This window comes from Sulfitobacter sp. CW3 (genome assembly GCF_019392245.1).
In the GTDB taxonomy this organism is placed as follows: Bacteria; Pseudomonadota; Alphaproteobacteria; order Rhodobacterales; family Rhodobacteraceae; genus Sulfitobacter.
Genome location: NZ_JAHXRL010000003.1, coordinates 558,645 through 613,888 on the forward strand (window position 1 = coordinate 558,645; position 55,244 = coordinate 613,888).

General features: G+C 58.3%; 55 protein-coding genes, 2 tRNA genes and 1 other RNA gene (2 of these 58 cut by a window edge). 35 read left to right on the forward strand and 23 right to left on the reverse strand.

Annotation, left to right across the window (positions count from 1 at the left end; all coding sequences use genetic code 11):
• From KZZ06_RS09680 to KZZ06_RS09735, 12 genes are all read left to right on the forward strand, one after another.
• Positions 1-101: the 3' end of a sarcosine oxidase subunit beta family protein gene (locus KZZ06_RS09680; protein ID WP_219579821.1), read on the forward strand. It extends 1,153 nt beyond the left edge of the window; only the last 101 of its 1,254 coding nucleotides appear in the window; its start codon lies beyond the left edge, outside the window; the stop codon is at positions 99-101.
• A gap of 78 nt (positions 102-179) precedes the next feature.
• Positions 180-452: a sarcosine oxidase subunit delta gene (locus KZZ06_RS09685; RefSeq protein WP_219579822.1), complete on the forward strand. Its 273-nt coding sequence runs from the start codon at positions 180-182 to the stop codon at positions 450-452.
• Positions 449-3,382 carry a sarcosine oxidase subunit alpha family protein gene (locus tag KZZ06_RS09690; protein WP_219579823.1) on the forward strand — a complete coding sequence of 978 codons (2,934 nt, stop codon included), beginning with the start codon at positions 449-451 and terminating at the stop codon, positions 3,380-3,382. Before KZZ06_RS09685 ends, KZZ06_RS09690 begins: the two co-directional genes overlap by 4 nt.
• Positions 3,375-3,920, forward strand: coding sequence for a sarcosine oxidase subunit gamma (locus KZZ06_RS09695; RefSeq protein ID WP_219579824.1), 546 nt, complete (start codon positions 3,375-3,377; stop codon positions 3,918-3,920). The genes KZZ06_RS09690 and KZZ06_RS09695 overlap by 8 nt, the downstream gene beginning before the upstream one ends.
• A 39-nt stretch (positions 3,921-3,959) precedes the next feature.
• On the forward strand, positions 3,960-4,268 hold the full coding sequence (locus KZZ06_RS09700; protein WP_219579825.1) for a hypothetical protein: 309 nt from the start codon (positions 3,960-3,962) through the stop codon (positions 4,266-4,268).
• Between the two features lie 146 nt (positions 4,269-4,414).
• Entirely contained in the window at positions 4,415-6,388 is a 1,974-nt protein-coding gene (gene dnaG / locus KZZ06_RS09705; RefSeq protein WP_219579826.1) for a DNA primase, read from the forward strand.
• A gap of 136 nt (positions 6,389-6,524) precedes the next feature.
• The gene (gene rpoD, locus KZZ06_RS09710; RefSeq protein ID WP_219579827.1) at positions 6,525-8,510 is read left to right on the forward strand and encodes an RNA polymerase sigma factor RpoD; all 1,986 of its coding nucleotides are present in this window, start codon (positions 6,525-6,527) and stop codon (positions 8,508-8,510) included.
• A 219-nt stretch (positions 8,511-8,729) separates the two neighbouring features.
• Entirely contained in the window at positions 8,730-10,451 is a 1,722-nt protein-coding gene (locus tag KZZ06_RS09715; RefSeq protein ID WP_219579828.1) for an amidohydrolase, read from the forward strand.
• A gap of 101 nt (positions 10,452-10,552) precedes the next feature.
• Entirely contained in the window at positions 10,553-10,969 is a 417-nt protein-coding gene (locus KZZ06_RS09720) for a VOC family protein (RefSeq protein WP_219579829.1), read from the forward strand.
• A gap of 469 nt (positions 10,970-11,438) precedes the next feature.
• Positions 11,439-11,849 carry a hypothetical protein gene (locus KZZ06_RS09725; RefSeq protein ID WP_219579830.1) on the forward strand — a complete coding sequence of 137 codons (411 nt, stop codon included), beginning with the start codon at positions 11,439-11,441 and terminating at the stop codon, positions 11,847-11,849.
• Between the two features lie 15 nt (positions 11,850-11,864).
• On the forward strand, positions 11,865-12,263 hold the full coding sequence (locus KZZ06_RS09730; RefSeq protein ID WP_219579831.1) for a hypothetical protein: 399 nt from the start codon (positions 11,865-11,867) through the stop codon (positions 12,261-12,263).
• Positions 12,264-12,305: 42 nt separating this feature from the next.
• Positions 12,306-12,722, forward strand: coding sequence for a secondary thiamine-phosphate synthase enzyme YjbQ (locus KZZ06_RS09735; RefSeq protein WP_219579832.1), 417 nt, complete (start codon positions 12,306-12,308; stop codon positions 12,720-12,722).
• An 8-nt stretch (positions 12,723-12,730) separates the two neighbouring features.
• Here KZZ06_RS09735 and KZZ06_RS09740 read toward each other — a convergent pair whose 3' ends face one another.
• Positions 12,731-13,402, reverse strand: a complete 672-nt coding sequence (locus KZZ06_RS09740) for an SDR family oxidoreductase (protein ID WP_219579833.1) — start codon at positions 13,400-13,402, stop codon at positions 12,731-12,733.
• Between the two features lie 194 nt (positions 13,403-13,596).
• On the opposite strand from KZZ06_RS09740, the gene nrdR reads away from it, so the two are divergent.
• Both nrdR and ribD read left to right on the forward strand, forming a co-directional pair.
• Positions 13,597-14,064 carry a transcriptional regulator NrdR gene (gene nrdR, locus KZZ06_RS09745; protein ID WP_008225048.1) on the forward strand — a complete coding sequence of 156 codons (468 nt, stop codon included), beginning with the start codon at positions 13,597-13,599 and terminating at the stop codon, positions 14,062-14,064.
• 2 nt (positions 14,065-14,066) lie between these two features.
• Positions 14,067-15,158, forward strand: coding sequence for a bifunctional diaminohydroxyphosphoribosylaminopyrimidine deaminase/5-amino-6-(5-phosphoribosylamino)uracil reductase RibD (gene ribD, locus KZZ06_RS09750; protein ID WP_308340011.1), 1,092 nt, complete (start codon positions 14,067-14,069; stop codon positions 15,156-15,158).
• A 91-nt stretch (positions 15,159-15,249) separates the two neighbouring features.
• On the opposite strand, the gene KZZ06_RS09755 is transcribed toward ribD, so the two are convergent.
• From KZZ06_RS09755 to KZZ06_RS09765, 3 genes are all read right to left on the reverse strand, one after another.
• The gene (locus KZZ06_RS09755) at positions 15,250-17,286 is read right to left on the reverse strand and encodes a capsular polysaccharide biosynthesis protein (protein WP_219579834.1); all 2,037 of its coding nucleotides are present in this window, start codon (positions 17,284-17,286) and stop codon (positions 15,250-15,252) included.
• A gap of 8 nt (positions 17,287-17,294) precedes the next feature.
• Positions 17,295-18,431: a polysaccharide biosynthesis/export family protein gene (locus tag KZZ06_RS09760; RefSeq protein ID WP_219579835.1), complete on the reverse strand. Its 1,137-nt coding sequence runs from the start codon at positions 18,429-18,431 to the stop codon at positions 17,295-17,297.
• A 116-nt stretch (positions 18,432-18,547) separates the two neighbouring features.
• The gene (locus KZZ06_RS09765) at positions 18,548-19,840 is read right to left on the reverse strand and encodes a capsule biosynthesis protein (RefSeq protein WP_219579836.1); all 1,293 of its coding nucleotides are present in this window, start codon (positions 19,838-19,840) and stop codon (positions 18,548-18,550) included.
• Positions 19,841-19,971: 131 nt separating this feature from the next.
• On the opposite strand from KZZ06_RS09765, the gene KZZ06_RS09770 reads away from it, so the two are divergent.
• The 5 genes from KZZ06_RS09770 to nusB all read left to right on the forward strand — a co-directional run bounded on the left by KZZ06_RS09770 (position 19,972) and on the right by nusB (position 23,425).
• Positions 19,972-20,559 carry a riboflavin synthase gene (locus tag KZZ06_RS09770; protein ID WP_219579837.1) on the forward strand — a complete coding sequence of 196 codons (588 nt, stop codon included), beginning with the start codon at positions 19,972-19,974 and terminating at the stop codon, positions 20,557-20,559.
• Complete coding sequence (locus KZZ06_RS09775; protein ID WP_219579838.1) at positions 20,556-21,131, forward strand: hypothetical protein; 576 nt, start codon at positions 20,556-20,558, stop codon at positions 21,129-21,131. The genes KZZ06_RS09770 and KZZ06_RS09775 overlap by 4 nt, the downstream gene beginning before the upstream one ends.
• Positions 21,132-21,270: 139 nt before the next feature.
• A complete protein-coding gene (gene ribB, locus KZZ06_RS09780) occupies positions 21,271-22,395 on the forward strand; it encodes a 3,4-dihydroxy-2-butanone-4-phosphate synthase (protein WP_219579839.1) in 1,125 nt (374 codons plus the stop codon).
• A 5-nt stretch (positions 22,396-22,400) separates the two neighbouring features.
• Entirely contained in the window at positions 22,401-22,949 is a 549-nt protein-coding gene (locus KZZ06_RS09785) for a 6,7-dimethyl-8-ribityllumazine synthase (RefSeq protein ID WP_219579840.1), read from the forward strand.
• On the forward strand, positions 22,946-23,425 hold the full coding sequence (nusB, locus tag KZZ06_RS09790; RefSeq protein ID WP_219579841.1) for a transcription antitermination factor NusB: 480 nt from the start codon (positions 22,946-22,948) through the stop codon (positions 23,423-23,425). The genes KZZ06_RS09785 and nusB overlap by 4 nt, the downstream gene beginning before the upstream one ends.
• A 53-nt stretch (positions 23,426-23,478) precedes the next feature.
• Here the strand turns inward: nusB and ssrS are convergent.
• The 3 genes from ssrS to KZZ06_RS09805 form a co-directional block, all read right to left on the reverse strand.
• Positions 23,479-23,632, reverse strand: a non-coding RNA gene (gene ssrS, locus KZZ06_RS09795) — 6S RNA.
• A 47-nt stretch (positions 23,633-23,679) separates the two neighbouring features.
• Positions 23,680-24,447, reverse strand: coding sequence for a hypothetical protein (locus tag KZZ06_RS09800; protein WP_219579842.1), 768 nt, complete (start codon positions 24,445-24,447; stop codon positions 23,680-23,682).
• On the reverse strand, positions 24,444-25,736 hold the full coding sequence (locus KZZ06_RS09805) for a hypothetical protein (protein ID WP_219579843.1): 1,293 nt from the start codon (positions 25,734-25,736) through the stop codon (positions 24,444-24,446). The genes KZZ06_RS09800 and KZZ06_RS09805 overlap by 4 nt, the downstream gene beginning before the upstream one ends.
• 107 nt (positions 25,737-25,843) lie before the next feature.
• Here KZZ06_RS09805 and KZZ06_RS09810 point away from each other — a divergent pair, with 107 nt between their 5' ends.
• A complete protein-coding gene (locus KZZ06_RS09810) occupies positions 25,844-26,302 on the forward strand; it encodes an MmcB family DNA repair protein (RefSeq protein ID WP_219579844.1) in 459 nt (152 codons plus the stop codon).
• Between the two features lie 87 nt (positions 26,303-26,389).
• On the opposite strand, the gene KZZ06_RS09815 is transcribed toward KZZ06_RS09810, so the two are convergent.
• Positions 26,390-26,590 carry a DUF6324 family protein gene (locus tag KZZ06_RS09815; RefSeq protein WP_093915779.1) on the reverse strand — a complete coding sequence of 67 codons (201 nt, stop codon included), beginning with the start codon at positions 26,588-26,590 and terminating at the stop codon, positions 26,390-26,392.
• Positions 26,591-26,737: 147 nt separating this feature from the next.
• Here KZZ06_RS09815 and KZZ06_RS09820 point away from each other — a divergent pair.
• A tRNA-His gene (locus KZZ06_RS09820) sits at positions 26,738-26,814 on the forward strand.
• A 44-nt stretch (positions 26,815-26,858) separates the two neighbouring features.
• Here the strand turns inward: KZZ06_RS09820 and KZZ06_RS09825 are convergent.
• Positions 26,859-27,143 carry a DUF6476 family protein gene (locus KZZ06_RS09825; protein ID WP_219579845.1) on the reverse strand — a complete coding sequence of 95 codons (285 nt, stop codon included), beginning with the start codon at positions 27,141-27,143 and terminating at the stop codon, positions 26,859-26,861.
• Between KZZ06_RS09825 and KZZ06_RS09830 the strand changes: the two genes are divergently transcribed.
• From KZZ06_RS09830 to KZZ06_RS09845, 4 genes are all read left to right on the forward strand, one after another.
• Positions 27,142-28,176, forward strand: coding sequence for an RluA family pseudouridine synthase (locus KZZ06_RS09830; protein WP_219579846.1), 1,035 nt, complete (start codon positions 27,142-27,144; stop codon positions 28,174-28,176). The two genes, KZZ06_RS09825 and KZZ06_RS09830, sit on opposite strands and share 2 nt — an antisense overlap.
• Before the next feature lie 185 nt (positions 28,177-28,361).
• Entirely contained in the window at positions 28,362-29,258 is an 897-nt protein-coding gene (rpoH, locus tag KZZ06_RS09835) for an RNA polymerase sigma factor RpoH (RefSeq protein WP_219579847.1), read from the forward strand.
• Between the two features lie 120 nt (positions 29,259-29,378).
• On the forward strand, positions 29,379-30,341 hold the full coding sequence (locus tag KZZ06_RS09840; protein ID WP_219579848.1) for a Gfo/Idh/MocA family protein: 963 nt from the start codon (positions 29,379-29,381) through the stop codon (positions 30,339-30,341).
• A gap of 28 nt (positions 30,342-30,369) precedes the next feature.
• The gene (locus tag KZZ06_RS09845) at positions 30,370-30,639 is read left to right on the forward strand and encodes a DksA/TraR family C4-type zinc finger protein (RefSeq protein WP_219579849.1); all 270 of its coding nucleotides are present in this window, start codon (positions 30,370-30,372) and stop codon (positions 30,637-30,639) included.
• Positions 30,640-30,740: 101 nt separating this feature from the next.
• On the opposite strand, the gene KZZ06_RS09850 is transcribed toward KZZ06_RS09845, so the two are convergent.
• The 5 genes from KZZ06_RS09850 to KZZ06_RS09870 form a co-directional block, all read right to left on the reverse strand.
• Positions 30,741-32,561 (reverse strand): M3 family oligoendopeptidase, encoded by a 1,821-nt coding sequence (locus KZZ06_RS09850; RefSeq protein WP_219579917.1) that lies wholly within the window; start codon positions 32,559-32,561, stop codon positions 30,741-30,743.
• A gap of 72 nt (positions 32,562-32,633) precedes the next feature.
• A complete protein-coding gene (locus tag KZZ06_RS09855; RefSeq protein ID WP_219579850.1) occupies positions 32,634-34,232 on the reverse strand; it encodes an ATP-dependent DNA ligase in 1,599 nt (532 codons plus the stop codon).
• Positions 34,229-35,242 carry a ligase-associated DNA damage response exonuclease gene (locus tag KZZ06_RS09860; protein ID WP_219579851.1) on the reverse strand — a complete coding sequence of 338 codons (1,014 nt, stop codon included), beginning with the start codon at positions 35,240-35,242 and terminating at the stop codon, positions 34,229-34,231. The genes KZZ06_RS09855 and KZZ06_RS09860 overlap by 4 nt, the downstream gene beginning before the upstream one ends.
• Positions 35,243-35,364: 122 nt before the next feature.
• Positions 35,365-36,312 carry an alpha/beta fold hydrolase gene (locus tag KZZ06_RS09865; protein WP_219579852.1) on the reverse strand — a complete coding sequence of 316 codons (948 nt, stop codon included), beginning with the start codon at positions 36,310-36,312 and terminating at the stop codon, positions 35,365-35,367.
• Positions 36,312-36,602 (reverse strand): SCP2 sterol-binding domain-containing protein, encoded by a 291-nt coding sequence (locus KZZ06_RS09870; RefSeq protein ID WP_219579853.1) that lies wholly within the window; start codon positions 36,600-36,602, stop codon positions 36,312-36,314. The genes KZZ06_RS09865 and KZZ06_RS09870 overlap by 1 nt, the downstream gene beginning before the upstream one ends.
• A 74-nt stretch (positions 36,603-36,676) precedes the next feature.
• On the opposite strand from KZZ06_RS09870, the gene KZZ06_RS09875 reads away from it, so the two are divergent.
• From KZZ06_RS09875 to KZZ06_RS09895, 5 genes are all read left to right on the forward strand, one after another.
• Positions 36,677-37,243, forward strand: coding sequence for a tetratricopeptide repeat protein (locus KZZ06_RS09875; RefSeq protein ID WP_219579854.1), 567 nt, complete (start codon positions 36,677-36,679; stop codon positions 37,241-37,243).
• A gap of 18 nt (positions 37,244-37,261) precedes the next feature.
• Positions 37,262-40,189 carry a helicase-related protein gene (locus tag KZZ06_RS09880; protein ID WP_219579855.1) on the forward strand — a complete coding sequence of 976 codons (2,928 nt, stop codon included), beginning with the start codon at positions 37,262-37,264 and terminating at the stop codon, positions 40,187-40,189.
• Positions 40,190-40,576 (forward strand): RNA-binding S4 domain-containing protein, encoded by a 387-nt coding sequence (locus KZZ06_RS09885; protein ID WP_219579856.1) that lies wholly within the window; start codon positions 40,190-40,192, stop codon positions 40,574-40,576.
• Positions 40,577-40,627: 51 nt separating this feature from the next.
• A complete protein-coding gene (fdxA, locus tag KZZ06_RS09890; RefSeq protein WP_219579857.1) occupies positions 40,628-40,966 on the forward strand; it encodes a ferredoxin FdxA in 339 nt (112 codons plus the stop codon).
• 304 nt (positions 40,967-41,270) lie between these two features.
• Entirely contained in the window at positions 41,271-41,786 is a 516-nt protein-coding gene (locus KZZ06_RS09895) for a CarD family transcriptional regulator (protein WP_176249559.1), read from the forward strand.
• 67 nt (positions 41,787-41,853) lie between these two features.
• Here KZZ06_RS09895 and KZZ06_RS09900 read toward each other — a convergent pair whose 3' ends face one another.
• Entirely contained in the window at positions 41,854-43,782 is a 1,929-nt protein-coding gene (locus KZZ06_RS09900) for a cation:proton antiporter (protein ID WP_219579858.1), read from the reverse strand.
• 45 nt (positions 43,783-43,827) lie between these two features.
• The gene (locus KZZ06_RS09905) at positions 43,828-44,286 is read right to left on the reverse strand and encodes an Lrp/AsnC family transcriptional regulator (protein WP_219579859.1); all 459 of its coding nucleotides are present in this window, start codon (positions 44,284-44,286) and stop codon (positions 43,828-43,830) included.
• Positions 44,287-44,422: 136 nt separating this feature from the next.
• Between KZZ06_RS09905 and hppD the strand changes: the two genes are divergently transcribed.
• Positions 44,423-45,517: a 4-hydroxyphenylpyruvate dioxygenase gene (gene hppD, locus KZZ06_RS09910; RefSeq protein ID WP_219579860.1), complete on the forward strand. Its 1,095-nt coding sequence runs from the start codon at positions 44,423-44,425 to the stop codon at positions 45,515-45,517.
• A gap of 113 nt (positions 45,518-45,630) precedes the next feature.
• On the opposite strand, the gene KZZ06_RS09915 is transcribed toward hppD, so the two are convergent.
• Complete coding sequence (locus KZZ06_RS09915; protein ID WP_219579861.1) at positions 45,631-48,153, reverse strand: hypothetical protein; 2,523 nt, start codon at positions 48,151-48,153, stop codon at positions 45,631-45,633.
• A gap of 198 nt (positions 48,154-48,351) precedes the next feature.
• Here KZZ06_RS09915 and KZZ06_RS09920 point away from each other — a divergent pair, with 198 nt between their 5' ends.
• On the forward strand, positions 48,352-49,047 hold the full coding sequence (locus tag KZZ06_RS09920; RefSeq protein WP_257884274.1) for an SIMPL domain-containing protein: 696 nt from the start codon (positions 48,352-48,354) through the stop codon (positions 49,045-49,047).
• Positions 49,048-49,131: 84 nt separating this feature from the next.
• Here the strand turns inward: KZZ06_RS09920 and KZZ06_RS09925 are convergent, their stop codons facing one another.
• The 3 genes from KZZ06_RS09925 to KZZ06_RS09935 all read right to left on the reverse strand — a co-directional run bounded on the left by KZZ06_RS09925 (position 49,132) and on the right by KZZ06_RS09935 (position 51,789).
• On the reverse strand, positions 49,132-50,424 hold the full coding sequence (locus KZZ06_RS09925; RefSeq protein WP_219579862.1) for an O-acetylhomoserine aminocarboxypropyltransferase/cysteine synthase family protein: 1,293 nt from the start codon (positions 50,422-50,424) through the stop codon (positions 49,132-49,134).
• 146 nt (positions 50,425-50,570) lie between these two features.
• A complete protein-coding gene (locus KZZ06_RS09930; protein WP_219579863.1) occupies positions 50,571-51,575 on the reverse strand; it encodes a hypothetical protein in 1,005 nt (334 codons plus the stop codon).
• 130 nt (positions 51,576-51,705) lie between these two features.
• A tRNA-Tyr gene (locus tag KZZ06_RS09935) sits at positions 51,706-51,789 on the reverse strand.
• Between the two features lie 127 nt (positions 51,790-51,916).
• Here KZZ06_RS09935 and rlmB point away from each other — a divergent pair.
• The 3 genes from rlmB (at position 51,917) to KZZ06_RS09950 (ending at position 53,719) form a co-directional block, all read left to right on the forward strand.
• A complete protein-coding gene (rlmB, locus tag KZZ06_RS09940; RefSeq protein ID WP_219579864.1) occupies positions 51,917-52,693 on the forward strand; it encodes a 23S rRNA (guanosine(2251)-2'-O)-methyltransferase RlmB in 777 nt (258 codons plus the stop codon).
• Between the two features lie 26 nt (positions 52,694-52,719).
• The gene (locus tag KZZ06_RS09945) at positions 52,720-53,028 is read left to right on the forward strand and encodes a hypothetical protein (protein ID WP_219579865.1); all 309 of its coding nucleotides are present in this window, start codon (positions 52,720-52,722) and stop codon (positions 53,026-53,028) included.
• 223 nt (positions 53,029-53,251) lie between these two features.
• Positions 53,252-53,719: a CoA-binding protein gene (locus KZZ06_RS09950; RefSeq protein ID WP_219579866.1), complete on the forward strand. Its 468-nt coding sequence runs from the start codon at positions 53,252-53,254 to the stop codon at positions 53,717-53,719.
• Between the two features lie 111 nt (positions 53,720-53,830).
• On the opposite strand, the gene KZZ06_RS09955 is transcribed toward KZZ06_RS09950, so the two are convergent.
• The 3 genes from KZZ06_RS09955 to hisA all read right to left on the reverse strand — a co-directional run.
• Positions 53,831-54,136 (reverse strand): phosphoribosyl-ATP diphosphatase, encoded by a 306-nt coding sequence (locus KZZ06_RS09955; RefSeq protein ID WP_219579867.1) that lies wholly within the window; start codon positions 54,134-54,136, stop codon positions 53,831-53,833.
• Positions 54,133-54,894: an imidazole glycerol phosphate synthase subunit HisF gene (gene hisF, locus KZZ06_RS09960; protein WP_219579868.1), complete on the reverse strand. Its 762-nt coding sequence runs from the start codon at positions 54,892-54,894 to the stop codon at positions 54,133-54,135. Before hisF ends, KZZ06_RS09955 begins: the two co-directional genes overlap by 4 nt.
• A gap of 93 nt (positions 54,895-54,987) precedes the next feature.
• Positions 54,988-55,244 carry the 3' portion of a 1-(5-phosphoribosyl)-5-[(5-phosphoribosylamino)methylideneamino]imidazole-4-carboxamide isomerase gene (hisA, locus tag KZZ06_RS09965; RefSeq protein WP_219579869.1) on the reverse strand. Its footprint extends 460 nt past the window's final position, so only the last 257 of its 717 coding nucleotides appear in the window; the start codon falls outside the window, past its right edge; it ends in the stop codon at positions 54,988-54,990.

The following is a 55,244-nucleotide window of genomic DNA, read 5'->3' on the forward strand; positions in this document are numbered from 1 at the left end:
ATCACCATGCGCCAGCGGCGAAGTTCCGGTTGGACCGGTTCCGTACCGGCGTCGGCTTGATGGATGAAGAGGGCACCGGTTCTCAGCATAACCTTCATTGATGGCGCTTTGGGGATGGGGTTGGATTTGAGTATTTTTAAAAGGGTGAAGGGGCAGATGCCCGTTCAGAGAGGTTTGGCATGAGACTGGACTGTCCGATTTGTGGGAGCCGCGACCGGCGCGAGTTTTACTATCAGGGTGATGCCGTGATGCTGGCGCGCCCTGCGGTGGACGCGGGGGCGGATGCTTGGGATCGCTATTTGCATTTGCGCGATAATCCGGCAGGCCAGACGCGCGATTTGTGGCACCACGAGGCGGGCTGTGGTGCGTGGTTGGTGGTGACGCGCGATACGGTGACCCATGCGGTGTCGGCGGTTGAGCTGGCGTCGGACGTGAAGGGGGCCATGGCATGAGGATCAAGGGCAAGGGTCTGATTGATCGGTCCGACACGGTCACGTTCAGTTTCGACGGACGCAGCTATGACGGGTTCGCTGGGGACACTGTTGCCTCGGCTTTGTTGGCGAATGACGTGACGTTGATGGGGCGGTCGTTCAAGTATCACCGTCCGCGCGGGGTTTTGACCGCCGGTAGCGAAGAGCCGAATGCGCTGGTCACGGTGGGGAATGGTGCGGCGACTGATCCGAATGTGCGTGCCACCATGCAGGAGGTGTTTGACGGATTGCAGGTGCGGAGCCAGAATGCCTGGCCGTCGCTGGATTTCGATGTGATGGCGGTGAACAATCTGGTCTCGCCGTTTTTGGGGGCCGGGTTTTATTACAAGACCTTCATGTGGCCGCGCAAATTCTGGGAACGTGTCTATGAGCCGGTGATCCGGCGGGCGGCTGGTTTGGGCGGGTTGAGCGGGGCACATAACCCCGACAGTTACGAACGGGCCTTTGCGTTTTGTGATGTCTTGGTGATTGGCGCTGGGCCTGCGGGTCTGATGGCGGCTTTGACGGCTGCACGCGGTGGCGCGGATGTTATTCTAGCCGATGAGGACGCGTTGATGGGCGGGCGGCTGAATGCCGAAACCTATCAGATTGAAGGCAAGCCGGGGCATGTCTGGGCGGCCGAGGCTGTGGCCGAGTTGGCGGGGATGGATAACGTTCGGCTGATGTCGCGCACAACGGTGACTGGGGCCTATGATCAGGGCACGTTCGGCGCGTTGGAGCAGGTTGGTCACCATCACGGTCGCCGCGGCGAGGGAGCACCGCTTGAGTGTTTCTGGCGGATTGTGGCCAAGCATAGCATCTTGACCGCTGGCGCGTTGGAGCGGCCCATTGCGTTTCAGAACAACGACCGGCCCGGGATTATGACGGCGGGGGCGGTGCGGGCCTATCTGAACCGTTGGGGGGTAAGCCCCGGCAAGGCGCTCACGATCTTTGGCAATAATGACGATGCGCACCGCACCGCGCGTGATCTGGCGGATGCGGGTGTGCGGATTGCTGCGGTGATCGACAGCCGGACCGACGTGGATATTAAGGGCGATTTCCCCGTCTATCGCGGCGCGCAGGTGTTCAACACCGCTGGCGGCAAGGAGCTGGAGAGCATTTCTATCCGCACCATCAGCGGCGTCGAAAAAATCCAGACCGATTGTCTGGCCATGTCAGGCGGCTGGAACCCGACGGTGCACCTGACCTGTCATATGAACGGGCGGCCCACATGGCGGCCTGACATTCAGGCGTTTGTGCCCACCGAAGCGGCCATTCCCGGCATGGTCGCTGCGGGGGCGTGTAACGGCACGTTTTCGACCCATGGCTGTTTGGCCGAGGGCGCGCAGGTTGCGGGCAATGTTCTGGAGATGCTTGGCAAGACAGTGCCCGATGTGGCGCTGCCGCAGGCCGAGGATGCGCCCTACCGGATGGCACCGCTTTGGGCTGTTGCAGGCAAGGGGCGTGCCTGGCTGGATTTCCAGAACGACGTGAGCGTGAAGGACGTCAAACAGGCTGCGGTCGAGAACTTTCGGTCGGTCGAGCATATGAAACGCTATACCACACAAGGGATGGCGACGGATCAGGGCAAGAACTCGAACGTTGGGGCCTTGGCGGTTTTGGCCGATGCCACTGGGCGCGGCATTCCCGAGACCGGGACGACGACATTCCGGCCACCCTATTCACCGGTAAGCATCGCGGCGATGGGCGCGGGGGCGCAGGGCGCGGGCTTTGCGCCGCAGCGGTTTACCACATCGCACAGCGCTAGCGTTGAGGCGGGCGCGCCGATGATCGAGGCGGGGCTGTGGTACCGCCCCAGCTATTTCCCGAAGGCAGGGGAAAAGACGTGGCGGCAGTCATGTGACCGCGAAGTGGGCTATGTCCGCAATGCAGTCGGGGTCTGCGATGTGTCGACGCTGGGCAAGATCGACATTCAGGGGCCAGATGCCGCGGCCTTGCTGGATTTCGTTTACACCAACATGTTTTCGACGCTGAAGGTCGGGCGCGTGCGCTATGGGCTGATGCTGCGCGAAGATGGGACCGTGATGGATGACGGCACCTGCGCACGGCTGGGGGACCAGCATTTCGTGATGACTACCACCACAGCGGCGGCGGGTGCGGTGATGAAGCATCTTGAGTTTGTGGCACAGTGTTTGCACCCCGAATGGCGGGTTGCGATGACATCGGTGACCGAGCAATGGGCGCAGTTTGCCGTGGCCGGGCCAAAGTCGCGCGAGCTGTTGAACGGGGTGCTGGACGCGCCGATCGACAATGACAGCTGGCCGTTCATGGCCTGCGGCGACACGTCGGTTCTGGGCGTCAAAGGGCGGCTGTTCCGGATATCGTTCTCGGGCGAGCATGCTTACGAGATCGCGGTGCCTGCACGCTATGGCGAGAGCCTGTTTCGCGAGCTGGTTGCCCGTGCCCAAGGGTTGGGCGGCGGGGCTTACGGGATGGAGGCGCTGAATGTGCTGCGCATCGAAAAAGGGTTCATCACCCATTCCGAAATACACGGGCGTACGACGGCTTTTGATGTGGGGATGGCAGGCATGATCTCGGCCAAGAAGGATTGCATCGGCAAGGTGATGGCCGGGCGGCCCGGCTTGGTTGCGGCGGATCGCGAACGCTTGGTCGGGATGAAACCCGTAGGTGCGGTAAAGCTGCTGAGTGCGGGCGCACACATCTTTGAGAAAGACGCCGAAGTGGTGCGGGAGACTGATCAGGGGTATGTTACCTCGGTCTGTTTTTCCCCCGAGGTTGGTACCTATATCGGGCTGGGGTTCGTGAAAAACGGGCCAGAGCGTTACGGCGAGGTGATGCGCGTGGTCGATCATCTGCGCGATTTGGAGGTCGAGGTGGAAATCTGCCCGCCTGTATTCTTTGACCCAGAGGGAGGCCGTGCCCGTGGCTGAATTGAAAGCAAGAACAGCCTGTGAGGATGCGTTGCCGTGTGAGATTGGGGCGACGCAGCTGGTGGAGCTTGATTTGGGGCCGATAACATCGGTTATGGTGTGGGGATCAGAGCAGGACGTATCAGCTGCGATGAAGACCGCACATGGGGTATCGTTTCCCAAGCCCAACCGCAGCAATGGCACGGATGCAACCCGCTGTGTCTGGTTCGGGCGCAATCAGGCGGTGTTGATTGGGGTTGCACCGGATGCCAGCCTTGGCGAGCACGCTGCGGTGGTTGATCAAAGCGATGCGTGGAGTGCCGTGTCGCTCAGCGGGGGCACCGCCGAGGATGCTCTGGCGCGGTTGGTGCCCGTGGACCTGCGCCGCGCGCAGTTCAAGCGGGGGCATACGGTGCGGACGCAGGTCGGGCATATGATGACCTCTGTCACGCGCACAGGGCCGGACAGTTTTATGATCCTTGTTTTCCGGTCGATGGCGGTTACCTTGATCCACGAGCTGAAACAGGCGATGCAGTCTGTTGCTGCGCGCCGCGCATAAGGCGTTCGCCGCAGCGGTAGAAAGACTTGGAGACGTAGAATGAAGATTGTTACAGCCGCGGTTGTCGCGGGGCTTTTGGCCAGTGGTGCCCCGGTTTTGGCACAGACGGCAAAAGAAACCGACTGCGCCTATCAGGCCGATGTCGTCGATGCTGTGCGTCAAGCGCGGCTGGCGCGGGTCAATGAACGCAAGGTGGCAGCGCATGTTAAGGCAGCCGCGCATAGCTGGCCCGAGAAGTATATGGCAATCGTGCCGTTGGTGACCCCGTGGGTTTACGAGATGAAAATGCGCGATGTGAAAGCCAGTGATCTGGGCGCTGCCTGGAAAGAAATGTGTTTGGGCCAATAGGGTCTGATACCTTGGCTTAGGTTCCGAGGGGGCCAGCCCCCATCGCCCTGAGGGGCGATCCCCCCGGAGTTTATTTAGCAAAATGAAGCAGCGGTTTCGCGCATAGGGTTCTGGACTCTGTGCCTGCGCGGCCAATATATAGTGTTATGAGCCTGCCCCCTGGATTTTTAGATGAATTGCGAAGCCGTTCCAGCCTGTCTCAGGTGGTGGGGCGCAAAGTCATGTGGGATGCGCGCAAGTCCAATCAGGGCAAGGGCGATATGTGGGCCCCGTGCCCGTTCCATCAGGAAAAATCGGCCAGTTTTCATGTCGATGACCGCAAGGGATTTTATTATTGCTTTGGCTGCCATGCCAAGGGCGATGCGATTTCCTTTGTCCGCGAGACTGAGAATGTAAGCTTTATGGAGGCGGTCGAGATTTTGGCACGTGAGGCCGGGATGCCGGTGCCAAAGCAGGACCCGCGCGCGCAGGAGAAATCCGATAAGCGCACGCAATTAGCCGAAGTGATGGAGCAGGCGGTTCAGTTTTTCCGGTTGCAGTTGCAGACCGGTGCTGCCGGTGCGGCGCGGGATTATCTGGCACGGCGCGGATTATCTGCACAGGCGCTGGAACGCTGGGAGATCGGCTTTGCCGCGGATCAGTGGCAGGGGTTGTGGGATCATCTGAAGGCCAAAGGCGTCGAGGATGAGCTGATCTTTGGCGCGGGTTTGGCCAAGCCATCGACCAAAGGCGGGCGGCCCTATGATACGTTTCGCGGGCGGATTATCTATCCGATCCGCGATGCACGGGGGCGGGCGATTGCCTTTGGCGGGCGGGCGATGGACCCTAATGACAACGCCAAATATCTGAATTCGCCCGAGACAGAGTTATTCGACAAGGGCCGCAGCCTGTACAACGTGAAAGAGGCGCGTACGGCGGCGGGGCAGGGGCAACCGTTGTTGGTGGCCGAAGGCTATATGGACGTGATCGCGCTGGTCGAGGCCGGGTTTGGTGCAGCCGTTGCCCCGCTTGGTACTGCGATCACCGAAAGCCAGTTGCAGATGCTGTGGCGGATTTCGCCCGAACCGATCATCACGATGGACGGGGATACCGCCGGTCAGCGGGCGGCCTTGCGTTTGATTGATCTGGCGCTGCCGCTGCTGGAGGCAGGGCAAAGTTTGCGTTTCGCAATGATGCCCGAGGGGCAAGACCCCGATGACCTGCTGCGTGCACATGGTGCGCCAGCCCTGCAAAGGCTGCTGGATGGGGCGATGCCCATGGTGCGGCTGTTGTGGCAGCGCGAGACAGAAGGAAGGGTTTTCGACAGCCCAGAACGCAAGGCTGCGTTGGACAAGGCGCTGCGCGAGAAGATCATGCTGATCAAGGACCCGTCGATCCGCAGCCACTATGGTCAGGAAATCAAAGACCTGCGTTATCAGCTGTTCCGGCCGCAACAGGCGAAAAAGACGTTCACGCCCGGCGCGCGCAGGGAAGGGCAGGGGCGTTGGAACGCGGCACCACAAGGGCCGTCCCCCAGTGCAAAGGCATCTATTTTGGTGACCGCGGCAGGGTTGGGCGCGACAGAGCATTTGCGTGAGGCGGTGATCTTGTGTGCATTGTTGGGCAGCCCGGGACTGGTCGAGGAATTCGAAACCGGGCTGGCGGCAATGCAGTGTCAGGATAGTCATCATGCGCGGATCAGGGACTTGATGTTGCGCCACATGCATCTGGACCCCGCTGCGTTGCGCGAAAAGATATACAGCGCACTGGGCGAGCAAACCCTTGAAAATATGACATCGCAACGCCACGTTGCTGTAACGCCGTGCATCAGGACCCCCGGCAATATTGAAATGACCCGCATGACTGTCGCCGAGGAGTTGGGCAAGCTGGAAGCTGTGCGCGGGCTTGATGCCGAGATCGCTGATGCCATGGAAGATTTGACCGGCGTGGCCGACGAAGGGCTGACATGGCGGTTGAGTGAAGCGGCGCGAAATGCCGACCGTGCGCAGCGCAGCGGACAAGAAGATACGGCTGAATATGACATCGCGGAAAACGGTGCGCATATCAGCCGGGACGAGCGCAGCGCCTTTGATGCGTTGATCGGGGCGATCCGTGGAAAGGGCGCTGACGACAATAAATGACCCCTGCGTGGCTTTTTCGCCGGGATGTTTAATAAAAAGCAGGGTAACGGGTTTAAGAATCACCCAGAACCCCGCATGATTCGGAAAATTTCGAATCACTATGTGTGATTCGCTTATGTTCGCTGGAGGAAGCTTAATGGCCGCCAAAGATACTAATGAAGACGCTAAGTCTGACGATCAGGATGCCGGCCACTCGCTCGACATGAGCCAAGCTGCCGTCAAGAAGATGATCGGTGACGCCCGTGAAAAGGGCTATATCACCTATGATCAGCTGAACACGGTTTTGCCGCCCGAGCAGGTAAGTTCGGAACAAATCGAAGACGTGATGTCGATGCTGTCAGAGATGGGCATTAACATCATCGAAGACGAAGACGCCGAGGAAGAAGAAGCCAAGGGCGGTACGGATGTTGCCACCACGGACAGCAACCGCGATGTAACGCTGTCGGCGTCGACGTCCGAAAAGCTGGACCGTACGGATGACCCTGTCCGCATGTATCTGCGTGAAATGGGGTCGGTCGAACTGCTGAGCCGCGAGGGCGAGATCGCCATCGCCAAGCGGATCGAGGCCGGCCGTAACACCATGATCGCGGGTCTTTGCGAAAGCCCGCTGACATTCCAGGCGATCACAATCTGGCGCGACGAACTTTTGTCCGAAGACATTTTGCTGCGTGATGTGATCGACCTTGAAGCGACCTTTGGCACCCAGATGGGCGAGGAAGAGACCACGCCGGTTGTTCCTGCCGTACCCGGAGCCGAGGCCAAGCCTTCCGAAGAAAAAAGCGAAGTCGATGCGGACGGCAATCCGATTTCCAGCGATGCCGACGATGATGACGATGAAGACGAACAGGCCAACATGTCGCTGGCCGCGATGGAAGCCGCGCTTAAGCCTCAGGTGCTTGAAGCGTTGGATATCATTGCCGACGACTATGTTCGCCTAAGCGAAATTCAGGACAGCCGGATTTCCGCGACCCTGAACGAAGACGGGACATTCTCGAAAAAAGACGAGGAAGAGTACCAAAAGGTCCGGTCCGAAATCGTCTTGCTGGTGAATGAACTGCACCTGCACAACAACCGTATCGAAGCCCTGATTGACCAGCTTTACGGCATCAACCGTCGCATCATGCAGATCGACTCTGCGATGGTGAAACTGGCCGACCAAGCACGGATCAACCGCAAGGAATTCGTCGACAACTATCGCGGTTACGAGCTTGATCCCAACTGGATGGAGCGGATGGCCGAGAAGTCGGGTCGCGGCTGGCAGATGTTCATCGAACGCTCATCCGACAAGGTTGACGAATTACGCTCTGATATGGCGCAGGTCGGTCAGTATGTTGGTCTTGATATCTCTGAATTCCGCCGCATCGTGCAGCAGGTTCAGAAGGGCGAAAAAGAGGCCCGTCAGGCCAAGAAAGAAATGGTCGAAGCGAACCTGCGTTTGGTTATCTCGATTGCGAAGAAATACACGAACCGCGGCCTGCAATTCCTTGATCTTATTCAGGAAGGTAACATCGGTCTGATGAAGGCCGTTGATAAGTTCGAATACCGTCGCGGCTATAAATTCAGCACCTATGCGACATGGTGGATCCGTCAGGCGATCACGCGGTCTATTGCGGATCAGGCGCGGACCATCCGTATTCCTGTGCACATGATCGAAACGATCAACAAACTGGTCCGTACCGGTCGCCAGATGCTGCACGAAATCGGTCGCGAACCAACCCCCGAGGAATTGGCAGAAAAGCTGCAAATGCCTTTGGAAAAGGTTCGCAAGGTGATGAAGATCGCCAAGGAACCGATTTCGCTGGAAACACCGATTGGCGACGAAGAAGACAGCCAGCTTGGCGATTTCATCGAGGACAAGAATGCCGTGCTGCCCTTGGACAGCGCCATTCAGGAAAACCTCAAGGAAACCACCACGCGGGTTCTGGCGTCGCTTACCCCACGCGAAGAACGTGTTTTGCGGATGCGTTTCGGCATCGGCATGAATACCGACCACACCTTGGAAGAAGTCGGCCAGCAGTTCAGTGTTACGCGCGAACGTATTCGCCAGATCGAAGCCAAGGCGCTGCGCAAGCTCAAGCACCCAAGCCGGTCGCGCAAGCTGCGGTCGTTCTTGGATCAGTAAAACAGAAGTTCAGTATTTTGAGTAAGGGGCGGGGTGATTACCTCGCCCCTTATGCGTTGTGGGATACTGTCTTGGTCGAAATGGCCGCCGGGAAACCCGGTTCAAATCACAAGTTAACGTTATGTTTTTGTTGACCCAGGCAGTTGCAACGGGTCGGCTGGCGGGATGGCTGAACAACTCACCGGTTCCGTCTGGGTGGCACAACGTTAAGGATTAACCGTGAAGAAAAGATACGCGATCCCATTGGCATGTCTTGCGGTCGTTGGCGTGGGCTATTGGGTGTACGCAACGCCGCCTTCTGCGCCGGCGCGTGTTATTCTGACCGCAGATGAAATCGTTACGATGGACCCCGATCAACCAACTGTAGACGCCGTTTTGATCGAAAATGGCATCATCACAGACGTGGGGCCGCTGGACCGGCTTAGCCCGTCTGGTGATGTTGAAATCCGGCATCTTGCCGGTGTGCTGACCCCCGGCCTGATTGAGCCGCATACACATCCGATTGCCTCGGCGCTGCTTGGGGCGTCGCTGGATATCAGCAGTTTCAAATATTCCACCCGCGCAGAAATTATCGCCGCGCTGAAAGAGGCGGCAGGTAAAACTGCGCTGACGCCGTGGCTGGTCGCCTATGGCTGGGACCCCGTCGCGCTGCCCGGTCTCACGCCGCCCACACGCGCCGAACTGGATGCGATTTCTGCGGATCGTCCCATCATCATCCTGACGCAGATGTTGCATGATGCGTATGTAAACACCGCAGCAGTGGATGCCGCCGGGATCACATTGCAAGGCAGTCTGCTTCACGAAACCATTGCGATTGACAGCGTCGTAACGAAAATCCCGCCACCAGCCCCCGCGCTGACCGAGTTGTTGGTGCGGCGTCAATTTGCCAAATATGCCCGAAACGGTTTTACGACCATTGGTGTGACCGGGGCCGTGGGGCGTCATCCTGACCAGATTGGATTGCTCAAACGGATCAGCACCGATGACAACAGCCCGCTTCGATCCTTTGTATATTTGGTGCAACGCCATCTTGACCGCTACGTGGAGACTGGGAACCCCGACTATGCGCTTGGCGGTGATCTCGACTTTGCGGTGTTGGGCGCGAAATTCTGGGTTGATGGTTCCCCCTTTACGGGCGGCGCAGCGACGGCAGAACCGTACGAACAGAATGCATTCGTAAACGATTATTTGAGCATTTCACCGGATTTCAAAGACAACATTCTGAACACCGCAGAGGTTCTGGAGCAGCGTCTTTCAGACTTGCATCAGGCGGGCTATCAAATCGCGCTGCACGTTCAGGGGGAACGCGCCGTTGATGCAGCACTGGATGCGATTGAACGCCTGCAAGACGCATATCCCATGGCCCAGCTTAGTCACCGGTTAGAGCATAACGCGTTGATAACCCAACAACAGATGGCACGTGCCGCCCGTCTGAATGTGTCGCTGGGTTTCTTCGTCGATCATATTTCCTATTACGGGCACGTGCTTACGAACTTCTTTGGGGCGGATAGAATGACGCGGTATATGCCGGTGAATTCCGCATTCCAATCCGGGGCGCTTGTGACGTTGCATGGGGATCATCCCGCAACCCCCATTGATCCGGTCAATACCTTGCGCACCGCCACGACACGCCAATCATACCGAGGTGACGCCGTGTCTGGATTGTCCGAGGCGATCACCGCGTATCAGGCGTTTCAGGCGATGACGATCAACGCGGCGACCCAGTTGGGCCTACAAGACGCGTTGGGGTCTATCGCAGTTGGAAAACAGGCGGATCTTGCGCTGTTCACCGGAAACCCCGTGACGGGTGATCTGAAGTCTATTGCCGTCAAGGGGACATGGAAGGATGGGCAACCGGTCGACCAACGGAATGTGAGCTGGCTTAAAGCGGGGCTGGTGCTCAGCACCATTGGCAGCTTGTTGGGGCTGTCGGGGTCGTAAGGGCGCTGTGAAGACGGATATTGAGCCGACTTCTGTATTGGCCTAGCGTAATGCCGTAAACCCGTTGCAGTGGCCCAACCTTGGGGAAAGGAACACGGAGCATGATTGCCTATGTCACCGTCGGTGCTGATGATATTGCGCGCGCGAAACGGTTCTACTCTGCGTTCCTGCCTGCCCTTGATTACGCGCTAAAAGAGGGGCCCGAGGGGTTAAGTTATGCGCTGCCCGCCGCGCCGGAGCAGTCCGTCGTACTGCCGGATTTCTACGTCAAACCAACCTTCGACGGGCATCCGGCGTCGGCTGGGAACGGTGCTATGATCGCGTTTGAGGCACACAGTCAAAGCCAGGTTCGCGTCCTTCACGCTGCTGCACTTGCCGCTGGCGGACTGGACGAGGGCCAGCCCGGCTTTCGCGCATCATATGGGCCTCATTTTTATGTCGGCTACCTTCGCGACCCTCAGGGTAACAAGATCGCACTGTTCTCTAACAATCCGGTTGAGCCGGGGCGCGACGGATAAGGCGGGCACTGATCGCGCGCCGTTTGGATGCCTGACCTAGCGGCACATGGTACGGCGCATTTGCAGCCTTTTGCACCGACCTCATCGAACAGCTCTGAATGGATCAAGTGAACTTGTCGAAGGTTGGGTTGCGTTGGATCAATCGCGACGCGAGAGCGATGCATTACAGTTTCACCAAGGTGAGCATCACCTTCGACGCCTAACCCGTCGATAATTCGAATTTCGAAGGCCACTTTCTTGGGAAAACGGTGGGTGCCATCGCGGGCCACGGCAACTACTTTTCCGGTCAACAGTGGGTCTCCGATCTATATCAAACTGAATAGCCGCACATTCGCTGCCGCATCAAAGGTTGTCAAACGGCGCTCAAACCGCCCACCAGCAACGGCAAGGCAGCAGTCACCGAGCTGTGATTTTGTTATTTGCAATGCGGCACTATCTTAAAGACATCCGCGGAATAGGAGATATTTATATGCGTTCCTTTCTAACCCTCGCAATCTGCGCAACAGTGCCTTTCGCGGCCCACGCGCAAAGCTATGAGGCGATAAACCAATTGAATGTCATCCCGCTTGGCGGATCAAGCTTTGAGGTGATCGAGTCCAGGGGACAGGGCCCCAGTGGCATCTGGTGTGCCGCCGCAAGCTATGCGCAGGATCGGCTTGGGCTTACCAATTCAACACGGATGTATATCAAGACCCCGCGTGGCCCATCGATCAGCGGTGCCGGTCGCACTGGTGTTGTTTTCACCACCGACCCAAACGATCTGCCAAGCCCGCCAATTAAATCTTATTCGATCAGTGTTGATCAGCAAAGCATTGGTCTGACCATCGGCCATAGCATCCAGTATTGCCAAGATTATATCATCGAATTGAACGACCTATAGGTGATGGAGCCTCATATGAAACGTAGTATTGCAGGCGTGATTACCGCCACGTTGTTGGCCGGGCCTTTGGCGGCTCAGGGGTATCCGGCGAACGGTCGATTGCACTTTACGCCACTTGAAAACGGCGTCCGGATCGAAGGGCGCACGGATCACGGGGCGCGCGCCATTTGGTGTGCTGCTGCTGATTATGCCCGCGATCAGCTTGCCGCGCGTGGCGATCAAGACATCTATGTGAGCGAGCCGCAGGTGCGCGGGTTTGGCCAACCCAACGCTGTTTCCTTCACCCTTGATCCGACTGGGCTCACGCCGTCGGAGGTATTCATTGTCGGGCCATCCCTGACCCGCCAAGGGTCGCGGCTGTCCGTTGGGCATGCGTTGTCATTCTGCCCTGATTTGTACCTACCTAGTCGCTGACCGGCGGTTGTCTGTGCCGGCTTGCGCGCGTAATCTACCCCGATGATGTCAGAGTTTCAGATAACCACCCACGGGCAAGGCTTGTATGAATTTACAGGCGACGTGGCGCGCTGGCTGAACGGTCATTCAGACGGGCTGCTGACGTTAATGGTGCGCCATACCTCAGCGTCTTTGTTGATACAGGAAAATGCCGACCCCGATGTTCAGCATGACCTGCTCGCTTTCTTTAGCCGTGCGGTTCCGCGCGGTGATGATCCGTCGATGACGTACCTCACACATACGCTGGAAGGGCCGGATGACATGCCCGCCCATATCAAAGCGGCGATGCTGCCAATCAGCCTGTCGATCCCTGTTCAAGATGGGGCAATGATGCTGGGCACATGGCAGGGCATCTATTTGTTCGAACACCGCGATGCACCTCACGTCAGGCGCGTCGCGGCACATTTTGCGGCGTCTTAGCCCACGATTTACCCCACTGGCATCAGATGAATTTCGCGCACGGCGACATGGGCAGGGGCCTCAAGCGCGTGCATGACCGCTGATGCCACATCATCGGGTTGCAGCTTGTCCGGTTTGGCCTCTTCAAAAAATGCGGTGTTCACCATGCCGGGGGACACCACCATGCAGCGCCCACCCCATTCGGCCATCTCATCCGCCAGATTGCCCGCGAAACCGTGGATAAAGAATTTCGTAGCACCATAGATCGACCCCTTGATATGACGCCGCCCCGCCGCCGATCCGGTCACCACATACTGGCCGGTCGTTTTGCGCAAATGCGGCATTGCTGCATGTGCTGTGTAGAGCGCCCCCATTACGTTTAGATCGACCATGGATTTCCAGTCTTCCGGGTCGCCCTTTTCCGTGCCGCCCTGCGCTGTGCCACGGCCCGCGTTGGCAAACACCGCGTCCACTTGACCAAACTTATCGGCAAGCTTGTCCAGCGCTTCCTTTTGCGCATCATAGGAGGTGGCATCGCCGGGCAGGGCCATCGCCTGATCGCCAATCTCATTCACCAAGGCGTTCAGCTTATCCTCGCTTCGGGCGAACAGGCCGACGTTCCAGCCGGCAGCCGCCGCTGCCTTGGCTGTCGCGGCACCGATGCCGCTGGATGCGCCTGTGATGAATAGCGTCTTGGTCATGATAATCTCCTGAATTCTGGTGTGTTCAGGGGCCAACGCGTGGCACAGCTGTTGGGTTCATGTCACTTTTCAAAACACAACATCTAGCGGCGCATTTCGCCCCTACCCAAAACTCTGCGGGTATCCTATAGTTCTAGACAAGAGGGCGAGCAGCCCCACTATTGAGGCAGATCAGAAAATAAAGGGGAACGGCCATGCGCTGCCCGTTTTGCGGAAATATAGATACCCAAGTCAAAGACAGCCGCCCGGCCGAGGATCACGTATCCATCCGCCGTCGCCGTTTTTGCCCGGCCTGTGGTGGCCGTTTTACGACATATGAACGTGTGCAACTGCGCGATCTCGTGGTCATCAAAAGCTCTGGCAAACGCGAAGACTTTGACCGCGACAAGCTCGAACGCTCCATCCGGATCTCGATGCAGAAACGCCCGATTGATCCCGAACGGATCGATCAGATGATTTCGGGCATTGTACGACGTCTGGAAAGCATGGGTGAAACCGACATCGGCTCCAAGCAAATCGGCGAAATCGTGATGGAGGCCTTGGCCCGCATCGACACCGTCGCTTATGTGCGGTTCGCGAGCGTATACAAGAATTTCCAAGCGGCGGATGATTTCGATAAATTCGTTCAGGAATTGCGCCCCGACGTTCCACCAGAAGAGTGACAATCGCAGCCGACATCCGGTTCATGGCGCTTGCCCTCTCTTTGGGCAAACGGGGGGAGGGGGCCGTCTGGCCCAACCCCGCCGTGGGCTGCGTCATTGTGCAAGGCACCCGTATCGTCGGCCGCGGCTGGACCAAACCCGGCGGCCGTCCCCACGCCGAAACCGAAGCGTTACACCAGGCGGGCGAGGCGGCCCAAGGTGCCACGGCCTATGTCACGCTAGAACCTTGCGCGCATACTGGCAAAACGCCCCCCTGCGCGCAGGCCCTGATTGATGCGCAGATTGCGCGCGTGGTCATAGCCTGCACGGATACCGACCCGCGCGTTAGTGGTCAGGGTATCGCGATGTTGCAGGCCGCCGGCATTAAGGTCGAGGTCGGACTTTCCGAGGACCAAGCCCGCGCCGATCACATCGGTTTCTTCTCCAAGGTTGATTTAGGCCGCCCCATGGTCACGCTGAAACTGGCAAGCAGCTTTGACGGGCGCATTGCGACGGCCACAGGCGATAGCCAATGGATCACAGCAGCCCCGGCACGTCGCTTGGTGCATGCCATGCGCGCGCGCCATGATGCGGTGATGGTGGGCGGAGGCACGGCCCGCAAGGATGATCCCAGCCTGAATGTGCGCGATCTTGGTGTCGACCGGCAACCGGCGCGTATCGTGATCAGCAAACATCTCGATCTGCCGCTGGCCGGCAAGTTGGCGCAGACCGCAGCACAGATCCCGCTCTTGCTCTGCCACGCCCGTACCGCGGACCCGCAACTCGTCAAGGCATGGCAGGGCATCGGGGCGACCCTGATCCCCTGTGCCACCTGCGCCGGGCAAATCGACCCAGATGACCTGCTCCAAAACCTCGGCACCCACGGGTTGACCCGCATTTTCTGCGAGGGCGGCGGCGGCCTTGCCGCCACCTTGCTGAATGCAGGGCTGGTGGACCGCCTTGTGGGTTTTACCGCAGGCGTCACCATCGGCTCTGATGGTATCCCTTCCATCGGCCCGCTGGGTATCAGACACCTCGCAAACGCCCCCCGTTTCACGCTGACCTCAACCCAAGCAATCGGCCCGGATGTCTTGCATATCTGGGATCGCGCCTGACCTTCTTATTCCAAATGGTCTAAAATCCCGGGGGTGTGGGGGCTGGCCCCCACGTGCTGACTTGTTTGGGGGCTGGCCCCCAATCCAACACTTACCCCTTGCGCCACAAATGCGCTTTACTGGCAAAGACTCCCTGAACCTTGGCCAACAGCCGATTTGCCATACCGGGATGGGGAACATCGCCGTTGCTCAACCGCTCTAGCACCACTTCGACCGGGCAGGCGCTGCCGCTGCGCGGATCAAAATAGCGTGGATAATCAATCAAACTCGCGTGAACCAACCCTTCTAGGGTCACCGTGGCGCGGCGGCGCGCGGGCACGTCGCCACGATCATCAGACAGCCCCCAGCCCGCATAAAACGGTGCCCCCAGCGTGACGACTTTGATGCCCCGCACCAGCGCCTCGAACCCCAAAAGCGATGTCATGGTCCAAACCTCGTCAACATCGGCCAGTGCTGCGATGGGATCGGCATGGCTTAGCACGACATCGGCCAAACCGTTTGCATCAACGGTCCCGCTGCGCAGGCCAGCCTCAACATCGGGATGCGGTTTATACAGGATCACAGCAGCCGGATGCGCGGCCCGTACCGCCTGCAACAGCCCAAGATTGGTCGATACCGCGCCGGTGCCGGTTTTGATCGATGCGTCGTCCTCGACTTGGCCCGGCACCAATATGCGGTGCCCTTTGGGAAGGTTCTGCAAATCTGCGGCACCGCCGAGGTTATATTTGTTCACCCCGCTGGCGCGCAACGCAGCGATCAGACGTTCCGCGCGCATCTGTTGGTCGGGGCGCAGGGTTTGCCGCGTCTCGATCCATTTTTCCAGCCGACTGGGCTGGCGGGGGTCATAGTAAATGCCCAGATCGTCGCAAACCAACGATAGCGGTGGGATCAGATCGGCCCCCAACCCGCGCGAGCGCAAGAACCCGTCTTCGACCCGAACGGCCCCGTCGTGATCGCTGCCGGCTTTGCCAGCCCAAACCATCCATGGCTTGCCCGTCGCCCGCGCCCGCGTTGCATCATCTTGGAAGACGACAGGTGACCACGCGCCAAAGAAGCGTTGTAAAGGGCGGCGTTTCCACAGCCGCATGGCCGACGCCGTCCAGCCGTGGTTATCCTCGCGCCAGGCGCGGGTTTGCGCGGCCAGTGCTTCGATCGCTGTTTCCAGATCACACAGCCGGTCGCGGTGCGGATCATACCATGTGGGATATAAAATCATCGCCGCCGCAAACAGCTGCGCGCGGGTTAATGTGCGTTGGCGGCGTTGCACGGGAAATTCGTCATCCGTCAGGCCCCAGCCTGCATAAAATGGTTGGCCAAAGACGCGGGGTTTATGGCCCGCAAAAATCGCCTCGAACCCCATTTGCGACGACACGGTATAGACGCCTACGGCCCCCTCAAACAGCGCCCATGGGCTGATCGGCGCGCTCAGCAAGGTGATGCGGTCATTGGCATCTTCTGGCCCGAAATGTCCGGCACGGTAACCTTTGGCGGTCTCGGGGTGGGTCTTGATCAGGATGCGCGCACCGGGGTTTTCCTGTTGTGCGAATACCAGCATTTCCAGAAACCGCGACCGGTCTGCGCCGGATGCGGTCACGGATGCATCGCCGCGGGTCTGGTCGATCACCAGCACATAGCCGGGGTCCGGCGCGGGCAGGTCGGTGTCAAAGGCAGTGTATTTGGTCAACTGCGCCTCGATCATGCGGGCCATGCAGCCGCGCGCGCGGTTTAGCAGCGCCGTATCATCCAGCGGATGGGTGGCCAGCAGGGTTTCCAGATCGGACGGGCGCGACGGATCAAAATGCGCAGCTTTGGTGTCGATCAGCAGCCCCAAGGGCGGCTCTCCTGCGCGGCCGGGAAACAGCGAGCGCAGCATCGCGTCCTCAACGCGCACAACAGGCACGTCACGTTTTGCAGCCACCGCAAGGCCGCGATGTGCGGTGGGGGAATTGCCCCAAATCGCGACAGCATCCCCGTCGCGTGGCAGGCCAAGATGGATGGAATATCCCGACAGCTGCAAAATCCGGCGCAGGCGTTTTTGCCTCAGAAACCCGCCGTTATACACAAAAAGCCGCCGGTCCTTTTGAGGTCCGGCGGCGGGGATATCGTATGTCTCAGGCCCTAAAGCCATGTTTGCGATCAGTCGCTCGAGGCGAGATTGCTCAAGCTGTTGAGCGAGCCTGCAGGGCCAGTGATCGAGGAGATAACCTTGCTCCACTGGGTGAACGGCGCTTCGGTGACGTAAAGCGTGTCGCCATCGCGGATCACAAAGTCACGGGCCATGAACATGCCGTTGGGTTTGGTCAGGTTCAGCACATAGACAAGGCGTTGCGCCCCTTGCAGATCGTTGCGGCCCAGAACCTGTGCGGCGACTTCTTGGGGTTCATTGCGGAACACAAATACGCCGGTCGGATCGGCCGAGCGCGCATTCAAGCCGCCAACCTGTGCAAGGCCTTCTAGGGCGGACAGGTTTTGCGATTCAAACGGGACCCTTTGTTGCGCTCCGGTGGCCCCTAGTGCTGTGAATGAACGTGTGTCTTCTTCGACCAGAATGCGATCGCCACCGCGCAGGGCGATGTCCAGCTCGGGGTGTTCATACAGGTCTTCGAACCAGATTTTGCCACGTTGCCCGCCGCGCAGAACGGTGACCTGAGCAATTTCCGGCGTGATCGACACACCGCCCGCACGCGCCAGCATGGTCGACAAGGTACGCGTTGGACGTTCAATGGCATAGACGCCTTGGGCACCGACGGATCCGATTAGGGATACTGTCGCACCGTCGCCTGCAATGCGGCGTACCTGAACCTGCGGATCGGGTGTTTGTTCGGACAGACGTTCGGTGATGATGCGGCGGATCGCTTCGGGGGAATTGCCCGATGCCTTGATGCGCCCGGCATAGGGCACAAAGATAAAGCCGGCCCCGTCAACTTGTACTTCTTCCAACAAGGTGGCGTTGCTGGCCGGATTTGCAAGCAGCCCGTCATCGACATTTTCCCAGATTGTCAGGCCCAATGTATCGCCGGCATTGATCGTATCGGAACCAATTTGCCCTGCGTTAATAAAGGCTTGGCTAAAGCCCAAGGCGGGGGTCACGGCGGTTGCACGGGACACGCGGTCATTGACCTCGACGATGAATGCGTCGCCGTCGCGCTGCACGGAGCCGGAATAAATCTGACGTTTATTTGGGCCGACTTGCGGTAAGCCACATGACGATATCACGGCCACTGCCGCAAGAACTGCGATGGGACGTGCCCACCGAAAAGATACGGATTTCACTGCCCGGTCTCCTCGACCTATTCAAATTCTGCCTCAAGATCGCCGATTGTTTCGACGTAATTTGGGACAACCTATCGCAGTTCAGATCAAAAATCTACTGTTTGTAAGGGATTGGCCTAAGTTACAGCGCGTAACTGTTGCCGGGGGGCCGCGGTGCCCCGTTCAAGGGCCTCATAGGGGTCATGATCGGCCAGCATCATATCCACCACTTGGCGTAATAACTGGGTCCGCCCTCGGGTGGCATAGAACCCACCGGGCAGCTGCGACGTCTCAAGCAGATAGCGACGGTAGTCCTTGTAGGCCTTGTTGTCCGGGCGGGCGGCCGCTGCAAAAAATTCCGTCAACGGTTGATCGGATACGAATTCGGGCTTGGAATAAACGGCGCGGCCAAACACCTTGAGCGGGATACCGCGCCAGAGCACTTGCTGGCCCGCGGTTGAATTCACCGTCACGGCAGTGCGCGCATCGTTCAAAAGCTGCGCCAGCTTGCCGCCGCGCACGTAATGCACGCGGTCAGACACACCCAATTCGCTGGCAATGCGTTTGAGGTCGCGGCGCACGGGCGCGCGGCCGTCTTCCAGCGGGTGTGCCTTGACCACCAGATGGTGATGGCGCGGCGCGCCGCTTGCAAACCCTTCAAGCACGAGACGCAGGAAATCCGACATCGTATCGAACTTGGAATGTTCTTGAAACGAGCTGTCATGTTCCAGCTGCAACAAGGCCAGATGATAGGGGAATCCCCCCAACCGAACGCGCATTGTCGCGATCAACCGGTCCAAGGCTAACAGGGGCATCAACAACAAACGCTTGATATACAGCCCGAATTCTTTGGTCACAGGGATGTTGCGGTGGGGGCGGAAATTGCGATAATCGCCGTTCCGGGCAAGGATAAACCAATGATACAGCGCGCCATAGAACACATGCTGGCGCATGTCGCCCCAGTGACCGGGGGGCAAGGGGGCCTCCATGTCGGAATTGGCCAGTGCCGCTTGCATTTGGTCGATGGTCATATCCATCAGCCGGGAATTGCCGTTTGACCCGCCGCGCTCGTAGGTGACCCAGTAGGGCCGCATATAGCCTTCCTCGAACACATGCACGGTCAGGCCACGGGCTTTGGCTTCGGCCACCGCCTGCGCGTGGATCGGGCGCGTGTCGCCATACAGCACAATATCAGTGACACCTTTGTCGGCGAGCAGTCCAACAAAGGTGTCTTTCCAAGCGTCCGCCTTACCCCGAAACGGGATATAGCTGGCCGGATGAAACCAGAATGCCCGGTCGCCTGCGTTAAAACCTACGCGCCACACCTCAGACCCGGCAAGCCGGAGCATTTTACCCAACCTGTTAAAGAAGGGGCCATGGGGACCTTGCAAAAACAAGAAAACCCTATGATCTGAAGGGGCGGAGTTCATCTATGGCTTTCGGTTCAATATGGTTAACAAAGGTATATCCACTCAATTAGGGCTAAAATGGGGCACTGTTGCGGACTTGTCATGATCGGGGCGGGGGGCTAACTCCTTGGGGGATAGATAAAGGGCTGCGTATGTTTACAGGAATTATCACAGACGTCGGGAAAATCGCAACGCTTGTACAAGAAGGTGACCTGCGTGCGCGCATCGAGACCGGATATGATACAAGCCGGATCGATATGGGCGCGTCCATCGCCAGCGATGGCGTCTGCCTGACTGTCGTGGATCTGGGGCCCAATTGGTACGAGGTACAAATCAGCGCCGAAACCGTCGAGAAAACCAACCTTGGCGACTGGACGCCGGGGCGACGGCTGAATCTTGAGCGGGCGCTTAAGGTCGGGGATGAACTGGGCGGGCACATCGTATCGGGCCATGTTGATGGCGTGGCCGAGGTGATCGCGATGCAGGATGACGGCGACAGTACCCGCGTTACCCTGCGTGCGCCGCTGGCGCTTGCACGGTTTATCGCGCCCAAAGGATCGGTTGCGCTGAATGGCACGTCACTGACCGTGAATGAGGTGAACGGTTGTGATTTCGGCATCAACTTTATCCCCCATACCAAAGAAGTAACGACATGGGGCGATGTAGCGGTCGGGGACCGCATCAACCTCGAGATTGATACATTGGCGCGGTACGTCGCGCGGCTGGCAGAAATGTCATGAGCGCGGGCATCGGCCATAACAACGGCCCCAGCATGGAAACCGGCCATAAATGGCGCAGCTTCCAATGGCAAAAAGCGCGCGAAGCGGCGATGCCAAAGACGATCCCGCTGATGGTGGTCAAGATGCGCGTCAAACGGGCACGCGAGTTGGGGCTGGATTACAAGGCATATGCCGCAATCCGTCAGGCCACGGGGCGTGATATTCTGGCGTTGCTATTCTCGAACAATGCGCTGCGGGTGGTGCGCGCGGATGCGCCGCAAATGCCGGTACGTCAGGCCGATGTGTTGACGGCCGTTCAAGGCGCGCAGAAACTGGCGCTGGTGCATCGTCCGCTGGTTCCGGCACGGATCGGCGCGGCCAACCCCGCGTTGGATTTTGTCGATCAGGCCCCCAAGTTCACCGACAGCTGGTCTGATATGCGCGATCATCTGACCGGTGCGGTGCAGGGCCGCAAGCTGGCTGGGGATCAGGTATTGATTATCGGCGACACCGCGATTGAACGCGACTGGTCCGCCGCAAGCAAAGCTGCGGGATATCTTGCCGCGGGGCGGTATTTCGGGGCAGGGGCCTAACGCGGGCACCTGCGCGCAAATGACGCCGCGGAATCGAGTTTATTTGGCAAAATGAAGTAGGGGCGTTGGTGTGCCTGCTCTGGCAAAGTGGTGCATGGTGGGCTATGTGCCAGATCACGTGACACAAGAGGAATGCCCCATGCAATTTGAAACGCCCGGCCCGGTTGAAACTGAATTGTCATCGGCCATCTCTCCTATTGAAGAGATCATCGAAGAGGCCCGGCAGGGTCGTATGTTTGTGCTGGTCGATCATGAGGACCGCGAAAACGAGGGCGATCTGGTGATCCCCGCGCAGTTTGCCGATGCGGTTGCAATCAACTTTATGGCCACCCACGGGCGCGGATTGATTTGTTTGCCCCTGACCGAACAGCGGGTGGATAAGTTGGGATTGCCGATGATGGCGGTCAATAACTCGGCCCGCCACGAGACCGCATTTACGGTGTCCATTGAGGCCCGCGAAGGCGTGACGACCGGCATTTCCGCAGCCGACCGTGCGCTGACCGTGCAGGCGGCAATTGACGAAGACATCGGCCCCGCAGATATCGCCACACCGGGACATGTGTTCCCCCTGCGCGCCCGTGATGGTGGCGTGCTGGTACGTGCCGGCCATACAGAGGCTGCGGTGGATATTTCGCGGCTTGCGGGTTTGCACCCCTCGGGCGTGATCTGCGAGATCATGAAGGAAGACGGCACCATGGCGCGGTTGCCAGATCTGGTTGAGTTCTGCAAAGAGCACGACATGAAGATGGGCACGATCAGCGATTTGATTGCCTACCGTCACAAGCACGACAACCTGTTGGTCGAGCGCACAAGCCGCACGGTGACATCGGCCTATGGCGGCGACTGGAAGATGCAGATCTTTACCGACGAGATCAGCGGCACCGATCACGTGGTATTGTCCAAGGGCGATTTGACCACGGACGCGCCTGTGTTGGTGCGCACCCACGCCATCAACGCGTTGGAAGATATTTTGGGCCTTGGTCCCAGCCCCGCAGACGAATTGCCCCGCGCCATGCAGATCATCGCAGACGAGGGGCGCGGTGCCGTGCTGTTGTTCCGCGACCCCGATCCGCGCCTGCGGTTCGAGGACGAGGAAGACGAGCGCCCGCGCACCATCAAACGCACGGGTCTAGGGTCGCAGATTATGGCAACGCTTGGCCTGCACGAACTGGTTTTGCTGACGGATAATCCTGAAACACGCTATCTTGGTCTGGACGCCTACGGCCTTAGCATCGTGGGCACGCGCCCCATCACAACGGAGTAATCCCAATGGCTGCTACAAATCACACCACATTGGTCACGCCGCAGTTCGACAAACCCGTTAAGGTTTTGATCGTCTTGTCGCCCTATTATTCCGACATCGCGGATGGATTGTTAAAAGGGGCCAAAGCCGAATTGGAAGCTGCGGGCGTTGAATGGGACGTGGTTGAAATGCCCGGTGCGTTGGAGATTCCGACGGCCATCGGCATTTCGGACCGCAAAAGCAACTTTGACGGCTATGTCGCGTTGGGCTGTGTGATCCGTGGGGAAACAACCCATTACGAGACCGTGTGCAATGACAGCAGCCGTGCGCTGCAATTGCTGGGCTTGCAGGGGCTGTGCATCGGCAACGGCATCCTGACCGTGGAAAATCACGAACAGGCGGCGGTCCGTGCCGATCCTGCCGGGCAAAACAAGGGCGGCGGCGCTGCTGCTGCGGCCTTGCATCTGATCGCGCTCGCCCGTAAGTGGGGCGAAATTCGCAAAGACATCGGTTTCAAGCCCCGCTCGGATGAATATCTGATGGCGGGCGACAATGACGGACCCAAGACAGCATGACACCCACCGCCGGCCTTTCGGGCAATCAAAAACGCAAGATGAAATCAGCCTCGCGGCTTTACGCGGTGCAGGCGCTGTTCCAGATGGAACATTCATCGCAAAGCTATGACACCGTGAAGGTAGAGTTCCTGAACCACCGGTTCGGGGCCACCTATGACGGCGAGGAAATGATTGACGGCGATATTCGTCATTTCTCTCAGGTGCTTGAGACGGCTGTGAACGACCAAGCCGCGATTGACCAGATGACCGACCGCGCCTTGGTTGCGAAATGGCCGATTGCCCGCATCGACCCGACCTTGCGTGCCCTGTTCCGTGCAGCGGGTGCTGAATTGCGCGATCAGGACACACCGCCAAAGGTCGTGATCACCGAATACGTAGACGTCGCACGCGCGTTCTTTGAAGGCAGCGACGAGCCGAAATTCGTGAACGCGGTTCTGGATCACATGGCCCGCGAATCCCGTCCCGACGCATTCTGAATTAATTTTCGGGTATCAGGTGCAGGCGCTGGTTTCAGGCGCTTGCAAAGTGTGACGGAACCACCACTGCCGTACCGTTGTATATTCCCGAGGACCTGTATGTACAGGTGGGCGCCAGGTAAAAGAACCAGGGTTCGAACAGAGCCAGCTCCCTCGGATTTGCTTAAGGCCACTGGAATGTAACTTTTACAAACAGGGCAGAACCGTCACAGCCAACAGGTAGGCCTGCGCTGGCCCCGCGACAAGGGGCTATCTTAGCTGCCGCTCGGTTTTTCTATAAAACGGTAGCGTTCCAGCTCCTGCGGCAGCAGCACATAGATTTCATCGGGCGGTGTGACCAATGCATGCTGCATGACCAGCGGATCGATGCCCATGTCATCCAGATATGCCATGACCTCCCCCTGACCCCGCTGAATGTCTTCGACCGCGACAAAGGCAGGCAACAGCGTACTTTCCCCGAAATAATGTTGGTGAACACCCACTGAGGCATCATCGGGGATGGTGCGATTGGTGCCGGCGGCCAGCAAATAGGGGCAGGCGGAATAACAGATATCGCCAGACCGCAATGCCGTTGTCAGATCGGCATCGCGCAGATAGCGGCCCAGCAATAGCGCGTCTTGCACCGATCCGCCGGGGGAGTTCAGGATCACGCCTTGGGGTTTCGGGTCAAGCTCGGCCAATTGTTTCTCGATCCGTTCGGCGTCGCCCGGCACGATGCCGCCTTCCAGCAGCGCCCTTTGTCCGCCTTCAACCACGGTCAGCGTTAACCGGTCGGGCAGGGGCGATGATGGCATGGGCTGGCCGCCGGGCGGGGCGCGGTCGGGGCGAAAGCGCCGTGTTTGGTCACCGGGGCGCACGGGTTCGGTCAGCTCTGGCGCGCGGGGACCAAAGCCGGGCAGGCGCAACCCGTCACGCAAATCGCCCCAAAACAGCAGCACAGCGAGCCCCAGTTGAAAGATCAGCACCCACATCAGCACCCTGCCAATCGGGTTGCGTTTGGGCGTGTTTACCGTGTCGCTCATGATGATTTCAACGGGGTGACGCGCGGCGGGCTTTCGGTGGTGGCCTCGGCGATCTCCACCGCCCCTTTCATCGACGCTTCGACATCACGCATGGCGTTCACGGCAGCCCGCAGTTCGGCCAGCGTCAGGGTTTCCTCGATCGACGTGCCTTCGCGCCCTTCGCGGATTGCGTTTTGGGTGATGGCAAGGATGAACACCAACACGGCGGGCAACAGATCAATCGCGATGGCCCCGGCCCAGGATGGCACAAAGTTGCGCGCGTATTTGATCACCGCATCGGCGCTGGATATCGGGGTATATGTGGTCTCGGTCGGCGGTGGCATGGCCAGCACGGCTTGGGCCGCACGTTCCAGCGTTGTCGCACGTTGGGCCAGTACCTCAAGCACCGATGTGATGGTCGAGGCCTGATTGCCGCGCTGTTCTTCCGAACTGCCGTCAAGTTCGGGCAGCACAACCGAGGCCGACAAATCCTGCGCTGCACGCTCTACCAATGAGGCGACGGAAAGCTGGCGCAATTGTGTGATCAAACCTGCAAGCCGCACGGCCTGTTCTGAAAACTCGACGGAACGTGCCTCGACGGGGCCGGGCTCAACCGTCAGGGCGCGCATCCGGCTTAGCAATTGGTTACCTTCGGCAAAGGCGGCTTCGACCAACGGAGTTTGCGTGGCGATCTGTGCCTCAAGCCCTGCCAGTTCCGATGATTTCTGCCGCAGCACGCGAAACACAGCGCCGCGCCCGGCTAGGCCGGATAGCCCGCCGCTGGCTTCCTGTTCGCTCAGATCTTCGAAACTTTGGCGCACACGGGTCACGTCGCGCTCTAACCCTTGGGCCGACAGGGCAATCTCGTGGGCGCGCTCCAGCGATCCCTGATATTCCTGAACCGTGACGGCCAGATGCTGCTCAACCGCCGCCGATCCCGCAAGCGCCGCCGCGTTCAGCCAACTGGACATCGCGATGATCGCGAATGACCCCAGCCCCATGGCCCCCAACAACCCGACACGCGCCCGCGCGCCGCGCACGGCGGGGAACAGACGCAGCATGTAGGACCAGAACACAAAGATGCCCACAGATACCGCGATCGAATAGGCAATCGCCGCAAAGGCCGACATCGCGCCATTGTCATCCAGCAAGGACGAGACCCCAAGATAGGTATAAATCCCGGACGCGACGGCCAGAACCCCCAAGGCCGTGCCAGAAAATGTATCCAGCCAACTCAGATGCCCCTCAAGCTCAAGGGCATAGCGCGCCCCGCGCTGGTTGCCCGACGTATGGGATGTTTCATCTGCCATGGATCGCCCCCTTATCACAGGCTCCAAAGATAGGGCGTCGGACCAGGATTACCAAGCCGCAAGGTCAGGCCTTGCCTCATGTTCACCTATTGTTCATAGTTGCGGCCATGATGCTTGACGACTCTAAACAACTTCAGCCCGGTCAAATTCTGGCACGTGGCGTGGCGCGCCACCTGTCCGCCCTTGGCTTTGTCTGCGTCGAGGAACTTGTCCCGACCCGCGGCTTGCGCGTCGATGTGATGGCCCTTGGCCCCAAGGGCGACATCTGGATCGTCGAATGCAAATCAAGCCGCGCTGATTTCATGACCGATAGTAAATGGCAGGGCTATCTTGAGTGGGCAGACCGCTTTTTCTGGGCCGTTGACGCGGATTTCGACACAGACCTGCTGCCGGATCATTCAGGCCTGATTATCGCCGATGGCTACGGTGCCGAAGTGTTGCGTATGGGCGAGGAAACCCGCCTTGCCGCTGCCCGCCGCAAGGCCATGACCCTTAAATTTGCAACCCACGCAGCGCGCAGGCTCCATCATTTGCGCGATCCGCACATGACCCCGCACTGGGACTGATTTGTTATTTCCAAATGGATCTAAATCCCGGGGGGCCGCGCCTTGGCGCGGTGGGGGCTGGCCCCCTTTATCCCCACGTCAAAGCGCTTAGCGCTTTTTCTTGCCGGCTTTACCTGCGCGGTGGGCCGCTGCCATGATCTCTTCGGCGATCTCGACGGCCTCGTCAGGCGTGAAATCCATCGGAATCTCAATGCCACCTTCGGCCTCGACAAAAAGCCGGACCATGCCCGCATCGGTCGGGCCGATTTGCAGGTTTGCTTCGATGTCGCGTTCAGTGTCGATACCCATAGGTCCCTCCGAAATGATGTCGCCAGCGTTAGCGCGGGCGCAGATGAAAGGCAAGTTTGACCAAACATGCCGATGTGGCGAACAATTTAAATTCGGGCGTCTTAGGGTATTGCAATCTTTTTGCTTGGACGTTAGATCGGCGCAAGTGCCGCCTTAGCTCAGTTGGTTAGAGCGCCTGATTGTGGATCAGGAGGTCCCTGGTTCGAGACCAGGAGGTGGTACCATCACCCCCCCCATTCAGATAAACCGCTATCCTAGGGGAAAATCGCTATTCGATATCGACTGTTTGGCGCAAAGCGCCGCTTGTCCGGTCGAAGATCAAAATCTGATTATCCTGTGTCACAACCGCATACCAATCCATGCCTTGGGTAAATGCCGCCGCCTTTCCACCGTTTGGCAATACAATCACATCCGGTAAATCTGGTGCTTTGCTCGAGAAGCGGATGACAAGCAGGCCAATCACGACTAGAAGGCCGCAAATCATTGTGGCGGTCAGCACCGTCACCAGTCTCCGCAGGAACTTTATGTTTGGGGGCTCGGAAGGATCAGTCATGTCGCACCGCCGTATCAGCTTTGTCATCGCGGACACACCGCCGCCGCGCCTTGATAAGGCGCTTGCCCGCGATGTGCCAGAGGATGCGAACCTGTCGCGCACCCGTTTGCTGCGCCTGATCACCGATGGTGCCGTGCAAATTGACAGCTTTGTCGTCACAGACCCACGTGCGCGCGTCATGGAAGGGCAGGAAATCACCATCGACGTCGAAGAGGCCGAGGAAAGCCATATCGCCCCCGAATCCATCCCGCTTGATGTGATCTTCGAGGATTCCGATCTGATCGTGATCAATAAACCCGCGGGCATGGTCGTACATCCCGCGCCCGGCAGCCCGTCCGGCACTTTGGTTAACGCGTTACTGGCGCATTGTGGCGATGATCTGTCTGGTGTCGGCGGCATGAAACGCCCCGGTATCGTGCACCGCATCGACAAAGACACATCGGGCCTGCTGGTGGTCGCAAAATCGGACGCGGCCCATCACGGGCTTGCCAAACAGTTCGAAAAACACACGGTCGAACGCTATTATCAGGCCCTCGTTTACGGTGTGCCCGATGCCAATGATCCGCGTCTGCGTGGCGTCAAAGGGGCCAGCTTTGAGCCGGGCAATATCCTCAAGATGACCACGCAGCTGGCACGCCACCGTACCGATCGGCAACGTCAGGCGGTGTTGTTTCAGGGTGGCCGCCACGCGGTCACGCGTGCACGGACGATAAACCGATTTGGCAATCCGCCCGTTCTGGCGCTGATGGAATGCTGGCTGGAAACCGGTCGCACGCATCAGATCAGGGTTCATATGGCCCATGCGGGGCATTCGTTGGTCGGGGATCAAACCTATGGCGGCAAACGCAAACTGCCCAAGGCCGCCTTGCCGGAAATCGCGTCCGTCGCCGTGCGGGCCTTTCCACGGCAGGCTTTGCACGCTGCGGTTTTGGGGTTTGAACATCCCGTGACCAGCGAAATGGTCCGGTTCGAGGCCCCTCTGCCGCGCGATATGATGGAGCTGCTGGAATTGGTCGGGCTGGCGCAGGCGTAAGCAGGCATAATCCGTCACAAACCGCACGTCCGCGTGAGCACGGCACAGCAACCTTTCCTTCATGAAGATTAACCACATATTATTAATCTGACGGTAGAGACCACTTGAAATCAGTGTTAGCGCTCTCCATATCTATGTTAAGCCCAATAACATGGGCCCCTAAAATTAGGGAAAGGGACACGAAAATGGCTAATTACGCAAATCTGCCAGCACCAACACCAGAAGGCGGTCTGAACCGCTATATGCAGGAAATCCGCAAATTCCCGCTGTTGGAGCCAGAAGAAGAATACATGCTCGCGAAACGTTGGGTCGAAGAGCAAGACACCGAAGCCGCGCATAGGATGGTAACATCTCACCTGCGCTTGGCGGCGAAAATCGCTATGGGTTACCGGGGCTACGGCTTGCCGCAAGCCGAGGTGATCTCGGAGGCCAATGTCGGTCTGATGCAGGCGGTCAAACGCTTTGATCCCGAAAAAGGCTTCCGTCTGGCGACCTATGCCATGTGGTGGATCCGCGCCTCGATCCAGGAATATATCCTGCGGTCCTGGAGCTTGGTCAAACTGGGCACGACCTCGGGCCAGAAGAAACTGTTCTTTAACCTGCGCAAGGCGAAAAACCGCATCGGTGCGTTGGAAGAGGGCGACATGCGCCCCGAAAACGTGACCCGCATTGCGACCGACCTTGGGGTGACCGAAACCGAAGTGATCTCGATGAACCGTCGTATGTCGGGGGGCGATGCCTCGCTGAACGCGACCGTCGGGTCCGAGGGCGAGGGCACCATGCAATGGCAGGACTGGCTGGAGGATGAAGACGCCGACCAAGCTGGCGATTACGCCGAGCGTGACGAGTTGGAAACCCGCCGCGAGATGCTGGCCGAAGCGTTGGATGTGTTGAATGACCGCGAAAAGGATATTCTGACACAACGCCGTCTGTCCGATGAAACCATCACACTCGAGGACCTTAGCAGCCAGTATGACGTCAGCCGTGAACGCATCCGCCAGATCGAAGTGCGCGCGTTCGAAAAGCTGCAACAGCGCATGCGCGAACTGGCCCGCGAAAAGGGAATGATGGCAAACGCCTAACGCGCCCATCCGTGTCGAAAAACCACCCCCGCATAGCCCCGGCTATTGCGGGGGTTTCTCATTCTGCCCTCGTCTTGGTCGCAGATCCTGCCTAAACTGCGCCAAAACAGGAGGGTGGACATGAAAACTTTGAACTGGGGCATCATCGGGGCTTCAAAATTCGCGTGCGAGCAAATGGGCCCGGCGATCCACGCCGCACAGGGTGCACGGCTTGCCGGGCTTGCGACGTCCAGCCCGCAAAAAGCAGAACCTTTCAAGGCCTTCGCCCCCGACATTAAGGTGTATCCCGACTATAGCGCGCTGCTGGATGATCCGGGCATCGACGCGGTTTATATTCCGCTGCCCAACCACCTGCATGTGGAATGGACCCTCAAGGCGCTTGAGGCCGGAAAACACGTGCTGTGTGAAAAACCGATGACGATGCAGGCAACGCAATTCGATGAACTGATTGCCGCGCGTGACGCGTCAGGCTTGCTCGCCGCCGAAGCGTTCATGATCGTCCACCACCCGCAAATGATCCGCGCCCGTGATATTATCGCGTCGGGTGCCATCGGCCGTGTGCGCCATGTCGGCGCGACATTCTCGTTTTATAACGGGGATCTGGACAACATCCGTAACAAACCCCAAGCGGGCGGCGGTGGGTTGCCCGACATTGGCATCTATACCTTCGGCTCCGTGCGGTTTTTGACCGGACAGGAACCGCTGTCGATCCCTTATGCGAAAATCGACTATGAAAACGGCGTCGATGTATTTGCCCAAGTGGCGGCGACATTTGACGGTTTCGACTATTCCGCAACGGTGTCCATGCGGATGTTCCCCCGCCAGGAAATCGTCGTTCACGGTGAAAAAGGCGTCTTGCGCCTAAGCTGCCCGTTCAATCCAACCGTTCATTCACAGGCCGAGCTGCACCTTGAGACGGAAAAGAATACAATAACCACGGAACGTTTCCCCGGCACAAATCATTATATTGAACAGGTCGAAGCCTTTGGCCGCTCGGTCACGACGGGTGAAGCCTACCCGTGCCCGCTCGAATTTAGCAAAGGCACACAAGCAATGATTGATATGGCCTATGCAGCACGCTAGGCCCAGATAATCCGAGAGGAAACGTAAAATGGCCGGAGGTTGGGCAAAAGACGGCGCGGTGAGCGAACAGATCGAGGCGTCGATCAACGATGAACTGGCCCGGCTCAAGGCGCGCAAACTGCCGCAGGGCGAAAGCCGCACCCACTGTGCCGAATGCGAAGAACCGATCCCCGAAGCGCGCCGCGCGGCGTTGCCCGGTGTCAAACTCTGCATCGACTGCGTCAATGAACGCGACAACCGTCCAGCGACACGTGGCGGCATCAACCGTCGCGGCAGCAAAGACAGCCAATTGAAGTGAAAACAAAAAACGGGCCTCTGAATATTCAAAGGCCCGTCTTTAATTCCAAATGGCAAAAAATCCTCGCCGAAGGCATTCTTCTCTTCAGCGCGGCCCCTTGCCTAGTCTTCCATCGCTTCCAGTTCATCGATGAAGCCCGAAATCATCGACAGACCCTTGTCCCAGAACGCAGGGTCGGATGCGTCCAACCCGAACGGGGCCAACAGTTCTTTGTGATGCTTTGAGCCACCAGCCTTCAGCATATCAAAATACTTGTCCTCAAAGCCGGGCTTGCCCTCGGCATATACCGCGTACAATGCGTTCACCAACCCGTCGCCAAACGCATAGGCATAGACATAGAACGGCGAGTGGACGAAATGGGGGATATAGGCCCAAAAGGTCTCATACCCGTCCATGAACTCGAACGCTGGCCCCAAGCTTTCGGCTTGCACCGACATCCACAATGCGTTGATGTCATCGGGGGTCAGTTCCCCGCCGCGACGTGCGTCGTGCAGTTTGCATTCAAAGTCATAGAACGCGATCTGGCGGACGACCGTGTTGATCATGTCCTCGACCTTGCCCGCCAGCAAAACTTTGCGCTCGGTTTTGGTCTTGGCATTGTCCAGCATCTTGCGGAAGGTCAGCATTTCGCCAAACACCGATGCCGTTTCCGCCAGGGTCAACGGCGTCGAGGACAGCATTTCGCCCTGACCGGCAGCCAGAACTTGATGCACGCCGTGGCCCAGCTCATGCGCCAGTGTCATCACGTCGCGGGGTTTGCCAAGATAGTTCAGCATCACATAGGGGTGCACATTGGTCACGGTCGGGTGGGCAAAGGCACCCGGCGCTTTGCCCGGCTTCACGCCCGCATCGATCCATCCATTGGTAAAGAACGGTGCCGCGATTTCGCCCATGCGGGGATCAAATGCATTATAGGCATCCATCACCATGCTTTGGGCGCGGTCCCAATCAACGATTTTGGGGTCTTCCATGGGCAGTGGCGCGTTGCGGTCCCAGACCTGCATGACGTCCAGCCCCAACCATTTACGCTTCAGCTCGTAATACCGGTGGCTCAGCTTGGGATAGGCGTTGACGACGGCGTTTCGCAGGGCCTCGACGACTTCGGGTTCGACATCGTTGCTCAGATGGCGGCCGGTCTGCGGGGTCGGCATACCACGCCAGCGGTCGATAACCTCTTTTTCCTTGGCTTGGGTGTTGTGAACCCGTGCAAAGGTTTTGATATTGCTTTGGAAGACATCGGCCAGCTCGCGGGCGGCGGCTTCGCGAATCTCGCGGCCGGGATCGGTCAGCAGGTTCAGTACCCCTTCGATGTTCAGCGGCTCTCCGTCGACCTCGAATTCAAGACCCGCGATTGTTTCATCAAACAGGCGTTCCCATGCGTCCCCGACGACCCCCAGATCATGCAGGAATTTTTCCAGCTCGTCGCTAAGCTGGTGATCTTTCATCGCACGGATACGGTCAAATACCGGTTTATAGCGCGCCAGATCAGCGTTCTGCGCCAAAAGCTTGCTCAGGTGGTCGTCTTCAAGGCGGTTCAGTTCCAGCGTGAAGAACACCAGCGGTGTGGTGAAATTCGTGATGCTTTCCTGCATGTCGGACATGAATTTGGCCCGGCCCGCATCGGTGGTCAGTTGGTAATAGCGTAGGCCCGCAAAGGACATGATGCGCCCGGCAATCTGGGTGATTTTTTCATTGCGCAGCACGCAGTCCAGAAAACCTGCAGCGTCCAGGTCTGCCAGCATACCTTCATAGTCTGCGGCAAAGCTGCGGCAGGCTTCTTCCAGCCAGTCTAGGTCGCGCTTAAGCTCGGGGGCGTTTTCACCGGTATACAGATCATCAAGGTTCCATTCGGGCAGGTTCCCGAAAGGAGAGATGCCAGCACCAGCATTTGCATCACGGACGGGGTAGGGCAGTTGGAACATCATATACCTCTTTTTGACGTGTAAAGTACCTATGCGCGCCACCGCTTCAAAGCAAGCGGGGCAGGCCAGCGATTAGCCGTAAATGCGCAATAACTCTTCTAGATCGGCTAATGTGTTGGCTTCTTGCAGGGGTTTATCCTGCCGCCAGCGCAGCATTCTTGGAAATCTTAACGCGACGCCGGATTTATGGCGCGGGCTGCGCTGGATGCCCTCGAACGCGATTTCAAACACGTGATGGGGGGTAACTTTGCGCACGGGGCCGAACCGTTCGAGGGTGTTTTTCCGCACCCATGCGGTAATTTGTCGGAATTCTGCGTCGGTCAGCCCGCTATAAGCCTTGGTAAAGGGGACCAGATCGTTGCCGTTCCAGACCGCAAACGTGAAGTCGGTAAACAAATTGGCGCGGCGGCCAGACCCCGATTGGGCATAGATCATCACCGCATCAATCGTCAGCGGGTCCAGTTTCCATTTCCACCAATCGCCCTTTTTCCGCCCGGCCAAATAGGGGCTGTCGGCACGCTTTAGCATCAGCCCTTCGGCTTGGGCCGCGCGGGCGTCGGTGCGGGTCGCGGCCAGATCATCCCAAGTCGTGAAATGCAGCTGTGGCGACAGGCGCACGGGGGCCGCAGGGGGCAGGTTCGCGCAGGCGTTTTCCAGCAGGGTCCGCCGGTCTGCAAAAGGCGTGTTGCGCATGTCCTGACCCTGCCATTCCAGCAGATCATAGGCGTGCAGTACCACGGGGGCTTCGGTCAGCAGCTTTTTCGGCACGGTTTTGCGGCCAATGCGCGATTGAAGGGCGTTGAACGAGGACGGGGTCGGGTGACCAGATGGCCAGACCAACAATTCACCATCCAGCACAGTGCCATCAGGCAGATAATCGACGGCGCGGGCCAGTTCCGGAAAGCGGTCTGTCATCAACTCTTCGCCACGGGACCACACGAAATACTGGCCATCACGCAGGATCAATTGGCCCCGGATGCCGTCCCATTTCCACTCGGCACGCCAATCTAACGTGTCGCCAAGGGCATGCGGCGTGTCCTCAAGCCCGTAAGCCAGATAAAACGGATAGGGCCGTGAGGCGTCGGCAGAGGCATCTTCTGCGATGACGAGAGCGTGCCATGTGGTGTCGTCAGGGTGCCAGTTTCCCATCAGCCTATGTGCCAGCTCGGCCTCGGGTTTGTCGGTGGCGCGGGCCAGTGCGCGGGTCATCAGTTTCTGGCTGATTCCAACCCGAAAGCCGCCTGTAATCAACTTGTTAAAGATAAACCGCTCTGTCCCGCCAAGCTGGTCCCACGCGGATAGCACGAATGCTTTGCGCGCGTCTTCGTCTTGGGTGTAGACGTCGCGCAGGGCGGCGATCCATTCCGACAGGGTGCGCGTGTCTTGCCCAGTGTTTGGTGGCAGGACCAAGGCGATGGTTTCCGCCAAATCACCGACGATTGAATAACTTTCCTCGAACAGCCACAGCGGGATGTCCGCCCGCTCTGCCGCCCATTCCCGCAGCTTGGTTGTGGTGACTGCGCGCTTAGGCCGCCGACCAGAGAACAACGCGATGGTCCACAAGCGATCTTTATCTGATGCGTGCTGGAAATACGCTGCAAGTGCCGCGACCTTGGCGTTGGTCTTGGTGCTTTGATCGATGGTGGCGAACAGTTGTGCAAAGCGCTTCATTCTGTGGCGCCCTTGTCCAGGCTTTCCCCTTCGAACTGCGTCGGCACCACCTGCGCGTTCCAACCGTTAATATTCAAGTATCGGCTGAAGATGTCCGTATAACCATGCGTGACGTATATATTTTCGGCCTCAGTTTGTTTGATGACTGACAGTAATCCATCCCAATCTGCATGATCCGAAATGACGAACCCCCGATCCCCCGCACGCCGCCGCCGGACGCCGCGAATGGCCATCCAGCCGCTGGCAAACGCGGTTTCCTGCGGGCCAAACTTCTTCGACCATGCGCTGCCCAACGCGGATGGCGGGGCCAGTACAATAGCGCCTGGGTGGTCCTTGGGCCGCAGGTCTGCATTGGCTAGGATCGTGTCGGGCAGGCTGATCCCCTGGTCCCGCATCACCTGATTGGTGTTTTCCGTCGCGGTGTGGGTCAGGATCGGGCCAATGTTCGGGTCCAGCATGGTCAGCAGCCGCTGCGCCTTGCCCAAGGCATATGCCCCCAAAAACGCGGTTTTACCGGTCGCTGCGCAACCCGCCCACCAATTGTTGATCTCGGCAGCGACGCTGGCTTGATCCGCCCAATGGAATACCGGCAGACCAAAGGTGCTTTCGGTGATGAAATGATGGCATTTTATGGGGGTGAATGCCTCGGACAGCCCGTCATCGATTACTTTATAATCGCCGGAGGCGACCCAGATTTCACCGTCTACTTCAACCCGTATCTGGGCAGAGCCGGGCACGTGACCGGCAGGGTGAAACGACACATTAGCATCTCCGATCCTTCGGACTTCGCCGTAGGCGATACCCTCGGCTGTGATGTCGCCCAGACGGTGGCGCATGACGGGCAGGGCGGCATGGGTGGCCAGATAGAGGCCCATGCCCCACCGCGCATGGTCTGAATGCCCATGCGTGATCAACGCACGGTCCACCGGCCGCCACGGATCAATGTAAAAATCCCCCGCCGCGCAGTAGATGCCGTTTTCGGTAAAGCTAAGAACAGGTTTTTTGCTCATGCAAGACAGATAGCGGCGTCTTGGCTTTTGAACAGGGGGCAGAAATGTGAATTGATTATCAGATTTGTAAATCCGTTACAGATCAAACGAATAGGGCGCGTAGATCATGTAACACATGAATTTTAATCTTTTGCATTCCCAAGGAAAAGTCGCGCGATGTCATCTATGGCCGCATCACGAAGTACGGGCGTTTCCATCAAAATCTCATGCTCGGCCCCTTGGACCATTTGCAGCTGCCCATTTTTCCAGTTTTCCATGCGATCCTTGATCCGACCGATATGGACGATCCGCTCGTTTGATCCAAGGAACGTAATACATGGCAGGCTGGGGGCCGCACGAAGCGATAGATGCTTGGTTTCAGACAGCGCCTCGCGCAGCCAGACATAGCTGGGGCCGCCCAAAGACAAGTCCGGGTGCGCTGCGAGTTGGTCGCGCATCATATCGTACATGGATTCGTCAGTGGTCAGCATATTGTCGTCAAACGGGGCGGTGTCGATGTAAGGCTCGGGCTTGGTTCCAAATGGCAGGCGATAGCCTTGGCCGATTTGTGGCATCAGATGTGACAAAGCCGTCGCGATCGGGCGCAAATGCGGGGCAAGCCGAATGCCCCACATGGGGGCGGTAAAGGCAGCGGCTTGCACCGACAGCCCTTCCATTACGGCGCGCAGGCCGATGCAGCCGCCCATCGAATGGGCCAACAAAAAGAAGGGACGCGGCAGTTGCAGGCCACGCGCTGTGCGCATCAGGGCGGCGACGTCCTTTTGGTAGTCGGAAAATACGTTAACATACCCGATGCGCCGATCCGGTAGCATACGATCTGCCAATCCCTGACCGCGCCAGTCAATCGTGATAACTGCCAACCCGCGTTTGGCGAATTCCGCGGCAGTTACACCATATTTTTCAACGTATTCGGTCCGGCCGGGGAACAAGAGAACGGTGCCTCTTGCCCCCTCGACAGGCCAATGCGCGATCCGCACCCGTTTGCCGTCAGACGTGTCGACCCAGTGGGCCACACCAGTGTCTGGCCCAGGATAGACATCGGTGAACAGGGGTGCGGGGGGCAGTTTCATTAGGCCAGTACGGATGCCAGTTTCATGGCCATTCCCATGTCGCCGTCGATCTTGAGCTTGCCGCTCATGAATGCGCCGGTTGGGTTCGTGTCGCCGGACAGGATTGCCTGAAATGTTTCTGCATCAGCAGACAGGGTCACGTCAGCGGTTTCATCAGCCGCACGCGCGCCGGTTTCGTCCATCATCACGCAGCCTTCGCCTTCGATGTCGAATTTCGCTGTCCCGTCAAAGTCAGCGCCTGCCAGCTTTTCATTCAGTACAGTTACGGCTTCGTTCACAATATCGCTCATAGTGGGCCCTTTTTTGGCAAATGGAGCCGTCACGTCTGGAAAAGTGGCGGCAGCCTGTTACATTCAGCATTGTTATGGTCAATCACATCGTCAACCTCAAACATACCGTAGCGGCACTTGGTTTGTTGGTGTTGCTTGCAGGTACGTGTTTTGCGCAATCTGCCCTGCCACAAGCGGATGAATTGCTGGAAAAACTGCGCAATGCGCCCGCAGAAGACGCCGCGCGAATCGAGCGCGACGTTCAGGCCGCTTGGTCGCGGTCCGGATCTGCCACAATTGACCTGCTGCTCAAGCGGGGACGCGACGCCATGCGCGCCGGGGACACGAAGCTGGCGATCGAACATTTCACCGCGTTGACCGACCATGCGCCAGAGTTTGCCGAAGGCTATCATCTGCGCGCTCAGGCCTATTTCCACGCTGATCTTTATGGTCCTGCGATTGACGATCTAGAATCAACTTTGGCGTTTAACCCGTTGCAATATGATGCGATTTTCGGGTTGGGCGCGATCTTGCAAGAGTTTGGAAACCTGCGCGCGGCCGCGCAATTGTATCGCCGGGTTTTAACAATTAACCCTCACCATGAAAACGCGCAAAAGGCGCTGGACGGGCTTCGGCGCGACGGCATCGGGCGCATACTTTAATACGTCGGGAATATTCTGGTGACAGGCGATAGTAGGATCGTGGCCGTTTTGGGCCCGACCAACACTGGCAAAACAACATATGCCATTGAACGGATGCTTGCGCATCGCACCGGGATCATCGGCTTGCCTCTGCGGCTGCTTGCGCGCGAGGTGTATGACCGGATTGTCGCGCTGCGCGGCCCGTCTGTGGTGGCTTTGGTCACGGGCGAGGAACGGATTGTACCGCCGCGCACGCAGTATTGGGTCTGCACGGTCGAGGCGATGCCCGAAGGCATGGGCGCGGATCTGGTCGCGGTGGATGAAATCCAACTATGTGCTGATCCGGAACGGGGGCATGTCTTTACCGACCGCTTGCTGCGGGCACGGGGCCTGCACGAGACGCTGTTTATGGGGTCGGACACCATGCGCGGGACGATCGCAGCATTGGTCCCAAAGGCGCAATTCATCAAACGCGAGAGAATGTCCGAATTGACCTATGTTGGTCAGAAAAAGATAAGCAGGATGCGCCCACGCAGTGCAATCGTCGGGTTTTCGGTTGAGAATGTATATGCGATAGCCGAGCTGATCCGTCGCCAAAAGGGCGGTGCGGCGGTCGTTATGGGTGCGCTTTCGCCCCGCACACGCAATGCTCAGGTCGAGATGTATCAAAACGGCGAGGTTGATTATCTGGTCGCCACAGATGCCATCGGGATGGGTCTGAACCTTGATGTGGACCACGTCGCATTTTCAGCGCTCAGCAAATTTGACGGTCGCCGCATGCGTCCGCTGGCCCCGAACGAATTGGCCCAGATCGCCGGGCGGGCAGGGCGCGGGTTCAAAAGCGGCACATTCGGCGTGACCGGTGATGCGCCCCCGTTGGAGGATGGCGTAGCCCGCGCCATCATGGACCACAACTTTACCCCGCAGAACAAGATCAACTGGCGCAACCCGTCGCTTCAGTTCGGGTCGATTGACCGGCTGATCAAGACGCTTGAGATGGCCCCGGATCACGAACGTCTGTTCAAAGCCCGCGAGGCTGACGATCTGCGCGCGCTGAAAACTCTGGGCGAGGATGCCGAGATCATGGCGCGCTGCACGGACGGGCCGTCGGTCAAACTGTTGTGGGATGTTTGCCGTATTCCCGACTTTCGTGGTATAAGCCATGCAGAGCACGCGAGCCTGCTTGAGGTGATTTTCAACTACCTTCATCAGCGTGGATCTATCCCGGATGACTGGATTGCGCGACAAATACAGCGCATTGATCGAACCGATGGCGACATTGATGCGTTATCCAAGCGACTGGCATTTATCCGCACGTGGACTTATGTCACCCAACGCAAAGGGTGGACGGGTGACGAAAACCATTGGCGAGACGAAGCGCGTGTCGTAGAAGACAGACTGTCGGACGCGCTGCACGAGCGTTTGACCCAAAGATTTGTAGATCGGCGCACATCCGTGCTTTTGCGCCGACTAGGACAGAAGGAAGCCATGGTGGCCGAAGTAAACGAGACCGGTGAAGTAACCGTTGAAGGCGAATTTGTAGGCAAGTTGGACGGGTTCCGCTTCCGGCAAGACAAAGGCGCTGGCGTCGCAGAAGACAAAACGATCAAGACCGCGTCATTGCAGGCTTTGGCCCCGCAATTCCATTTGCGTGCAGACCGTTTTTATAATGCGCCCGATACCGAGATTGATTTTACAGAGCAGGGCGGCTTGATGTGGGGCAGCGCGGCTGTGGGCAAGCTGGTTGCTGGCCCTGACGCGCTGAAACCCGGTATCGAGGTTTTCGTTGACGATGTTGCAGGCCCCGAGGTCGCGCAAAAGGTGCAGCGGCGTTTGCAGCACTTTATTGATCGCAAGATCGCGGCATTGTTCGAACCTCTTGTTGCTTTGTCCAAGGATGAGGCCCTGACCGGTCTTGCCCGTGGTTTTGCGTTCCGCATGGTTGAAAATCTGGGCATTATCCCACGTGCTGACATCGCCGACGATGTGAAGGCGCTGGATCAAGAGGCACGCGGTGCCTTGCGCAAGCACGGTATTCGCTTTGGCCAGTTCACAATCTTCATGCAAGCATTGCTGAAGCCCGCGCCGACACGTCTGCGTTTGGTGCTGTGGTCGCTGACGAAAGGCTTGCAGGAATTTCCGGAATCGCCCCCACCCGGTTTGGTGACGATCCCCGTTGATGCCGGTGCCCCTGCGGGTGCGGATACCATGTCGGGCTACCGCAACGCCGGTACGCGCGCGATCCGCATCGATATGCTGGAACGCTTGGCAGATATGCTGCGGTCAGAGGATTCGCGCGGCGGATTCGAGGCCAAGCCAGACATGCTGTCGATCACGGGCATGACGCTTGAGCAGTTCGCTGCCCTGATGGAAGGCTTGGGCTATAAGGCCGAAAAAGCCGAACGTACCAAGGTGAAACCCGTTGATACGGTCATGCCCCATGACGATTCCCCGTTTGCGGCGGCTGCCGATGCAAATGCGGACAAGCCCGTCATGGACATTGCCGCTGAACAGCCAGCCGGTGGGATCGTCGCAGATCCGGCACCCGCGCAACCTGCTGATATTGTGCCTGAAACGGCGGGCATGATCGACGAAGGCATTGCGCCGATGATCTCGGAAGAGGCGGAAAGCACCGAGGTGTCTGACCACATCGGCGATACGGCAAAAGGCGAAACACCGCTGGGCACAGCGCCTGATGCATCGCTTGCCGGTGCCGAGACCGAAGTGTTCTATGTCTTTACCTGGGGGCGTGCCCCCCGTGCCAATCAAGGGGCGCGGCGTGGTGGTGGCAATGAGCGTCCCCAAGGTAAGGGCAAGCCCGGACCGCGTGGGAAAAAAGGTGGCCCGCGTGGTGATAAGGGTGGCAATAAATCGCAAAACTTTAGCGCGCGCCCACCCAAGGCAGAAAAGCCTATCGATCCAGACAACCCCTTTGCTGCGGCCCTGATGGGTCTCAAGAACAAGTAATTGTCTGAGGCGGCGACAAAGCTGCGGCTGGATAAATGGCTGTGGCATGCGCGGTTCTTTAAGACACGATCACTGGCGGCGGCACGCGTGCAAGCGGGTGCCGTCCGGGTGAACGGCAGTGTGGTGCAAAAACGCGCAACGATTATCGTGCCCGGTGACGTTTTGACCTTTGCGATGGGCGATGACATTCGTGTGATTCAGATCGACGGGATCGGTACACGGCGCGGCCCGGCCCCCGAAGCGCAGGAACTTTATACCGATCTGTCCCCGCCTGCGCCCAAGTCCGAGAAAAAACCGCCTGAAAATCCAGCTTTTGAGGGAAAAGGGCGCCCCAGTAAGCGTGATCGGCGTGTGCTTGATCTTTCTCGGGCGCGCCATCTTGAATGATGTGCTGTGCTGATTTAGCAATGCGCCAAATCCGTTATAAAAGATGACCCTATGACCTATATCGTTAATGACGCCTGCATTGCGTGCAAATACACCGACTGCGTCGAGGTTTGCCCCGTGGATTGTTTCTATGAGGGCGAGAACATGTTGGTCATCCACCCCGATGAGTGCATCGATTGTGGCGTGTGCGAACCGGAATGCCCGGCCGATGCGATCCGCCCTGATACAGAGCCGGATATGGAAAAATGGGTCGAATTCAACCGCAAGTATTCCGAGCTATGGCCGGTGATCATCACCAAGAAAGATCCCCTTCCTGAGGCGGAAGAGCGTGACGGTGAAGACGGCAAGCTAGAGAAATACTTCTCTGAGGTGCCGGGCGAAGGCGGTTAAGCGATTCGAATAACGCGCAAACCTAGGGCGGAATTGTAACAGAATTGACGCAAAATCCCCCTGCTGCGCGGTAATTTGATCAAGAACTGCCTTGCCATCGCTTTCGGTGGGGCTGTTTTTGTGGTATATTCAATTCCAATGAACTTACACATGTACCACCTCTCAACCACTTTTCCGCGGTTGAAATTGTAATTCTGAAGTTATGAATCTTGGCTGTCGGCCTTTCTGGGCCGGGCAGCTTTTGTCTGTGTGAAAAGACAATCTACCCCTGCGGGCCATGTCCCGCGACCAAGGAGCCATGTTTATGAGCAAGTCGAAAAAGCTAGATTTCCGCCCCAATGAATTCGTCGTCTATCCTGCGCATGGCGTCGGGCAAATTGTGTCCGTCGAAGAACAGGAAGTCGCGGGCATCACGCTGGAACTTTTCGTGATTGCCTTTGTAAAAGACAAGATGACTTTGCGCGTGCCGACCCACAAGGCGATCGAGATCGGGATGCGGGCGCTTAGCAGCCCTGACACGATCACCCACGCGATGAAAACCCTCAAGGGTAAAGCCAAGGTAAAGCGCGCCATGTGGTCGCGCCGGGCGCAGGAATACGAGCAAAAGATCAACTCGGGCGATCTGATTGCTATCGCCGAGGTCGTGCGCGACTTGCACCGTACCGACGATCAACGCGAGCAAAGCTATTCCGAGCGTCAGCTGTATGAAGCAGCTCTTGAGCGTCTGACACGCGAAGTGTCTGCCGTTGCGGGTGGTGATGAACTGGCCGCTGCCAAGCAGATCGGTGACGTGCTGGAAAGCCGCGTAGCCGCCGCTTAAGCGAGCCAACCAAGCATTAAAAAAGCCGCGGCAGGTTTCCCTTGCCGCGGCTTTTGTTTGTCTGCTGCTAGGCCTGCTTCTTTTCCTCTTCTTCGATCCGGTTCATGAACGCGGTTTCGAGATCCTTTTGCAGCTCTTTCGCGCGGCTGACATAGGCCTTGTTCTCGCTTGGTGGGATGCCGGGCCGCCACAGCGCGGCCAGTTCGCGCACCGATGCACGGTCGTGGCTATAGAACATGCGCTGCGCTTCGGCGGCCTCGTAGTCGGACAGGCCCAGGTTTTCCAGCACATAGCGCCCCGCACGCAGCGAGCTGTCGAACATTTCGCGCACGATGTCATTTCCTCCGGCCTGATACTGAAGGTACACATCCGTGCGGTCATGGGCGCGGGATACGATGTGCAGATCGGGACATTCCTTGCGGGCATAGGTAATCAGCTGAAGCGCCGATTTGGGGTCGTCCAATGCCACAACCAGCACCTTGGCATCGCGCAGCCCAGCCTTGCGCAGAATGTCCGGACGCGTCGGATCGCCCAAGAATGCCTTGTAGCCAAAGCGACGCATGACGGCGATTGTCTCGGGGTTGTGATCCAGCACCACAGTTCGAAAGCCCGAGGCCTGAACCAGACGGTTCACGATCTGACCAAACCGGCCCACGCCTGCGATGATGACGGTGCCCTGTTCGTCAATTTCATCTGCCACGATGGGGCCGGCTTTGGTGTCAAAGCGTTTGCTGATCTGGTCGTATAAAATGAACAACAGCGGCGTGATCAGCATCGACAGGGCGACGACGAGCAGTAGGACTTCGGCAACATTGCCGGGCATGACGCCAGTTGCGACCGAGAAACTGACAAGTACAAAGCCGAATTCACCCGCCTGCGCTAGTCCAAGGGCCAGCAGCCATCTATCGCGACCGCGCAGCTGGAACAGGGTGCCCAAGCCAAACAGAATGATCCCTTTGACGATGATCACCAGCAAGGCCATGCCCATGATGACCACCGTGTCCGCATATAGCAGCTCAAAGTTGATGCCCGCGCCGACGGTGATAAAGAACAGACCCAGCAACAGTCCTTTGAACGGCTCAAGGTCGGTTTCCAGCTCGTGACGGAATTCGCTGCTGGCCAAAACCACCCCAGCCAAAAACGCACCAAGGGCAGGGGACAGACCAACAAGCATCATCAGGAACGAAATCCCCACAACGATCAGCAGGGCAAGTGCCGTGTACATCTCGCGCAGTTTTGCCGCGTGAATAAAACGGAACACGGGGCGGGTGAAAAACACGCCGGTGATGATGATGCCCGCGATGGCACCGATGGTCACAAGGGTAATGCCCCAGCCGGGCAACCCCTGAATAAGTGATATAGCGGCATAGGCGACCTCGGCCCCTTGGCCCACAGGCTCTGACGCGCCATGCCCGACTGCCGACGCGGCATGATCATTCTCCACGATAGAGATGGACCCGTCTGGCAAGACCTCGGCAACCATCTTGGTGGCCAGCAGCGGCAGGAATGCAAGGATCGGGATCACCGCGATATCCTGCGTTAACAGGACCGAAAACACAGACCGCCCGCCCGCCGTTTGCATCAACCCTTTTTCCGACAGGGTTTGCAGCACGATCGCGGTCGAAGACAGTGACAGCGTCAGGCCGACTGCAATTGCCACACCAATCGGCTGGTCATAGGCCATCGCGATGCCCATCAGCGCTGCCGAGGATATCAGGACCTGCAAACCGCCCAACCCCAACAAGCGATGTCGCATGTTCCACAGGGCGCGTGGTTCCAGCTCAAGGCCAATCAGAAACAGCATCATGACCACGCCGAATTCCGCGAAATGCTGAAGGTCTTTGGTTTCCGATCCGACAAAGCCCAAGGCGGGGCCAATCAAAATACCCGCCGCCAGATAGCCCAGCACAGAACCTAACCCCAACCGGGAGGCAATTGGCACCGCAATCACTGCAGCCGCCAGATAGATCGTGGCTTGGAACAGGAAACCTTCCATAGGATGTCTTCTTTCATTAGGCCGGATTGTACCAGCTGGGGGCCGTTAGGTGGGCAAAGGTCCGTCGTGCTTTAATTGGTCCATAACGATCTGACTATGCACTTTTGCGACAGCCCCGTGGGGCAGCAGAACATCATGTATCAACTGGTTGAGGCTGGACAGGTCCGTACAGTAGACCCGCAAAAGGTAATCCGCATCCCCCGTCATGGTCCAGGCGCTCACGATCTCGGGGCGGGTCGCCAAAAGCCGTGCAAAGCTGGCAGAATGGTCCGGTCCGTGGGTGCCAAGATGCACCTGAATGAAACCCTGCACGTCCAGACCCAGCCGGATCGGGTTCAGCTTGGCACGGTAGCCTTCGATATATCCTTCGGTTTCAAGCCGTTGGCGTCTGCGCCCGGCTTGGGATGGCGAAAGATGCAGCCGTTCACCCAATTCCTGCGCCGTCAAATGCGCGTCCTTTTGCAGGGCGGCCAGCAGGCGGCTATCTGTTTCATCCAGTGTCATGCGGGTTTCTCGCTCGATTTCACCCTGTTATGCGGGGTTCGCGCATTTTTAGCCAGAAGCTAGGTCAAATTTGCGCAAATACAGCGGGGTTCTGCCGATAGGTTGGGAGAAATATCCCAGCGATAGGAGAATCCCCATGGGTCCGTTTCCCCACGATGCAGAAAAATCCAAGATCACAGATGATAATCCGGCTGGAACCGACGGTTTTGAATTCGTGGAATTCGCCAGCGAAGACCCCCAAGAACTCCGCGATCTGTTCACGCGCATGGGATACGCCCACGTGGCCAATCACAAAACCCAGGCGGTCGAACTCTGGCAGCAGGGCGACATTACTTATGTGCTGAACGCCGAACCCGACAGTTTTGCCGCGAAATTCGTGCAAGAACATGGCCCTTGCGCCCCTTCCATGGGCTGGCGCGTTGTCGATGCGAAACATGCATTGGCCCACGCCGTGTCGAAGGGGGCCACCGAATACACTGGCACGGGCAAGGTTCTGGACGTGCCCGCCATCGAAGGGATCGGAGGATCGCTGATCTACTTCGTGGATCAATATTACGACACCTCCCCCTATAACGAGGAATACGACTGGATCGCCCAGTCCAAACCAGCGGGGGTCGGGTTCTACTACCTCGATCACCTCACGCATAATGTTTTCAAGGGGAACATGGATGTGTGGTTCAAATTCTATGGCGATCTGTTCAACTTCCGCGAAATCCGCTTTTTCGACATCGAGGGCAAGTTTACCGGCCTGACATCGCGCGCTTTGACATCGCCTTGCGGTCGTATCCGCATTCCGATCAATCAGGATCGTGATGAAAAGGGCCAAATCGTTGCCTATCTCAAGAAATACAAAGGTGAGGGCATCCAGCACATCGCGGTGGGCGCGCGTGACATCTACGACGCCACCGATCAAATCGCCGAGAACGGCCTCAAATTCATGCCCGGCCCCCCTGATACCTATTACAAGCTCAGCAAGGACCGTGTGAAAGATCACGACGAACCCTTGGACCGGATGAAAAAGCACGGGATCCTGATCGATGGCGAAGGCGTTGTGGATGGCGGCGAGACACGCATCCTTTTGCAGATCTTCTCAAAAACAGTGATCGGCCCGATCTTCTTTGAGTTCATCCAACGCAAAGGTGACGACGGATTTGGAGAGGGTAACTTCAAAGCGCTGTTCGAGAGCATCGAGCAAGAGCAGATCGATAGCGGCGAGCTGAAATCGGCCTGATCAAAAATATGAAAGGCCGCGCTGAACGGTGCGGCCTTATCGCTTCTCTGGCTTGAAAATATCCCGGGGGAACCGCCGTCCGGCGGTGGGGGCTGGCCCCAACTGCGCTGACCTCAGCCGCGCGGCATTTTCAACACAACCTCGCGCCCGCTGCGGGTATAGCGCAACTCGCTTTCGCCAATGGCGGACACGCGCCCCCCATCCAGTCGGTCGCCAACGGTCACTTTTTGGTACCGTCCGTTGGCAAGCCGGACAAGGGCGCGGCGGCTGGACGTTTTGCCATAGACGCCGATCAAATTGATCCCCCGCAGTTTGATGGCGTTCTTAACCGTGGCTTGTTTGGCGACAGATGCTTTTGACGGCAGATCGGGTTTTACGGTGCGCGGTGCCACAGACGCGGTGCTGGCCACTTGGATCGGTTCCGGCTTGCTGCGTTCCGCCCGTTGAACGATCCGCGCAAAATTATCGGGCCGCGTGTCAGGGCGGGCCGACGCCTTAACCGCATAGCGGGTGACGTTATTTAGAATAGGGCCTGTGGGTTTTGAGGGCAGGGCGGCAAGTGACGCAAGCGATGCACTTGCCGCCGCAGAAGCAGCAGCAACGGCTTCGGGTGCCGTTGGCTCTAGCGCGGCAGCCGCAGCTTCCTGAACGGAGATAGGGCGCAAGGTGGGGCGCCGGCTGGCCAATTCGCTGCGGGTCAATCCGCCAAGGTTTGATCGTTCATTGCTTTCTACCAACCCATTTGGCCGCTCGACCGGCCTTAACCGAAGCAGGGCTTGGCTTTGCGGCGCGTCGTCAACGGTTTCGGGTGCTTGCGCGCTGCGTGTTACGGCTTGTGGCGGCTCGACGGGCGGGCGGCCTGCAATGACTTTGACACCATCGGCGTTCAAAGCGCCGTCTGGTGTTGGAATGACCATGCCGCTGTTATCCAACGCAAATGTGGTACCGGACGGTGCGGGCGACGACGGCGCAAAATCGAATTCATCCCCGCCAAAAGACGCCAGCGCGGGCAGGGCCACAGCGTCATTTGCGGTACTGACCGGATCAATGCTGGTCATGTACAGATCATCAAGTGTCACCATCGCTGGGGCTGTTGGTGTGTCGGGTGCCAGCGCCCAGATGCCCGACGTGGCATATTTCGCTTCGATTTCTTGTTGGGACAGCACGCGTGGTTGGGCCAGTTCCGGCACACGCAGGGCATCCAATACCGCACCGTCCTCGTCTGTCAGGCTGGGATCCAGCAACGCTACGCGTTCTTCGGTAAGCGGCGCAACCAACGCCGTGGGGTCGACCGCGACTTCAATTGGGGCAGGCACCGGATCAGGGGTTTCCAGCGGCCCCGACGCCACCGCAGTGGTATCGCGGCTGGAAAATAAGCGCGACAGTGAAATGCCGTCATCCAGAAATACCGATGCCCAGGCGGCGACGCCCGCAAGGAAAACCAGTAAAGCCGCAGTTAGCAAAAGCCCGAGAAAACGTGGTTTGCCCCCGACACCATTGGATTTCCGCGCGCCGAAAATGGTCATCTTCTCGGCTTCGGATGTTGGTGTGCTTGCCGCGTTGGCCGTGTCTTTGAACGCCGCCGCTGTGGGCGGTTGGGGGCGCATGAGTCTGGCTAGAAAACCTAGCTTTTTAGTCTTGGGTTTTTCATCTGGTGTCGTGCTGAGCGACCGGCTGTCTGGAACAAGACCGGGGGCGGTAATGGCGGGTGTCGCCTGTATGGCCGCGGGTTTTTCTGCGGAAACAGTCGGGGAAACGGGCAGGACAGGCGTATTTGTTGGGCCACGGGTGGCTGTGCCCGCCGATGGCACGGTGGCTTTGCGACGACTTGAAAATGCTGCGGGCTCAGCCGACGGGTAAACAAGTGCCGGTGCCTCCGGCGCTTTTGAAACCGCCGCTGCCTTTGCCAGCTCTGGTGCAGGTTGTTCTGTGTCGGCCTGCTCTGGCTCAGACGCAGCGTCTTCTTCCGTATCCGCCAGTGGGGGATGTTCTGCCGCCTCTTCGTCAGCACCATCTTCCTGTGTTAAATCGTCCTGAGATTGATCCGCTTCAGGTTCTTGGGCTGGTGCGTCTTCCAGCAGTGGCACGTCAGGGCCGTGAACCACGACGGCGTCCTCATCCGGCTCAACCGCGTCTCCTTGGTCCAGCAGCGTTTCGGAAGCCTTTGTCGGGCCAAAAAACGGCTCGCCCCGAAACACGGCATCGTCGGGCTGTGCGACAAAGCTTACCGGGTGGAAACGATGCGCCGTCGCAAAGGCTTCGGCCTCGGCCAGGGTTTCGCGTGCAACGGCGGCGATATGTGTTTGCGCCCCGTCACTGCTGATATCGAACGCCAGATCGTCCACTTCATAGGGGGTCGCCCCTTCAAGGGCGCGGCGGGCTTCGGACATCCGCGCGGCATCAGAAAGACCGGGGGTTTCAAGCGTCATGAACTTGATCTGATCATTGGGGATCAGCAGTTTCGTGCGCACGCCACCGGGTTCAAGTGCAGCAGCGGTTTTGCGCAGCATGGCCAGTTCAGCGGGCATGTCATCCGCATCAAAGGATACATCGCCAATGCTGTGCCATCCCCCCGCAGAGCGGTGCAATAGCCTGATGCCTTCGACGGACAGGGATAGTGCAAAATTTGGCTTCATATCGACGCTTTTTGACCGGGCTGTTGCAAGAGAAATTTTAGCATGTGCACGCCCATAAAAACAGAGCGCCGGAACTTCCCCAAGATTATAGCAGTAGTTTGCCTATGGAAAGGGCCGCGCGGCGACGGGGCTTGCGGTATAGGCATTGGCCCGCCAAACATGGCCTAGGATCAACATATCAAACCAAAGGTTGAAATAATGCGAATTTTGCAATGGGTGGCTGTGATGTGCGTGGCGTTGGCAACAGGTGCCATGGCCCAGGACACGACACGGGGAATCAGCGTAACCGGAGAAGGCGTTGTGTCGATGGCCCCTGATATGGCGACAATCCGGTTGGGGGTGTCTGAACGTGCGGCGACCGCATCTGACGCCATGCGCCAGACCTCGGAAAAGGTGCGCGGCATTCTGGATCAATTGGACAACATTCAAGTGGCGGGTTTGGATCGGCAGACCAGCGGCCTGTATCTGCGCCCCGTCTATGACAACCGCCCCCGCGAAGATAACGGCGCGGCCCAAGTGGTCGGCTATGAGGCGGGTAATTCCGTCAGCGTGAGCGTGCGCGACCTAAGCAAGCTGGGTGCGCTTCTGGATGCGGTCGTGGCCGAAGGGGCAAATGATTTCAACGGGTTGGAATTCGGGCTGCAAGATAATGCCAAGGCCCTGATCGAGGCACGCAAAGGTGCGGTTGCCGATGCGATGGCACGTGCCAACCAGCTGGCCGATGCGGCAGGGATCACGTTGGGGGATGTGGTGCAGATGTCAGAATCCAGCCAAGGCTACCACCCGATGGAAATGAAGGCGTCGCAGATGCGCAGCTTGGACGTCCCGATCGAGACAGGCGAGGTGAGCGTGCGCGCGCAGGTGAATATGCAGTTCGCCATCGCGCAAGACTAGACGCACGACAAATATCTTTGAAAATGCAAAAGCGCCCGAAAGACGATGGTCCTTCGGGCGCTTTTTATTGTCGGTATGGCTGGATCAGCTGGTTGCTTTGGCCAGCGCCTGATCCAGATCGGCAATCAGGTCATTCGCATCTTCGGTCCCGATGGATACACGCACGACGTTTGCGCCCGCGCCAGCGGCCTCTTGCTGTTCCGCGCTTAGCTGGCGGTGGGTGGTCGATGCGGAGTGGATGATCAACGACCGCGTATCGCCAAGGTTGGCCACGTGGCTGAAGATTTCCAGCGCGTTGACCAGCTTGACGCAGGCGTCATAGCCGCCCTTGACCGCGAAAGTGAACAAGCCGCCTGCGCCTTTGGGGCACACGGTTTTGACACGTTCGAAATAGGGCGAGGATTCGAGGCCAGCATAGGTCACGTAATCGACGCGGTCGTCATTTTCGAGCCATTGCGCGATCTTCATGGCGTTCTCGACGTGACGCTCCATCCGCAAGGACAGGGTTTCGGTGCCCATCAATGTGTAATGCGCCGCTTGGGGGTTCATGGTCATTCCCAGATCGCGCAGACCGATGGCAATACCGTGGAAGGTAAAGGCGAGCGGGCCAAAGGTCTCGTGGAACTTGAGGCCGTGGTAGGCGGGCTCCGGCTGGCTGAGCGACGGGAATTTGTCATTCGCAGACCAGTCGAATTTACCGGAATCGACGATACACCCGCCTGTGACCGTGCCGTTGCCGGTCAGGTACTTGGTGGTGGAATGCACCACAAGTGTCGCACCATGCTCAATCGGGCGGCACAGGTACGGCGTGGCAGTTGTGTTGTCGATGATCAGCGGGATACCGGCAGCATCGGCAACATCTGCGATGGAACGTACATCCATGATGTATCCGCCGGGGTTGGCGATTGCCTCGCCAAAGATGGCACGGGTGTCGTCATCAACGGCGGCCTTAACCGCGTCAACATCATCGAAATCGACAAATTTGCACGACCAGCCGAACCGTTTGATGGTCTGGCTGAACTGGGTGACCGTGCCGCCGTACAAACGGGTCGACGCGATGATGTTCTTGCCCGGACCCATCAGCGGGAACAGCGCCATGATCTGGGCGGCGTGACCAGACGAGCAGCACACAGCGCCAACACCGCCCTCAAGCGTGGCAATGCGTTCTTGCAGAACGGCCACGGTGGGGTTGGTGAGGCGCGAATAGATAAACCCGACCTCTTGCAGATTGAACAGCGCAGCGGCGTGATCTGCGTCGCGGAACACATAGGCGGTGGTTTGGTAGATTGGCGTTTGGCGCGCACCGGTGGCTGGATCTGGCTTGGCACCTGCGTGAATTTGCAGCGTGTCAAAGCCGTATGTTGGGCCGTCTGTCATGGTTATCCTCCCGTGGATTGATTGAGCAAGAGATATTGGAATGGGCTTTACGGCACAAGAGATTGTGCAGCGCTTGCAGGGGGCAGGCGGAGTTTTCAAAAAACTCTGGACCGGAAAATGCGAATTTTCCGTCGCCGGGCGCGGGGCTAGCGCATCCAGTAACCGTTGGATTTTAGGCGATTGCGGATTGCCTGTTCCTTGCGCGGCAGGTTGTCTTGGTCAAACAGCGCCCGCGCTTTCCGGCCGCGTCCCTGATAGACCATCCGTTTGATCGGATCGTAGCCTTTCAGGACTTTCTTAAGCTTGTTCGGGGCCGCAACCGCTTCCAGTATATCAACAGCGGATTGGTTCTCGCGCGCATAGAGCAGCGGCAAGAACCTATAGTGACAGCTTACGCTTCCATCCAGAAAACCCTCTGGCAGGGTATCGCGCCCGCCGCCCAATGCGTGGATCACCAGTGGCAATGCGATCTGGTCCAGCCACGGGTCAAAGCTTTGTGCGCAAAGTTCAACCGGGGGCGTGTCGCGGATGGCCAGCGCATATTCCAAAAACTTGTCACCGAATTCATGCGGACAGCGGTAAAAGAAAAAGCCCGCGTTAAAATACAGGTATCTTTGCCAAAACTCGTCGGGTTGGCTTAGGTCGAGGCTGCTTTCGAAATCCAGACCAAACATGTCATAAAGCGATTTCCAGAGCCCGGTATATTGTGGCCCATAAAGCTGCGGAACGGGCCAAGTGTTCGTGCGGCGCAATGAGGCGGTCGGTCGGTTGAAATCAAAAGGTACTTGGCTGATATCGCCCGTGATCAGCGTATCGGTGTCGAAAAAGACAAAGGGTTCGCCCTTGGGCAGGGCGCACAGCATCTCGATCTTGTTGCCATAGGGGTAGGACGCGCCGAAATGTTCTGATTGAAACGGGATGATCTCTGCGCCTAAATCACTCAGCGCTGCGCGGATGTCATCGCTTTTGATATGTGGATCATTTGGCCACAGCGGGCCGGGCTGGGGTTCGGCAACAAAAAGGCGGCCGCGAAAATCGGGGCTGCTGTGGCGCAGCGAGGCGGCAAAGAGCAATGCTTCGTATGCCAGTCGACCCTGTTGCCCGACGACGACAATATTAAAGTCCTGCGATGGGGCTGGGGTATTGGTCAACGCGCTGCCTCTTGCCTTTTTCTTGGACTATAGGGGCAAAGGGCGTTTTGCAAAAGATACCAAATAAAAGCGGCGTTTACACCACTCCCAAGGCTGGCGTTTCGGCCCCATCGGGCATCGGTTGGGAAAGTGGTGGGCGACCCTGGAATCGAACCAGGCGTGCGTCTCCGCGAGGGAGTTACAGTCCCCTGCCACACCTTGCGGCCTGTCGCCCACTTTCAGCCAGTGCATTGCACCGGATGTGAAGGCGTGATTACAAGCGGTCCTGATAGGCGTCAAGGCGAAAACCTAGGCGAAAGGCAGGGAAATGTTCCTTGCAGCACATGATAGAGGGTTTGGGCATGAAAAAACCGAAGTGGGTCGTGCAAAAAGAGCAGGACAAAAAAACCGAAGCCAACCAAACGGTATGGTTGTTCGGGTTGCATGCGGTGCGTGACGCGCTGGAGAATCCCAAACGCGAAAAACTAAAGCTGATGGTCACGCCAAATGCGCAGATCAAGCTGGAAGAGGCGATTGCAAAGGCGGGAATCGTGCCAGAGGTCGTGGACCCTCGCAAATTTCGCCCGCCGCTTGACCAAGGATCGGTGCATCAGGGCGCTGTGCTAGAGGTCAAGCCGCTGGCATGGGGATCGTTGCAAGAGGTCTGCATCGGGGCAGAGGCACCACGGGTGCTGTTATTGGACCGTGTGACCGATCCGCATAACGTCGGGGCAATCTTGCGCTCGGCCGAGGTGTTGGGCGCGTCTGCCGTGATCGGTATGCGCCATCACGCGGCCCCCGAAACCGGATCGCTGGCGAAATCTGCAAGTGGCGCGTTGGAACGCCAGCCCTATCTGCGGGTGCGTAACCTAGCGGATTCTATCAAGGAACTTCAGAATATGGGGTATCTTGTGCTGGGTCTGGACGGTGAGGCCGACATGACAGTCGAGGCCGCATTGGATGGCAAACGGGACCGCCCCGTGGCGCTGGTGCTGGGGGCCGAAGGGCCGGGTCTGCGTGAAAAAACCAAGGAAACCGTTGATATGCTGGTGCGAATTGACGCAGACGGCGGGTTTGGTTCGCTCAATGTCTCGAACGCGGCGGCAATCGCCTTATATGCGTCTCGTCCGCACGGGTAATACCGGCGCGCAAGAGGAGAGACGCAGTGACCTATCCAACAAAGATCGCGACCTGCTGTTTTTGCGGCAGCAAAGCGGCTTTGACGCTGGATGTGGGGCGTCACGAACTGTCCTGCGCGCAATGCGGCGCGCCGTTGCATGATTTAAAGCAAATCCCTGTTCCCAAACCTAAAAGCGCGGGCGGCGTTGCGTCGCCTGCCTTGCGGCATTTTCCGACAGCAAAACCGGCCAAGCGGTCACCAAAGCCCAAAGTAAAGCCGCAGAAACGTCGCAAATCTTGGCTGAAGAGCCTTGCCAGCGAGGTTTTTGATGTTGTGGAAGATATTTTCGACTGAGGCGGGCCAAGCCGTGGGCGGTATTCTGCCCAAACGTTTAGGTTTTGTTCACGGATTTGTTAGACGGTCTTTGAATAGCGCAAAGAGTTCTTACTTCATGTGTAAGGCGGCGGGTTTGGAACACCTGCTGATCTGTAACTGTCCCTCGTTCCATACCTTCGCGCCCTCGGACATTAGTCTGACGGGCGCTTTTTTTATCTGCGAATCGGTGTAGATGTAGGCGATGATATATTCAGATGCCCTTTTGAAAGATGTGCTGACCCAGACCAAGCGGGTTGCGGTTGTCGGCGTGTCGATGAACCCAGTTCGGCCCAGCTATTTTGTGGCTCGTTATCTGTCACTTAAGGGTTTCGAGGTGATTCCCGTCAATCCTGCCCATGCGGGTGAAACGCTGTTTGGCGCCAAGGTTGTCGCAAAGCTGTCCGACATCGAGGGGGATGTGGACATGGTCGATATTTTCCGGCGCTCGGAAGCGGTGCCGGAGATCGTCGAAGAGGCGTTGGCGAGCTTTCCCAAGCTAAAGGTGATCTGGATGCAAATCGGTGTGGAACATGCCGAGGCTGCGGCGTTGGCAGAGGCGCGTGGGGTCACCGTGATCCAAAACCGCTGTCCGAAGATCGAATATCAGCGGTTGTTTTCCGAGCTGCGCATGGGCGGCTTTGCGACGGGGATTATTTCGAGCAAGCTGTGATGCGGCGCACGCTGTGTTGGACGATTGGGCCTGCGGCAGCGGGGAAGGGGGGGCTTGCCCCCCAAGCCGAAAGATCGGCTTCCCCCCAGGGTATTTAAGAGCCAGAGAAGCCTAGCGGGATGCTTTTTCAGCGATGCCGCTTTGGTTTTGACGGCGCGCAAGTTCATCAAGCACATCTGTGAGCGGCACGTCACGCGAAGCAAGCATCACCAGCAGGTGATAAAGCACATCTGCGGCTTCGGACGTGAGGGCCTGTTTGTCGTTTTTGACGGCTTCGATGATGGCCTCTATCGCCTCTTCACCAAATTTTTCGGCACATTTTTCAGGGCCTTTAGCGAGCAGCTGCGCTGTCCAACTGCTTGACGGGTCAGCATTTTTGCGGGCGCTTATAGTTGCGTAGAGGTCATCGAGGGTCATGTCAGCCTCATTGGGATGCCAGCTGCGGCCATATGCTGTTTGGCTTGTGCGACCGTGTATTCGCCAAAATGAAAGATCGAGGCGGCAAGCACGGCAGAGGCCCCGCCTTTGGTGACGCCTTCGACCAGGTGGTCCAGATTGCCAACGCCGCCCGAGGCAATAACCGGCACGCTGACCGCGTCAGAAATGGCGCGGGTGAGGGGCAGATTGAAGCCTTGTTTGGTGCCGTCGCGGTCCATCGAGGTGAGCAGGATTTCACCGGCACCTTTTGCGGTGACGAGTTTGGCAAATTCAACCGCGTCGATGCCTGTGGGTTTGCGCCCGCCGTGGGTGAAGATTTCCCATTTGCCCGGGCTGACGGTTTTGGCGTCGATGGCGCAGACGATGCATTGGCTGCCGAATTGATCGGCGGCGCGGGCGATGACATCAGGGTCTGCGACGGCGGCAGAGTTAAAGCTGACCTTGTCGGCACCGGCGAGCAGCAGGGCACGCACATCAGCCACGGTGCGCACGCCGCCGCCCACGGTCAGGGGGATATAGCAATGTTCAGCCGTACGGGTAACCAGATCAAACATGGTGCCGCGGTTTTCATGGGTGGCATGAATGTCGAGAAAGCACAGTTCATCCGCGCCGGCGGCATCATAGGCGATTGCCGCATCAACAGGATCGCCCGCATCGCGAAGGCCGACGAAATTCACGCCTTTGACCACACGGCCATCGGCGACATCTAGGCAGGGGATGATACGGGTTTTAAGCATAGCTATTCTTTAGATGGCGCAGGTGCGGGTGGCAAGCCGCTGGAGGGCTGTCTGCCCTCCAGACCACCCGAGGATTTTTAGCCATTTGGAATATCAGGCAAGCGCTTTGAGGGCTTCCTGGAGATCGATTGCGCCGTCGTAGAGTGCACGGCCCGAGATCGCGCCGGAAATGACATTCGTGGCTTTGAGTGCTTTTAGGTCATCAAGGGAGCTGACGCCGCCGGAGGCGATGACCGGAATTTTGACTGCGCGCGCAAGATCGGCAGTGGCATCAATATTTGGCCCGCCCATCGCCCCGTCGCGCAGGATATCGGTGTAGATGATTGCCGCGACGCCTGCGTCTTCAAAGG

Bases quoted from the DNA above. Each gene is read 5' to 3' on its own strand.
- KZZ06_RS09685 (WP_219579822.1), top strand. From the start codon at position 180: ATGAGACTGGACTGTCCGATTTGTGGGAGCCGCGACCGGCGCGAGTTT.
- KZZ06_RS09690 (WP_219579823.1), top strand. From the start codon at position 449: ATGAGGATCAAGGGCAAGGGTCTGATTGATCGGTCCGACACGGTCACG.
- KZZ06_RS09700 (WP_219579825.1), top strand. From the start codon at position 3,960: ATGAAGATTGTTACAGCCGCGGTTGTCGCGGGGCTTTTGGCCAGTGGT.
- dnaG (WP_219579826.1), top strand. From the start codon at position 4,415: ATGAGCCTGCCCCCTGGATTTTTAGATGAATTGCGAAGCCGTTCCAGC.
- rpoD (WP_219579827.1), top strand. From the start codon at position 6,525: ATGGCCGCCAAAGATACTAATGAAGACGCTAAGTCTGACGATCAGGAT.
- KZZ06_RS09720 (WP_219579829.1), top strand. From the start codon at position 10,553: ATGATTGCCTATGTCACCGTCGGTGCTGATGATATTGCGCGCGCGAAA.
- KZZ06_RS09725 (WP_219579830.1), top strand. From the start codon at position 11,439: ATGCGTTCCTTTCTAACCCTCGCAATCTGCGCAACAGTGCCTTTCGCG.
- KZZ06_RS09730 (WP_219579831.1), top strand. From the start codon at position 11,865: ATGAAACGTAGTATTGCAGGCGTGATTACCGCCACGTTGTTGGCCGGG.
- KZZ06_RS09735 (WP_219579832.1), top strand. From the start codon at position 12,306: ATGATGTCAGAGTTTCAGATAACCACCCACGGGCAAGGCTTGTATGAA.
- KZZ06_RS09740 (WP_219579833.1), bottom strand. From the start codon at position 13,402: ATGACCAAGACGCTATTCATCACAGGCGCATCCAGCGGCATCGGTGCC.
- nrdR (WP_008225048.1), top strand. From the start codon at position 13,597: ATGCGCTGCCCGTTTTGCGGAAATATAGATACCCAAGTCAAAGACAGC.
- KZZ06_RS09755 (WP_219579834.1), bottom strand. From the start codon at position 17,286: ATGGCTTTAGGGCCTGAGACATACGATATCCCCGCCGCCGGACCTCAA.
- KZZ06_RS09765 (WP_219579836.1), bottom strand. From the start codon at position 19,840: ATGAACTCCGCCCCTTCAGATCATAGGGTTTTCTTGTTTTTGCAAGGT.
- KZZ06_RS09770 (WP_219579837.1), top strand. From the start codon at position 19,972: ATGTTTACAGGAATTATCACAGACGTCGGGAAAATCGCAACGCTTGTA.
- KZZ06_RS09775 (WP_219579838.1), top strand. From the start codon at position 20,556: ATGAGCGCGGGCATCGGCCATAACAACGGCCCCAGCATGGAAACCGGC.
- ribB (WP_219579839.1), top strand. From the start codon at position 21,271: ATGCAATTTGAAACGCCCGGCCCGGTTGAAACTGAATTGTCATCGGCC.
- KZZ06_RS09785 (WP_219579840.1), top strand. From the start codon at position 22,401: ATGGCTGCTACAAATCACACCACATTGGTCACGCCGCAGTTCGACAAA.
- nusB (WP_219579841.1), top strand. From the start codon at position 22,946: ATGACACCCACCGCCGGCCTTTCGGGCAATCAAAAACGCAAGATGAAA.
- KZZ06_RS09800 (WP_219579842.1), bottom strand. From the start codon at position 24,447: ATGAGCGACACGGTAAACACGCCCAAACGCAACCCGATTGGCAGGGTG.
- KZZ06_RS09805 (WP_219579843.1), bottom strand. From the start codon at position 25,736: ATGGCAGATGAAACATCCCATACGTCGGGCAACCAGCGCGGGGCGCGC.
- KZZ06_RS09810 (WP_219579844.1), top strand. From the start codon at position 25,844: ATGATGCTTGACGACTCTAAACAACTTCAGCCCGGTCAAATTCTGGCA.
- KZZ06_RS09815 (WP_093915779.1), bottom strand. From the start codon at position 26,590: ATGGGTATCGACACTGAACGCGACATCGAAGCAAACCTGCAAATCGGC.
- KZZ06_RS09830 (WP_219579846.1), top strand. From the start codon at position 27,142: ATGTCGCACCGCCGTATCAGCTTTGTCATCGCGGACACACCGCCGCCG.
- KZZ06_RS09825 (WP_219579845.1), bottom strand. From the start codon at position 27,143: ATGACTGATCCTTCCGAGCCCCCAAACATAAAGTTCCTGCGGAGACTG.
- rpoH (WP_219579847.1), top strand. From the start codon at position 28,362: ATGGCTAATTACGCAAATCTGCCAGCACCAACACCAGAAGGCGGTCTG.
- KZZ06_RS09840 (WP_219579848.1), top strand. From the start codon at position 29,379: ATGAAAACTTTGAACTGGGGCATCATCGGGGCTTCAAAATTCGCGTGC.
- KZZ06_RS09845 (WP_219579849.1), top strand. From the start codon at position 30,370: ATGGCCGGAGGTTGGGCAAAAGACGGCGCGGTGAGCGAACAGATCGAG.
- KZZ06_RS09850 (WP_219579917.1), bottom strand. From the start codon at position 32,561: ATGTTCCAACTGCCCTACCCCGTCCGTGATGCAAATGCTGGTGCTGGC.
- KZZ06_RS09855 (WP_219579850.1), bottom strand. From the start codon at position 34,232: ATGAAGCGCTTTGCACAACTGTTCGCCACCATCGATCAAAGCACCAAG.
- KZZ06_RS09860 (WP_219579851.1), bottom strand. From the start codon at position 35,242: ATGAGCAAAAAACCTGTTCTTAGCTTTACCGAAAACGGCATCTACTGC.
- KZZ06_RS09865 (WP_219579852.1), bottom strand. From the start codon at position 36,312: ATGAAACTGCCCCCCGCACCCCTGTTCACCGATGTCTATCCTGGGCCA.
- KZZ06_RS09870 (WP_219579853.1), bottom strand. From the start codon at position 36,602: ATGAGCGATATTGTGAACGAAGCCGTAACTGTACTGAATGAAAAGCTG.
- KZZ06_RS09875 (WP_219579854.1), top strand. From the start codon at position 36,677: ATGGTCAATCACATCGTCAACCTCAAACATACCGTAGCGGCACTTGGT.
- fdxA (WP_219579857.1), top strand. From the start codon at position 40,628: ATGACCTATATCGTTAATGACGCCTGCATTGCGTGCAAATACACCGAC.
- KZZ06_RS09895 (WP_176249559.1), top strand. From the start codon at position 41,271: ATGAGCAAGTCGAAAAAGCTAGATTTCCGCCCCAATGAATTCGTCGTC.
- KZZ06_RS09900 (WP_219579858.1), bottom strand. From the start codon at position 43,782: ATGGAAGGTTTCCTGTTCCAAGCCACGATCTATCTGGCGGCTGCAGTG.
- KZZ06_RS09905 (WP_219579859.1), bottom strand. From the start codon at position 44,286: ATGACACTGGATGAAACAGATAGCCGCCTGCTGGCCGCCCTGCAAAAG.
- hppD (WP_219579860.1), top strand. From the start codon at position 44,423: ATGGGTCCGTTTCCCCACGATGCAGAAAAATCCAAGATCACAGATGAT.
- KZZ06_RS09915 (WP_219579861.1), bottom strand. From the start codon at position 48,153: ATGAAGCCAAATTTTGCACTATCCCTGTCCGTCGAAGGCATCAGGCTA.
- KZZ06_RS09920 (WP_257884274.1), top strand. From the start codon at position 48,352: ATGCGAATTTTGCAATGGGTGGCTGTGATGTGCGTGGCGTTGGCAACA.
- KZZ06_RS09925 (WP_219579862.1), bottom strand. From the start codon at position 50,424: ATGACAGACGGCCCAACATACGGCTTTGACACGCTGCAAATTCACGCA.
- rlmB (WP_219579864.1), top strand. From the start codon at position 51,917: ATGAAAAAACCGAAGTGGGTCGTGCAAAAAGAGCAGGACAAAAAAACC.
- KZZ06_RS09950 (WP_219579866.1), top strand. From the start codon at position 53,252: ATGATATATTCAGATGCCCTTTTGAAAGATGTGCTGACCCAGACCAAG.
- KZZ06_RS09955 (WP_219579867.1), bottom strand. From the start codon at position 54,136: ATGACCCTCGATGACCTCTACGCAACTATAAGCGCCCGCAAAAATGCT.
- hisF (WP_219579868.1), bottom strand. From the start codon at position 54,894: ATGCTTAAAACCCGTATCATCCCCTGCCTAGATGTCGCCGATGGCCGT.